We start from the raw sequence: 57,671 nt of genomic DNA on the forward strand, positions 1-57,671 counted from the left end.
AGAGACACAACCCAAATGAGGTGGTCTAACACCATGTATGTAGTATGCAAAGAACACGTAGAAATCGCCCTCGACGAATTCGTCGACGAATACGAAGGCCAAGCCCCCGACGTCTACCTGCTGAAGGACGTCTCCTTCACCGCCTGGAACGCACCGGCAACGTGCGACCACTGCGACCAAGAGCCCAAGTATCTGATCGTCTAGGGGAGGAACCGGGATCATGCAAATCAACCTGCTTGCCGTCGGCAAGCTCAAAGAAAAATACTGGAAAGGAGCCGTCGAGGAGTACTCGAAGCGGCTCTCTTCGTATTGTAAAGTGAACGTGGTGGAAGTAGCCGATGAACCGACGCCTGACAATGCGTCTGCGGCGCAGGAAGAACAGATTAAGAAGAAGGAAGCGGAGAAACTGCTGGCGAAGATCGGGGACCGCGACTATGTGATCGCACTGGCGATCCAAGGCAAAAACCTGACGTCAGAGGAATTCGCCGACCATCTGGACAAGATGGCCAGTTCCGGCTACAGCACCTTCACCTTCATCATCGGCGGGTCTCTGGGGTTGCACGAGACGGTGCTGCAGCGCGCCAATCACAAGCTAAGCTTCTCCAAGTTCACGTTTCCGCACCAAATGGTGAGGGTGATCCTGCTGGAGCAGGTGTATCGAGCGTTTCGGATTCAGCGGGGGGAACCTTACCACAAGTAAGAACAAACTTTCCGAGCCCCACGATTTTTTAAACAATTTGAGATCCGGTTGGATTCAAAATCCGGATGGAAATCCAATTCAAATTAACTGCAAGAGAAACAAAATGGATGAGTAGTGGTAGCATGGCCGAGTTTCGGTCTTGTTTTTTTATCAAATAGTGGGAAGATTTGCAAGACATATGATTGCAATTGAAGGAGTTGGACAAGTGAGAGAGACAAGGACAAAGTTGATGCAGGACTTGCAAAGATTGGAGAAGGAGCGTTACCAGCTTCACGAAGGTGAGAGCTTGCAGGATTACGTAACTCCGATGCTGCAATATATCGGCGATCCGCAACCCGAATTGCGGGATGAACTGATCTTTTCGACATTCTATGAATGGATTTGCGTAGAAAACAAGTTTACTGAATTGGAATTGCGCAACCTCCTCACGGTTCTAACTGATGAGCAACATCTGTTTTACGGGATCGGCAACGCGGGTGATCAGACCGTATTTACAAGGACGTTCTCTGTCTTGCCTATCGCCTTGCTTGTATGGCGTCACAGGCAGCAGCCATTTTTGGATCGCGCTGATTTCCAGCACCTGAAGCATTCGCTGCTCCGTTATTACAAGGAGGAGAAGGACCTGCGCGGCTATCTGCCCGAAGGCGGTTGGGCTCACGGAGCAGCCCATGGTGCGGACGCATTGTTGGAATTGGTGCAGTGCCCGGAGAGCGATGCCGCGGTGCAACTTGAGGTTCTTGTAGCAATTCAAGGGATGTTGCATAACGGGGCATTCATTTTCAGCGAGGAAGAAGATGAGCGGATCGCTAGCATCGTGGATGCCATGATCGACCAGGAACTGCTTCCTCAGCAGGAAATCGCGGACTGGATAAGCGGTTTGGCACAATGCGCCGACTGGCCGAGAAGCCGTGTTCAGGTGATTGCCCGGGTGAACAGCAAAAACCTTCTGCGAAGCCTCTATTTCAGAAGGGCGCAGGAGTGCCGCGCAAATGCTCTTGCTGCCGCCATTCTTGCCGCCGAAGCGAAAGTGAACAAGTTTGTGGCAAGCAAGGTATGATTGCATTCAAATGATTGTGTTCATCGCACATATAAGTAAGCACAAGCTAGCCTCAGCCTGTTGTTCTTCATGTGTTAGAATAATGATGCAAGGGTGTCGGCTCAAATGGTATTCATGGGAAATAGATCGCGAGCGCCAACTCAAAGGGCGATCTATTTCTTTTTGTCTTGATTGTCAATCATATGTTTCATGATCGTCACGACCAATGTTAAAGCTGCTACGAGGAACAACCCGAACTGGAGCATGAGCGAGATGATTTCATGTGTCGATATTCTTTCATCCCCATTCATCAGGGTTCTCGTTTCTCCTCTAGAACCATGTGACTCTTTTGAATTGATCGGTTGTTGCGCGATCTGATATTATTAATTTGCTGTCCCGATAGACGCTTGCAATCACATTTTAAAAGTCTGAATAATCAAACGACGCGCGCACACAATGACGAGGAGTGGAGTTATGAAATTATTGCTTACATCTGCAGGCATCAATAACCAAAGCATTCATGACGCGTTGGTTGACATGCTGGACAAACCGATTGCCGAGTGTAGCGCCCTCGGCATATCCACTGCGTCGTACGCAATACCCGGTGGTGCAGCCAGGGCATTTGAGTTCTTCAGTGGACAAGCCGGCGCACCGATGTGTGAGCTGGGCTGGAAGTCCCTGGGGGTGCTGGAGCTCACGGCGCTGCCCAGCATTGATAAAGAGCTTTGGGTTCCGATGGTCAAGGAGACTGAGGTTTTACTCGTGAATGGCGGTGACCCGTTGTATCTGTGTTACTGGATGCAGCAGTCCGGACTGGCAGACCTCTTGCCGTCGCTGCGTTCCGTCTACGTGGGAATGAGTGCTGGGAGCATGGTGATGGCACCTAACATCGGGGAATACTTCGTTGGCTGGACTCCACCCACCGGTGGTGATAAAACGCTGGGTCTGGTCGATTTTGCAATGTTCCCGCATCTGGATCACGAGATGCTGCCGTATAACACGATGACCGCTGCAGAGAGATGGGCCGCCGGGATGCAGGGACCGGCGTATGCAGTTGATGATCAAACCGCCATCAAAGTGATCGATGGAGCGGTCGAAGTTGTATCCGAAGGGCATTGGAAACTGTTTACGTCTTGATCTTACTATGCTGCTAGCTTCTTGTGTGCAATCTCGAATGCACCGAGTACTTCAGATCAATGTTGAGGTATTCATAGGGATTCCGTTCAAGTACCAATGGCGGAGAAAACAGGTACATCGAGGTTTTCTAAAAATATTTTGCCATAGAAGAACCGAGAAGGAGCGTTCGTTCTTAAGATTGATATAAAAACTTTACTGGTTGGCGCTGTCAAAGGTGGAGATGATCGAACACATCAGGTTCCCCACACCCCCAATTAGCACGAGACTCTCCGAGCGCCCTTGAGGAAAACCGTATCATCGCGAAATGAGAAATAGGCAATCGAGAGGAGACCTCCCCCACATCTACATCTTGTTGGCGAGGTCTTCTTGTGTTTGTGCTTTCTTGCGTAAGGGTTTCCTTTTCTTTCGGGGTAAAATCTATTCATTCCATCTGCCACGAGCTATAATTTTCAGTATGGATAAAACGAGGGGAGAACATCATGCCGCAAAACATATTGCTGATCGAGGACGATACGCAAATCGTCGAAATGTTGCAAAATTATCTAGTCAAAGAAGGCTACGACGTCTCGGCGGCGTTTAACGGACTGGACGGAATCTCCCTATTTCGGCAAAGCGCTTTCGATATCGTCATTGTCGATCTTATGATGCCGAAGTTGGACGGTATCGAAGTGATGAAGTTGATCCGAGAAAACAGTTCCGTGCCGATCCTCATCATGTCGGCGAAGGACAGCGACATCGACAAGGCGATCGGGCTCGGATTTGGTGCCGACGATTACATTGCGAAACCGTTTTCCCTCATTGAAATGTCTGCCCGGATCAAAGCGGCGATTCGCCGCGCCACGACGTATTCGAATGCCGGATCGGCAGCAGATCAGGTGCCTTCGGCGGCCAAGGTGCTGACGTTTGATGCGCTGCGCATCGATTTGGACAATTTTTCAGCGCGGAAAAACGATGTCGATCTGAGGCTGACGGCCAAAGAATTCGAAATCCTGAAGCTGTTCGCTACGAACCCGCATCGCGTGTTCACGAAGGCGCAGTTGTACAGTCTCATATGGAACGATGAATATTACGGCGACGAGAACGTCATTAACGTCCATATTCGCCGGTTGCGTGAAAAAATTGAAGATTTGCCGTCCAAGCCCCGGTATATCAAGACGTTGTGGGGTATCGGCTACAAGTGGGAAGGACAATGACATGGTGATCGCTCTCGCTGTGCTCGTCTTAATTTTGCTTGTCGTGATTGCGTTCCAATACCGTGCAAATCGAGCAAGAAGCTCCAATCTGGAGCAAATTCATAACAAATTACACGAAATTATCGTGGAGGGCACCAGCGAGAAGTTACTCGTTTTTACGGAAGATCGCGCCTTGATACCAGTCTTGATTGAAATCAATCATTTGCTGGAGCACAATCAGCAAAGGGCAGCGAATTATCTGAAGATGGAGCAATCGATGCGGAAAATGATCTCAAATATTTCGCACGATTTAAAGACGCCGCTTACCGTCGTGCTTGGGTATCTCGAAACGATCAATCTAGACCCGGATATGAACGTGGAGGAAAGAATGGTTCTGTTGTCCAAGGTGTACACCAAGGCAAACGAGGTGCTGGAGCTGATCCGTCAGTTTTTTGATTTGGCGAGACTCGAATCGGGGGACAGGCCGATTCCGCTATCCCGGATTCACATGAACGATATCTGCGGGAAAAATATGCTGGCCTTCTACGACACGCTGACGGGCAAAGGTTTCGACGTCGCCATCGAGATCCCGGATAAGCCGCTGCTTGCGTGGGGGAACGAGGAAGCGCTGGACCGCGTCCTGAGCAATTTGATTGCAAATGCAATTCAGCATGGCGGGGAGGGAATGGCGGTCGGATTCACATTGCGTTGCGATGACGAGTTTGTGTACATGGATGTATGGGACAGAGGCAAGGGGATCGACGAACTTCATCAGGACCGGGTGTTCGAGCGGATGTACACGCTGGAGGACTCCCGCAACAAATCGTATCAGGGCAGTGGTCTCGGGCTGACGATTACGAAAAGGCTGGTTGAAGCGCAAGAGGGGACAATCAACATCCATAGCAAGCCTTACGAAAAAACGGTGTTTACAGTCAAGCTAAAACGAGTTGCCTTCACAGCTTAAGGAATTTGTAAGAATCGGGTAAGAAAAAAGCAAAGTTCGATGCTTACAATAAAACTTGTAACGAACGAAGGAGGCATCGAACGATGACGCATATCGTAAGAACGAAGCAGCTGACTCGGGCATACCGGGGCAAGGAAGTTGTTTCGAACGTAAATCTAAACATCAAACAGGGTGAAATATACGGCATGCTGGGTCCGAATGGAGCAGGCAAAACAACGGTCATGAAAATGATCACCAACTTGGTGAAGCCGACGGCTGGTGAAATCGAAATTTTTGGCGAACGGTTGACCGATACGTCGTTCCAACTGCTGGCGCGGATGGGCACGATCATCGAAAGACCGATTTTTTACGAAAAGTTGACGGCCCGTGAAAATTTGGAGTTGCACTGCGAATATATGGGCTACCATAACAAAAAGTCGATTGATGAGGCGTTTGAGCTGGTGAACTTAAAAGGGATCGAAAAGAAAGCGGTCAAGGAGTTTTCACTTGGGATGAAGCAACGGCTTGGCATCGCGCGGGCGATCACGACGAAACCGGAGCTGCTGATTCTCGATGAGCCGATTAATGGTCTCGATCCGATAGGCATCAAGGAGCTTCGCGATCTGTTCAAAATGCTATGCAAGCATTATGGGATCACGATTCTCATTTCGAGCCATATTCTTGGGGAAGTCGAGCTGATCGCAGACACGATCGCAGTCATGAACGATGGCAAACTGCTGCAGGAGGTTTCGATGGACCATGTCGCCAAGCAAACGGCGGAATATATCGAAATCACAACGAACGAAAGCAGTAAAGCTGCTTTTGTGCTTGAAAAACACTTGCATATCTCCAATGTTCGCATTACCGACGAAGGCCAAATCCGCATCTACGATTGCCCCATTCCGCAAAGCGAGCTGATGAAGGTTTTGGTGCTGCAAGATGTCGCGATCGAAGCGGTACATAAGAAAAAAGGGTCGCTTGAGGATTACTTCCTGTCCATCTTGAACGGAGGTGGCATCGTTGCTTAAGCTCATAAAGCTCGAAATGCGAAAGTTTCGCATCATGTCTTATATTCGGGCGGCGATGATCGCCAACGTCGTGATATTAGGTTTAATCTGCTTTATCAGCCTGAACACGGAAGCAAAGGACGAGATGCTTTTTTCGAGCTACGACATGGTGTTCTCCATCATTGATACTCTTGTTCGGGGTACGTATATCGTGTTCGCTTCGGTGCTCATTTCGCGACTTGTCATTGACGAGTTCCGCGAAAGATCGATCACGGTGCTGTTTATGTACCCGATCCCTCGAAAAAAGCTCATCGCGGCCAAGCTGCTCGTCGTCGTCCTGTTTACGCTGGTTGCGGACCTTGCGGCAAATCTGTTTGTCGGCTTTGGTTTTGCTGTATTAAATCTGTTCACGTCCGTGATTCCAGAGTCGTTGACGTGGTCGGTTGCAGCCAAATCACTGTTGACGGTCGTCATGAGCGCGCTGGCGACCAGCTTCCTAAGCCTGATTCCGTTGTACTTTGGCATGCGCAAACATTCCGGCGCGGCCACCATCGTGTCGTCGCTGATTGTCGTGGCGCTCGTCTGCCAGAACGTCGATGGATTCACCTTGTATTCTGTCATTGCGGTGCCGATTGGCCTGGCGCTTCTTGGCGCGGTCGTCGCGTATCTGTCGATCCGTAACATTGAGCATGTCGACTGCTAAAGTAGTGGAACAGGAGGAGAAGATCAGAATGATGAATCGAGTCGTAAAATGGGTATTGTTGCTTTGCGTTGTTTCGTTGGTCGTGAATGGACTGTTGTATTGGGGAACGGGAAATAGGGAAGTTCTCATCAACATATATGGTGCCCTCGGATTGGGCGTCCTGTCCGCAATCGGGTACCTGTTTGCGAGGAAGATGCGGTAAACGATAGATGAAGTATCGGGAGATAGTGAAACGAGGGCGGTCTCAACAAGGTTCATATGAATCTGGGGACAGCCCTCGTCGAATGAGCGGGACCTCGAGTGTGCAGTTTTCGGAAGTCATGGGTCAGCATTCATCGAATACCCTCAGTGTCGCCCCTACTGGGCTCGCACGAAGGGCAAGTTTGTGCCTGCTGCCGTTGAGGTGAGCCTTATCATAAATGAGTGTGAAATGAAGGGGCAGACCTCACCACTTTTGCCATCCTGGATGAGGTCTTTTTCTGTTTGGGGTCTTGCATAGGAGTTCTATATGGCGGTTGATCTTCTAAAACCATGTGACTCTTTTGAATTGATCGGTTGTTGCGCGATCTGATATTATTAATTTGCTGTCCCGATGTACTATAGAAAGTCAGAATATTAAAATTACGACGCGCACAATGACGAGGAGTGGAGTTATGAAATTATTGCTTACATCTGCAGGCATCAATAACAAAAGCATACATGACGCGTTGGTTGACATGCTGGACAAACCGATTGCCGAATGTAGCGCCCTCGGCATATCCACTGCGTCGTACGCAATACCCGGTGGTGCAGCCAGGGCATTTGAGTTCTTCAGTGGACAAGCCGGCGCACCGATGTGTGAGCTGGGCTGGAAGTCCCTGGGGGTGCTGGAGCTCACGGCGCTGCCCAGCATTGATAAAGAGCTTTGGGTTCCGATGGTCAAGGAGACTGAGGTTTTACTCGTGAATGGCGGTGACCCGTTGTATCTGTGTTACTGGATGCAGCAGTCCGGACTGGCAGACCTCTTGCCGTCGCTGCGTTCCGTCTATGTGGGAATGAGTGCTGGGAGCATGGTGATGGCACCTAACATCGGGGAATACTTCGTTGGCTGGACTCCACCCACCGGTGGTGATAAAACGCTGGGTCTGGTCGATTTTGCGATGTTCCCGCATCTGGATCACGAGTTGCTGTCGTATAACACGATGGCTGCTGCAGAGAGATGGGCAGCCGGGATGCAGGGACCGGCGTATGCAGTTGATGATCAAGCCGCCATCAAAGTGATCGATGGAGAGGTCGAAGTTGTATCCGAAGGACATTGGAAACTGTTTACGCCATGATCCTTTCAAACAATCCAAATGTATTGCAGGAACCTTATGCGATATAGACCCGCAATGTGATTTGAAGTCTCATCAAGGTCAAGGAAAGAATCATGCTACAAGCATGCCGAACAATAAAAGAAAACCATAGGTGCGGGAACACCTATGGTCGTTTGACACTACGGATACCCGTCAAGGGTGTCGGCTCGGATAACAAAGAAGAAGTAGACCTCCTAGGCCGCCAAGCTCAAGGGAGGTCTACTTCTTTTTTAGTAGGTTGCTAAGCGCTTCGTTCTTCTGTCTCAGTTTCTTGCGCCGTTCCAGCACCCTCGCATAGCTATCTCTTGTGCTTCGTCAATCACAACGCCAACGCCTCGTTCCGCCATGCTGAGGTTACGCTTTCAGCGTGGATACGATGTCGAGGAGATATGGTTTCAAACCCCCCAAGAAAAACTCGACAGCGATGACCATGACGATAAGCCCCATGATACGCATCAGTACGTTGTTCCCCGTTTCTCCAAGCCATTTCATGAGCCGAGGCGCATGGAGGAGAATCATATAGGTCAAGTAACAAATCACTGCGATCGAGAAGATGAGAATTCCTTTTTCCCACCAGTTGTGTGCGCTTTCCATAAGGACGATGGAGTTGGTAATCGCTCCGGGGCCGCAGATCATCGGGATAGCCAAAGGAGTGATGGAGATGTCCTTGACATAGTTTGAAACCTCGGGTTCTGCGATTTTCGGTTTGGTCAGTCGGGCTTGGAGCATGTCTTGGCCCATGAAGAAAAAAATGACACCACCGACGATCTTCAAGCTGTTCACTGAAATTCCGAAAAGCTTGAAAAGCAACTGTCCAGTGATGGCAAACGTCAGAAGCGTGAAAAAGGAGATGAGCAACGCTTTTTTCGCCGTTGATTTCACAACCTCTTGATTACACTCCGACATCATGGTCATGAACACAGGCATTACTCCCAAGGGATTGATCAAAGTAAAAAAAGAAGTCATGCAGAGAAGTGTAAATGATAGTTCGCTGCTCATCTTGAGTCCTTCCTTGTCCTAAATTCAGATTGCACTCATCATATCTCTACACTCAGCTACGAGCAAGCATGCCGTTTACCGCACATGCGTTTTGGTGTGTAAAAGCAGTGAAGAACTACTTGGCAAGGAATTGAAGTGCTGAAGACAGATAGACTCAAGATTTTGGGTGTTGATTCGATGGATTATGGGTAGGATACTGCCTCAGTAGACGTTGACAACAGTTGAGTGCGAACATACAATATTTGCAACAGTGCTCACCACGCCTCTCCACGATGCGTACCAGGGTGGGCCTTTTTTTACCTGCCACACGGACAATTGCAAATACCATTCGCGTTCTCAGCCAGGCGGAAGTTTCGCAGCAAGCCCACCGTGATTTGATCGAGAATCGTATGTAAGACACGAAAAACTTCTACAAATAAGGTATAATGTAAAAAGTGCTGAGCTATCGGTTTTGAGGATCAATATTTCTACTACTTGAAAGAGAGTGAAATGAATGGGCCGCAAGTGGAACAATATCAAAGAGGGCAAAGCGAAGAATGACGCGCAAAAGACTCGTGTGTACGCGAAGTTCGGTGTTGAGATTTTTGTAGCAGCAAAAAAAGGGGACCCGAATCCTGAGACCAACGCAGCGTTGAAAGCTGTTTTGGAACGGGCCAAGACATACAATGTACCGAGAGCGATCATCGATCGCGCGTTGGAAAAGGCAAAAGGCGGCTCGGATGAGACCTATGACGAGCTTCGGTACGAAGGCTTCGGGCCGAACGGTGCGATGTTGATCGTCGATGCTCTGACGAACAACGTCAATCGTACGTTCTCTGATGTCCGATCTGCTTTTAAGAAAAACGCCGGCAACTTGGGCGTGAGCGGTTCTGTCGCGTATATGTTTGATTCCGTCGCTGTTTTCGGTGTCGAAGGGAAATCGGAAGAGGAGATCCTCGAGACCTTGATGGAAGCAGATGTGGATGTACGTGACATCGTCGCGGAAGACGAGCAGGTCATCGTGTATGCAGAACCGGATCAATTCCACGCTGTGCAAGAAGCACTGAAAAACGCAGGGATTGCAGAATTCACGGTGGCAGAACTCACCATGATTCCGCAAAACGAAGTGACGCTTGAGGGGGACGCAGAAGTATCGTTCCGCAAGCTGATCGACGCGTTGGAAGACCTCGATGATGTGCAACAAGTCTACCACAATGTAGATTTCGGTGATGAGTAAGCTGTACTTTCAAGAGACCATGGAAAGCCGCCCTTATGGGTGGCTTTTTTGTGTAACTTGGTATCGGTTGGTTGAACCCCCCTCGCGCCTTATACTAGAATCATGACAAGGAACACCATTTGATGCAGAAACCATTCCGGGAAGGAATTCGTACGCATGCTTCCAATCGAAGAGACAGATCTTCAACGCATTCGCTCCTACTTTTCTGAGGCAATTTTGAATCGAGGATGGGGCTACTATCGGGGGCGTGCGGTAAGCCGTCTCCAGATGGAGGGACACTGTGCACGAGCCCTTGTAGCCGGGACAAAGTCCTATCGGGTGCAACTCGATTTCCATAACTTTTCCGCAAGTGCTTGTACGTGCCCGTATGATGATTATTGCAAGCATATGGCGGCTGTTTTATACGAACTGTCAGCACAGACGAAACCGGAAGTTCTGACGTTGCTCGCTCCGCATCACCAACTTGCTCTCGGCCTCAAACGGGACACGCAGCCGAGTGCTCCTCTAAGAGTGATGAACCCGCCTCGTGAGACGGAATCGGTCGAGGAATGGCATGAAAAAATAGACCGCATCTTGGACGAGGGGAAGGGGCGTAGCGGATGGGTGTCGAGCGAGGTGTTTTTGCGCAAAGGGGAAACTCAGTTGCTTCCATATGCGGAAGAGTGGGCTCCTGATATCCGGGCTTTGTATGTGTTGAATGTCGGGATGCATCTCCTAGAGGTGTTGGAGGAGAGGCACCGACAGCCTTCCTATCAATACTACGAAAGTCCCGGATACGTACGGAGCGTGACGGTACGGTGGATCGGCAACCTGTACGATCAAGTTGCAAAGCTACTGATGGAACGGCACTCAAGAGGCTATCGGGAGTGTCTGGAAGATACCATACGCGTTCTCAGTCGGGCGGCATTTCCACAGCTAGAGTCGGTTGCTGACTGGGCACAATTTTACCGGATGTTCTGGACGACCGTACCTGTCGATGAAAAAATGATCGAACAGGAAGTTCTGCGGTTGCGAGCAGAGCAGGAACGGTCCGCTCACACTTTTGGGCAGCAAAAACTGCTGCTGCAAGCACTGATTCATCTCTTGATCCTGACCGATCAAGACGAAGCGGCGATGAACGTAGCCGATCGGGAACGGCCCTTGCTGGTCATGGATGAAGTGTTCGAGTATTTGCGTTCTTTCGTTGTGTATCAAAAGTGGAGTCGTTTGTATAAATGGTTGAACTGGTTGAGGCTGACATCAAGAAATTTTCAGCCCGCCTTGGTCTATCAGTACGTCAATTGCTGGAGTGCCCTGAAACGGGAGGGGTACGTGGAAGACAAGGAATGGGAGCACATCCTAGCCGACCTGCTGCCGGTCAGTTTGAATGAGTACCTGCAACTCTTGCTTGAACAAGAACGATATCGGGAATGGGTGGACCTGCATCTCTGGTACGAATCAGACCCTTTGGAGTTGGCGAAGGAAGAGTTGAGGTTGGTGGCCGACGAGGATCTGCCCAGTCTGCTTCCGTTGTACCACAGGGCGACTGAGCGATGGATTCGCGAGAAAAATCGGGATGCTTACAAACGAGCGGTCAAGATCTTGAAAAAACTCAAATCACACTATCGCAAACTCAAGCAACTGCCGCGCTGGGAGCAGTATATCGAAGGGATCAGCAAGAAATACAAGCGTTTATCCGCCTTCCGAGAAGAATTGATGAAAGGAAAGCTACTTCCATGACGACGTTGGCAACGATCACGTTACAGGGCAAGAGGTCGTCTGTCGGCGATCTCTATCTGTTTGGAACAGATCAACAGGGGGAGCGAGTGGAGGTTCAAGAGTTGATCGACCTCTTGTTTGCCTGGGATCATCGCTCCTTTTTTGGAACGTTTATTGAAACTGTGGAATCGCAAGGTGAGAAGTTTGTGTGGCTGAGACCTCTGGAGGCGGTGCGCTTTCTACAGGAGCCACGCGCTGTTTTGCATGTGGCGATTTCGTGGAGTGAGGAACTGTGGCATGTGCAACAAGCAGCCCGGATCTGCTCAGACGCCCTGAAGGAAGGGTGGTTTGCTCCCTGTTTCGAACGGTGGAAAGCAGGTGCGTTCGGATGGACGATCCGCCTTCCAGAGCGGGATGACAGGGGCGAGCATTTGGCCGTCGCGAACGAATGGTTTCAGGACGTGATGGCCGACCTCTTGCAGCAGGAGCCTGAGGCAGCAGAGGCGTTTGTAGAACTTCGACGAGAGTACAAAGCGCTGGATGTACCAGCCGAACAGCAATCGCCTATTGCGACGGGAGAATGGATCGACGAAGACGACTGGCTGATCGCCATCGGTTGGAAGCAGGATGAAGCCCCGTTTCGGACGGTGATTGAGATTCAAGAGCCTAGTGAAGGACAGCCACATTGGCAGTTGCAAATGCTTTTGCAAGATCGCGACCGCCCGTCCGTGGTGATTGAAACGGACGAGACGGGTCATCCAAGGCAAGGGTCTCTACCCGATTCATGGCGGCCATATGTGGAAAGCCGTCTGGGTCAAGCCAGAAAGAAACTGGAGAATCTCGTTTCTTGGTTGCACGAGAGCGAACGGCAAGAATCCGGGCAATGGGTGCTCTCTGACGAACAGGCTTGGAAGTTTCTCTCGGAGGACAGCATCGCTCTCCTTCAAGCCGGGAGTACGGTGTGGCTTCCTGGTTGGTGGGAGCAGATGCGATCCCGCAGGCCGCGCATCAAAGCCAAGGTGAAATCGAACGGTGGAACTTCGGGGTCTGCTTGGTTGGGATTGCAGCAACTCGTGGAGTTTGATTGGAGATTGGCTCTGGGAGATGTGGAGCTTTCAGAAGAAGAATTTACACGCTTGGTTGCAGAACAGCGACGCTTGGTGCAGATACGGGGTCAATGGATTCACGTCGATCTCGAAATGATACAACATGTGATCCAGTACGTGTCGCGAATCAAGAAGAAACAGGGACTGCCCCTGCGCGATGTCTTGCAGATGTACTGGGCTGCCGAGGATCAAGTGCCATCTCCGGTGTCACATACGGATCACGATGCGCTGCCTGCTCGCTTAAACGAAAGCGAGTCTCCTGAATGGAGCCTCGACATCGAGCTCAATCGCCATCTGCAAGCTCTCGTCGATCAGTTGCAGGCAGTCGAGAAGATCCCGGCGATTGCACAACCGGCCGGACTGCATGCTGAACTGCGCGGCTATCAAGAGCAGGGGGTTGCTTGGTTGCTGTTCATGCGAAAGTATGGGCTCGGGTGTTGCTTGGCCGATGACATGGGACTTGGCAAAACGGTTCAATGTATTACTTATCTGCTTGGCATGCGCGAGGAAGGAGCAACCGGACCGGCTCTTCTCATTTGCCCGACATCCGTATTGGGCAATTGGGAGAAGGAGTTGCAAAAATTCGCCCCCGACCTGAAGGTGTATGTGCACTATGGTTCTCAGCGGACGAGGGGTGAGGAGTTCACGGTACGAGCGGCACACGCAGATCTGGTCATTAGTTCGTACTCTTTAGCGCAACTGGATGTTGAGGAGTTGCGCGGGGTGCAGTGGGAAGCGATTTGTCTCGATGAGGCGCAGATGATCAAGAATGTCCATACGAAGCAACGGACGGCGATCCTCCAATTGGAAGGAAAGCATCGCATCGCGATGACAGGAACCCCGATTGAAAATCGTCTGACGGAGTTGTGGTCGATTTTCGATTTCCTCAATCCAGGATATTTGGGCAGTTTGTCGTCCTTTGTGCAAACGTATGTCAATCCGATTGAGCAGCACGGCGATCCTCTCCGCATCGAGCAGATTCAGAAGTTGGTGCGTCCGTTTCTGTTGCGTCGCGTGAAGAACGACCCGGCGATCCAACTGGATCTGTCGAATAAATACGAACGAAAAGTATTTGTGACCTTGTCGGCAGAACAGGGGGTGCTCTATGAACAAGTGGTGCAAGACTTGTTCCAAAGTCTGGATACCCTGTCACCGATGGAGAAGAAGGGGCGGATACTCGCTGCGTTGACAAAGCTAAAGCAGATCTGCGACCATCCTGCGCTGTTCTTGAAAGAGGAAGAGACAACAAACCGGACGGGGCGTTCGCTGAAACTGGAGCGGCTCTTGGATCTGGTGGAAGCCGTGCGAGGACAAGGGGAGTCCTGTCTGATCTTCACGCAATATGTGGAGATGGGGCATCTCTTGCAGCGGGAATTGGAGCAGAAGCTCGGCGAGCCGGTGCTGTACTTGCATGGGGGTGTACCAAAACGTAAACGCGATCAGATTCTCGCACGTTTTCAAGAGCGGGCAGCGGATGCAAACGAGCGTACTGACATCTTGATCTTGTCGCTGAAGGCTGGTGGAACGGGGCTGAACTTGACCAGAGCCACACAGGTGTTTCATTTTGATCGTTGGTGGAATCCGGCGGTGGAGGACCAAGCGACAGATCGTGCGTATCGCATCGGGCAGACTCGAGATGTGAAAGTGCATAAATTCGTGACCATCGGGACACTTGAGGAGCGCATCGATGAGATGATGGAACACAAACAGAGCTTGAGCCGACAGATCGTCAGCAGCAACGAGCCGTGGATCACAGAAATGTCAACACGAGAACTGAGAGAGTTGTTCGCATGGCGGACAGAATCAATCGGAAAGTGAGGCAGGCAGTATGGCGAGAGATCAAAAAGGTACGACGAGGCCCTCTGTTCCACGCACGCGGAAGGTCAAACAACCGCACGTTGTTGAGCCGATATGTGAGATCAATCCGGAACTTCAGAAACAAGGCATGTCCAGCGCGTGGCAACAGTTTTATGCCAAAGTGAAGCAGGCAACCCAAACTTATTGAGACGCAATCTGCATCATGATGGAAGAGATTGTGGGAATCGGACAGATGGGATTTGAAGTCACAACGTTACTTATGATAGAATACTGTTACAAGCAAGACGTACAATAAAAAATGACCATAGGTGCGGGAACACCTACGGTCGTTTGACACAACTGATACCCGTCAAGGGTGTCGGCTCATACTTCTAGCTGAAATAGATCGCCAGAGGTGCTAACTCATGGGGCGATCTATTTCTTTTTGTTCTGTATGTCAAACCAATCCTTGATGATCTTCAAGACCAGCATAAGCGCTGAGACGAGGAACAATCCGAATTGGAGCATGAGTGAAATCACTTCATGAGTTGACATATCTCTCACCCCCTTTCAATAGGGAGTGAGCCGATCACCCTTGAGGAGCCTATTCAATTGTGTTGTTTGTATTCTAGCATAGGAGAATCTAAGTGGGAACTGCTGTGTTTTAGATGAGAATAAAAATTTCACGAGTATCCGACTGTCCTTGATTCTCCCTTTGTGTAATAATGAATACACAGAAACGCAATGGAGGTGTGGTTCCTATGATCGGAGGGGAGGCCTATCCGAACGGGGTGGCGTTTTACACGGATGAGGTCTGGGTGAAGGCGACACGGGGGCGTGATCAAAACATCCGCGTCGAGGTGCGGCGGAAAGTACTGTCACAGAGTCGGTGGAGGAAGAGAGTTGCTGCGATTCCCTTTGTCAGAGGATTGGCCCTGATGGGGGATCTGGTGATGGCTCATTGGCGGCTTTATATCGCCGGGTGTCTGGGCGGCGGGGTCCTGCTCTTCTTGATGGGAGACACGTTGCTGCAGAACGGGACGAGCGATTCCCTGCATACAATCACTTGGTATGGGGAATTGCTCATGCTCGCGCTGTTTCTGGCGGCAGTCGTTGTGATTCGGCTCACGGGCATCTCCCGCTATCATGGGGCCGAGCACCAGGTGGTCGCGGCGTATCTGACACACGGGGACATTGAGCGGGACAAGGTTCTGGCCGCTTCACGGGTTTCCTCACGGTGCGGGTCAAATCTGGCAGTGTTTCAGATCTTAAGCTATGGCTTGCTGACCTGCTTCCCGCTGTCCGTGTGGTTGAAGATTCTGCTGAGCTACATGATCGGATACGAGCTTTTCTTGTGCGACGAACGAGGAAGATGGCGGTGGGTGTTGTCTCCTTTTTATCGGATCAGTGGATGGTTGCAGGGACGACTTCTAACGAGCAAGCCGACAGACAACGAATTGGAAGTTGCAGAGTCCGCATTTCTCACGCTTCATCGGTTGCGAAAGGAAAGATAGGGCCTCACCGCGTGTATCATCGTGGTGAGGTTCTTTTGTATTCGCACCACCTGTAATAATCGATAATTATTTATTGCAAAACGATAAACGCCGTGCTATGCTCAGTGTGACGATAACCAAGTGGAGGTGCTAATATGAAACGGGAAACACTCTTTTTGAAGCTGGTTGTTTTTCTGATGGGGATTCCGATTCTTGCTCTGTGTGTGTTTTTGGTACCGGAACTGGCTCGATATGGATTTGAAGAACTGTATCCAGAGCTGCCTTATCTGCAATATCCCTTCATGATTGGTTTGTATGCAGCGGCGGTCGTGTATTACGTGGCCTTGTATCAAACGTTCAGACTGCTGAGCTATATTGACAAGAACATCGCGTTCTCGGAGCTTTCTGTCAGCGCTTTGAAGAACATCAAAAACTGTGCCATTACGATCAGTGCCTTGTTTGCGGCCTTGATGCCGCTCATCTATCTCATCGCGGAGAAAGACGATGCCCCAGGTCTGATCTTGATCGGGATGATCATTATCTTGGCTTCCGTTGCGATCGCAGCCTTTGCTGCTGTGCTTCAGAAGCTGTTGCGAAATGCCATCGATATCAAATCTGAACATGATCTGACGGTCTGAGGTGAAAACATGGCGATCATAATCAACATCGATGTGATGCTGGCGAAACGGAAAATGAGCGTAACGGAACTGTCGGAGCGGGTGGGCATCACGATGGCGAACCTGTCGATCTTGAAAAACGGCAAGGCAAAAGCGATTCGGCTGTCCACTTTGGAAGCGATTTGCAAAGCATTGGATTGCCAACCGGGGGATCTTTTGGAGTACAAAGCGGAATCCGAATAAGGTGCCGAACTGAAAGACAGGGTGGGATGTCCCATCCTGTCTTTTATGCTGATTTTTACCTCTTTTGTTAGTTGAAGTCTAGATATAAATAGACTACGATTTAGGAAATACTACGCGGAAGAGTTTCTTCAAGACATGAGGGCAGCCCGGGGAGGTAAATAACGGCAAGACCAAGGCCGTAACCTTCGCAAGCATTTGGGTCAAAGTATCGGTTTTTCTGCGTCCCTTGCGCCTTGCTCCCGGATTCCTCGATTTTTACCATAATTAAATGGCCCCTGATTCTAGAGTGTTACTATATATTATGGCTTAAAAGTACTTATAATAGACTTTGAGTATGGTATAATCGAAACAGAAATGGCGTGTTCGTAGGAGACATCTTGCTTATTGTGACACCTGAGCAGGAAGGCTCACTCTTTTTTGTAAACAAAAGGGAAAGGAAGGCTATCATGAGCAACGTACACAAAACAACAGACGTGATCTTAATCGGTGCCGGAGTCATGAGCGCGACTTTGGGAGCCTTACTGAAAGAGTTAGCACCGGAATGGGAAATCAAAGTGTTTGAGAAACTTGCAAACGCCGGGGAAGAAAGCTCGAACGAATGGAACAATGCAGGGACGGGCCATGCTGCATTGTGCGAGCTGAACTATACATCCGAGAAAGCGGACGGATCTATAGATGTCAGCAAAGCAATCAAGGTCAACGAACAGTTCCAGCTCTCCAGACAGTTTTGGTCTTATCTTGTAAAAAGCAACCTGATTCGGAACCCGCAGGACTTTATTATGCCGATCCCTCACTTGAGTTTGGTGCATGGTGAGAAAAACGTGGAATTTTTGAAAAAACGTTTTAAAGCGCTTTCAGACAATCCGCTGTTCCAAGGGATGGAGTTTTCCGATGATCCGGAAAAACTGAAAGAATGGATTCCGCTCATTATGGAAGGCCGCACGTCGGACGAGCCGATCGCAGCTACGAAAATCGATTCGGGAACGGACGTCAATTTTGGTGCGTTGACGCGCATGATGTTTGACCATTTGAAGACGAAACATGTAGAGATCAACTATAAGCACAGCGTTGAGGATATCAAGCGTGCCGGCGACGGCTCGTGGGATTTGAAAGTGCGCAATCTGGAGCGCGGTGTCACCGAAACCCATCGTGCCAAATTTGTCTTTATCGGCGGTGGTGGCGGCAGTCTGCCTTTGCTGCAAAAAACCGGTATCCCGGAGTCCAAACAAATCGGCGGTTTCCCGGTCAGCGGGCTCTTTATGGTATGCAAAAATCAAGAAGTCGTCGAGCAACATCATGCGAAAGTATACGGAAAAGCAAAAGTCGGCGCTCCGCCGATGTCTGTTCCGCATTTGGATACCCGATATATTGATAATAAGAAAACATTGCTCTTTGGTCCGTTTGCCGGTTTCTCGCCGAAGTTCTTGAAAACGGGTTCGAATTTGGATTTGATCGGTTCTGTCAAACCGAATAACGTCATCACGATGTTGGCGGCAGGCATGAAAGAAATGGCCTTGACCAAATACCTGATCCAGCAAGTGATGTTGTCGCATGAAAAGCGCATGGAAGAACTGCGCGAATTTATTCCGAATGCCAAGAGTGAAGATTGGGATATCGTAGTTGCGGGCCAGCGTGTGCAAGTCATAAAAGATACGGCGGCCGGTAAAGGGACGTTGCAATTTGGCACGGAAGTTGTGAGCGCGTCCGACGGCTCGGTCGCTGCTTTGCTCGGCGCGTCTCCTGGTGCTTCGACCGCTGTTCACGTCATGCTCGAAGTCTTGGAAAAATGCTTCCCGCAGCATATGATCGAGTGGGAAGAGAAGATTAAAGAAATGATTCCTTCATATGGCGTTTCCCTTTCGAACAGCCCGGAGCTCTTCGAAGAAATTCATACTGCCACCGCGCAGACGCTGGGTCTTGCTGATCATAAAGAACTGGCTTATCAGTAATTCTCTCATAGGATAATCGATCACAACAAAGACCTCGCCGCACATTATAAAGCGGGCGAGGTCTTTTTTTCGTTTCGACTCTCTACGGCGTATACGCAGAAATCAGTTGTCGGAGCGCTTGTTTCACATCGCCGTGAAAGAGGCCGCCGTGGTAGCAAATAATCTGTTCCGCGTCATAGTGGAGCAGTCGTTGTACGGAGCGGACGGCCTCATCCAGATCCAGTGTGTATTGGGGATTGGCGATGGCAAGTGTGCCTTCTTCGATGACGACAGCGTCTCCCGCTATCACTGTTTTGCTGGCCGGGATATACAAGGAGATATGACCTGGCATGTGGCCGGGAGTGTGGATGACTTCGATGCCGCCGCACCAAGGGAGACTCGCTCCGTGAGTGACAGTCCGGTCGACGGCAGCTGGCTCAATCGACTGTAAGAAGCGGATGAACTGTTCTGCATTCGGCTTGGCATCAGCCGGCAACGCGTCAAACGTGGATTCCGCCTGTTCGAGTCGCAATGACTTTTTCGTTCCCTCTAGATACGGCTTTTCCAGCTCATGGGCGATGATCTCGATGTGCGGGTATGTCCGCTTCCATGCAGCGAGCGATCCGATATGGTCCATGTCGTGATGTGTCACGATCAATTTTGTTATCGAATCGAGCGTGATACTGTAGCGTGCAGCCGCTGCTTCAAGCAGGGGGATAAAGTTTGGATACCCGCAATCGATGAGGATCGTATCGTGCTCATCATGAAGAAGAATCGGTGTGATGACTTGTTTTGTTTCGTTATACTCAAACTCGATATCGAGAAGATGACAGTGATTCAATACAGATACCCCCTGAATAAAACGGACTGGGAATGTATTCCTATTCTATCAGGTTCCGAGTGATGTTGACATCAAATAATGAGAGGAATATCATAAAATGAATGGAGTTTGTACGGGGGGCTTTGACCATGAATCTGGACGAGATGCGTCAGGAACGCAGCAAATACAATGCGGCGATGAAAGAGAGCGATCCCTTCTTCAAGGAGTTTGGTTCTTTGGATGACAACGTGTATGCGGAGGGTCACATATCCAAGAAAAACAAAGAGCTCATGGGGCTCGCGATCTCGGTGACAACAAGGTGCAACGAATGCATCCTCTATCACATGGATCAATGCCGAAATGCCCAAGCATCGAGGGAAGAAATCGTGGAAGCGATTAAAATTGGTGTGATGGCGGGTGGTTCGATCACCTATCCCAATGCGCGATTTGCGTTTCAGACTTTGGAGGAGTCTTTCTGAGGAGGGGTGCTGGAATGAAAATCGTCGAAATCCAACAAAGACCCGAATTATTTGATACATCTGTCGGTGTTTTTTGGCGTGAGTGGGGAAACGAAAAGAACTACAACTTTTATGAAGATGCGATGAGGAACTCTTGCCTGACAACAGATGAGATCCCGAGGTTTTACATCGCCCTGGAGGATGAATCCATCATCGGCACGTACGCCTTGATCAGGAATGACCTGAACAGCCGTCAGGATTTATTCCCCTGGCTCGCCTGTCTCTTTGTGGAACCCGGGCACAGGGGGAAACAGATCGGATCTCAACTGCTGCAACACGCCTTGCAAGAGGCCGCCAAAAAGGGATTTGACAGACTCTATCTCAGCACCGATTTGGACGGGTACTACGAAAAGTACGGGTGGACTCACTTCGGAGAAGTATACGGTGTGGGCGGTGGCTCTCTGAAGATTTATTCAAGATCTGTCGAATAACAACGAAACCAAGGAGGGGCATCCGTGACGGTCAAAATCCAAAAGATCACGACAAACTTGTGGTTTGATACGCAAGCGGAAGAGGCGGCGCAGTTTTACACATCGATCTTTGAAAACTCCAAGATCGACAGAGTCACCCGCTACAGCAACGGAACCGTCATGACGGTGGAATTCCAACTGGATGGACAAACGTTCGTCGCATTGAACGGCGGTCCGCAATATAAATTTACAGAGGCGATCTCCTTGATCGTCAACTGCGAGGACCAAGCGGAAATCGATACTTACTGGGAAAAACTCACCGAAGGCGGAGACGAGAAGGCACAGGTGTGCGGTTGGCTGAAAGATCGGTACGGCGTGTCGTGGCAAATCGTGCCGGCCGCGTTGTCTGAGATGATCAGCGGCCCCGACCCGGCGAGATCGGAACGAGTGATGAATGCCTTGCTCCAGACGAAGAGCAAGATCGACCTCGCCGCCCTGCTGCAGGCATACGAAGGATAGAAGAGTACATCGCCGGAGGAGCGAAGCCGTTGACAAAGATCCATAATGTGAAACACATGCCTGCTGAATCGACCGAGATCTGCGGGCCGATGAAGACGTTGTATCTGGGGCGTGCCGCAGGGAGCGAGAAGTTGTACGTGAACATCGACGATGTGGAGCCGGGTGCCAAGAGCACAAAATACCACAGTCATTCGGCGCAGGAAGAGTTTTTCCTGATCTTGAGCGGCAGCGGGATCTTGCGTATGAACGAGGCAGAGCATCCGGTGAAACAAGGGGATTTTGTTGCGAAACCTGCCGGGAAGGGGATCGCGCATCAGTTCATCAATACCGGCACGGAAGTTTTGAGCATTCTCGATTGTGGAACGGTCTCTCCCCATGATGTGACCGCGTATCCGGATGAAGACATCGTGTATGTGAAGCACCTTGGGAAAATGTTCAAACTCTCCGAGGACGTGAAAGACTTTTCCTCCGAACCGAATGAGTAAAACGAGCCACTCCGAACAGGGAGTGGTTTTTGTTTGTGAGGAGAGCGAGTGTTGTGTCTGCAGAGAAAGAAGGCGTATAATAAAGCCAACTTACAGAGGATCATGGCTCCGTTGGAAGGAGATAGACAATGAGCGGGAAGAACGAAGAATCCATGCTGATTCCTGACACAGACCGCAACAGTCTGGCAGGTGACTGTGAGAACTGCTTTGGCCTCTGCTGTGTCGCGTTGCCGTTTGCAGCTTCGGTGGATTTTGCGATGGACAAGCAGGGCGGGACGCCTTGCACGAACTTGCAGTCAGACTTCCGTTGCGGCGTGCACACGAGCCTAAGGCAGCGGGGGTTTCGGGGATGCACGGTGTATGATTGCTTTGGAGCGGGGCAGAAGGTATCGCAGGTGACGTTTGGCGGACGAGACTGGCGACAGTCGCCGGAGACGGCGAAGCAGATGTATGAGGTGCTCCCGGTGATGTGGCAGCTGCATGAGTTGCTCTGGTATCTGTCCGAGGCACTCACGTTGCAACCGACTCGGTCGTTTCACGGTGAGCTCCGAGCGGCTCTGGAAGAGACGGAACGCCTGACTCTGCTCGATCCCGACGCGCTGCAAAAGCTGGACGTGGCGGCACATCGGGCGGAGGTCAATGCGCTGCTTTTGCGGACGAGCGAACGGGTGCGGGAAGAGGCCCTTCGCCAGCTGAAAGGCCGTCCGGGTCGTCGGAAAAACTTCGGCCGGGGTGCTGATCTGATGGGGGCCGATCTCAAAGGCCACGACCTCCGAGGAGCCAACTTGAGAGGCGCCTACCTGATCGCCGCCGATCTCAGAGGTGCCGATCTGCGAGGTGCAGACTTGATCGGAGCGGACTTCCGGGACGCGGATCTGCGGGGAGCCGACCTCACCGAGGGCCTCTTCCTCACCCAGATGCAGATCAACGCGGCGAAAGGCGATGCCGGCACCAAGTTGCCGAAGTCACTCACCCGCCCGCCGCACTGGTCCAACTGACCGACGTTTTCCATAGAACAAAGGAGGAAATCATATCATGGCTGATTTGCCGAATTGCCCAGCATGTAATTCATCTTACACATACGAGGATGGCGGACTGTTTATCTGCCCGGAATGCGGGAACGAGTGGACACTGGAATCGGGTGCCGAAAGCGGCGAAGACGTGAAAGTCTTCAAAGACGCGAACGGCAACGTTCTGCAAGACGGTGACACGGTCATCGTCATCAAAGACCTGAAGGTCAAAGGCACTTCGTCCGTCTTAAAGATGGGCACCAAAGTCAAAGGCATCCGTCTGGTGGACGGCGACCACGATATCGATTGCAAGATCGACGGGTTTGGTGCGATGAAATTGAAGTCGGAGTTTGTGAAAAAGGCATAGACCGCAACTGCGGTCTTTTTTTCTGCCCGCACGGACCCCCTGAAAATTCCGCTTGCTTTCGCAGGTACTGTCTGATAAAGTCTTCTGAAATACCTGCGGGAGAAGGAGAGATGCACAATGGGGATTCATAATTATTTCAAGAGCCTGTCCGACCTCGAGGGCATCTTCCGTTGCCCTGGCAAATTTAAATATCAAGAGCACTCGGTGGCCAGCCACTCGTTTAAAGTGACGAAGATCGCCCAGTTTCTCGGCACGGTGGAGGAGCACCAAGGCACGCAGATCGATTGGCGGACCCTCTACGAGAAGGCGATCAACCACGACTATGCGGAACTGTTTACCGGCGACATCAAGACCCCTGTCAAATACGCGATGCCGGAGTTGAAGGAACTGTTCTCCCAAGTGGAAGAGACGATGACGCGCAACTTCATCGCGCAGGAGATCCCGGAGGAGTTCCAAGCGATCTATGAGCGGCTGTTCAGCGAAGGCAAGGACGACTCGATTGAAGGCAAGATCCTCGCGGTGGCCGACAAGATCGACCTGCTCTACGAATCGTTCGGCGAGATCCAAAAGGGAAATCCGGAGACGCTGTTCCTCGAGATCTATGAGGAAGCGCTGTCGACGATCATCCGGTATCAAGAACTGCATTGCGTGCAATACTTCTTGGAAAACATCCTTCCTGAGATGCTGGAGGAAGGCGTCATCCCCTACACGCAAATCAACAAGGTGTCCAAACACATCCTTGGAAAAAAGCAGTGAGCGCGGCTCCGTAGATCACCCACGCGATCTACGGCTTTTTTGTGCGAAGGGGCATTGACTCTGTGGTGCACCCCACAGTTTATGATGCAGGAGGGGGAGGGAGAGACGCGTGTACAAAATCAGCGAATTTGAGGAGATGACCGGTCTCAGCAAGGAGACGTTGCGTTACTATGCGGAGGTGAAATTACTCGAACCGGCAATCATCGATCCGGAGAATCACGATCGCTATTATGACGATGGCAGTTACTTTCTCGCCCTTCTGTTGGTCAAGTTGAGGAGATTTGGTTTTACGATACAAGAAATGATCGATGTGATGGCGGACGAGTCGTTTGCCCATTTGGAAGAGCTGTTGCAGCAAAAAAAGAACAAGATCCAGAAGCAGATGGAAGATCTGCGCCTGCAGGTGGAGGAGATCGATGAGTTTCTGGCGTCTGGGATGGAGGAAGATGACGCGTGATCCGGTGGAAAGAAGAAACGATCCTGGAGGCCAACATTGAACACGTGTGGGCACTGTTTTCCGATCAGAACATCAAGCGAATCATGCCGAAGGTAGAGGAGCATACCTTGGTCGAAAAAACGGAACGGGAAGTGGGCGCGAAACATCAGCAGACGTACCGTGAAGGCAAACGGGTCGAGACGTACATCGTGGAAACCACTGCGTATGAAGAGAGCGAGGACAAAAAGCGGAAGCAAACCAGCTTTGTGTTGGGAAAGGCGTTTGAGATCACGACGACGTTTACGTTGTACAAAATCGATGAGACGCACACGAGATTCGAGTACGAAGGGCAAAACAAAGGCGTCAATTTTGTCGGACGAGCGATGCTGAAACTCGGGAGCAAGGAAAGCAACAACAAAGTCGTGGAAGAGTTTATGCAAAGGGTTAAAGAAGAAGCGATGAAGTGAGCGGGAGAGGCGCGTGGCAGGAGAAGTATTTCCAGCAGGTGAAAGGGGCAACTTGGGAGATAGACCAAGGAGACGGGAGTGTCACAGGCGTGAAGATACGACTTGCTTTGCTCAGCGTGGCTGTCATGGTTGCCCTGAGCGGATGCGGAGATACGAAGGATGATACGGCGCAAAAGAAGCCGGAAAACAGCGGGCACGAAGGTCACACGGACCATGTTCCATCGGGTGACGTGCCGGAGGGTCTCAAAACGGCTGACGATCCGACCTTCAAAGTGGGCAGCCAAGCCACGATCCAAGACGGTCACATGCCTGGGATGAAAGGTGCGAAGGCAAACATCGCAGGGGCATACAGCACGACGGCCTATGTTCTGTCGTATACGCCCACGACCGGCGGGGAGCGGGTGCAACATCACAAGTGGGTGATTCATGAGGAGATCGAAAACGCCGGCCAAGACGCGTTTAAAAAGGGACAGGAAGTCACCCTCCTGGCCGACCACATGAAAGGCATGAAGGGCGCAAAAGCGGTGATCGAGTCAGCCGAGCAAACGACGGTGTACACGGTGGACTACACGCCGACGACAGGTGGCGAGACGGTTCGAAATCATAAATGGGTCACAGAGAGCGAACTGTCGGCTCCGTGATGAACGACAGATGCGCGGAACAGAGATCGCCGGGGTGCACGCTGCTCCCCGGCGATCTCTTTTGTTGTACAGATCAGCATTCCTTCGGCCTGTCTGATTTTGGTATGATGAGAAGAGTGAAAACAATCGTGGAAAGGGGTCATCGAAACGATGAGTGAGCCAAAACGTTTAGCGGAGGCATTTCTGCAGACGACCTATCAAGTGGCGGGACACAGCAAGCGGGACGTGCAGCAGTTGAAACAGGCGTTTGAAGCGGTGGACGGGGGGACGGCCAGCGATGTATACGGGTCGGGGCCGATCATCGAGGAGTTTCAACAGAAGATGGCGCAGTACCTCGGCAAGGAAACGGCTGTCTTTTTCCCCAGCGGGACGATGGCGCAACAGATCGCGTTGCGGATCTGGTGTGACCATAAAGGGATCAAGCGGGTGGGCTACCATCCGTTGAGCCATCTGGAGCTCCATGAGGAAAACGCGTTGCAAGAGTTGCACGGGATCGAGTCGGTGCATCTGACCGACAGGGACAGCGTGATCCGTCTGGAGGATGTACAACGTTTGCAGGAAGAGGTCGCGTGTGTGTTGCTGGAGTTGCCGCAGCGGGAGATCGGCGGGCAACTGCCTTCCTATGAGGAACTGGTGGCGATCTCCGCTCATTGCCGGGAAAAAGGGATCCACCTGCATCTGGACGGAGCACGGCTGTTTGAGATTCTTCCTTATTATCAAAAGTCGGCGGAGGAAGTGTGCGCGTTGTTTGACAGCGTGTACGTGTCGTTCTACAAAGGGATCGGCGGGATCGCAGGTGCGATTTTGGCAGGGGATGCAGCGTTCACGGAGGAATCGAAAGTGTGGAAGCGTCGCTACGGCGGGGATTTGATCAGCCTGTATCCGTATATCGTCAGTGCCGACTATTACTTCGATCTGCGGGTGGGTAAAATGGAGCAGTACTACGCCGATGCGAAGGAACTGGCGGCTCTCTACAACCAGTGCCACGCCGTCACCACGCGGCCGGAAGTGCCCGTCTCGAACATGTTCCATGTGCATGTCGCGGTACCGAAAGAAAAGCTCGAATCCATTGTCGCCTCGATCTGCGAGGAGACAGGCATCGGCCTCACTCATTATGTGCGCGAAACGGCTGAGCAGACCAGTTACTATGAGGTGGGTGTGGGCGACCGGTACGCGGCGATTCCAAAAGAGGAACTGCGGCATGCCTTCCAACTTCTGAACAAGAAACTGTCGGGTGTGGAGTAAGCGGAAGCGTGCAGGATGAGGGAGGCAAGGACGGGAGGGAACCTGCTGTGATCGCTATTCTGCTAGTTGTTGTCGGGATACTCGTCATCGCGTTGCTTGTTTTGAATGTGTATCCCGCCTTTGGTGCGAAGCCGGCCGGCAAAGGGAAGTATGCCAATCAGATCCCGACCCCGATGGGGATGGATCTGAAGACGACCGCTTCCTTGCTGCGGGATTTTATAAAAGGGAATCCAAGGACGAAGCCGACCGACGTGCTGCCGATGGGGACTTTGGATGCGAGCCGGTTGCAAGGGCATCAGGAGGCGAAGGTCACGTGGTTCGGCCACTCGGCGTTGTTGCTGGAGTTGGACGGCAAAACGCTGTTGCTCGATCCGATGTTCGGACGGGCTCCGTCGCCGTTTCCGCGTTTTGGCGGCAAAAGGTACAGCGAGTCGCTGCCGATCGAGATCGAAGACCTGCCCGCCATCGATGCGGTGCTGTTCTCGCACGATCATTACGACCATCTGGACTATGGCTCGATCAAGCGGCTGAAAGACAAGGTCGGACGTTTCTACGTCCCGCTGGGTGTAGGGGCTCATTTGCAGCGGTGGGGGGTCGAGGCTGATCAGATTACGGAGCACGACTGGTGGCAAGAGTCCGAGTGGGACGGGATCATTGTGTCGTGCACCCCGGCACGCCACTTTTCGGGCAGGAGTTTGACCGACCGGAACGCGACGCTGTGGTGTTCGTGGGTCATTGCGGGGCAAGAGACGAAGGTCTATTTCAGCGGGGACAGCGGCTACGGTCCGCATTTCCAAGAGATCGGGGACAAGCATGGCCCGTTTGACATGACGTTTCTGGAGTGCGGCCAATATGATGCGCGGTGGGCGAACATTCACATGCTTCCGGAAGAGACGGTGCAGGCGCATGTCGACCTCCGAGGCAAAGTGATGATGCCGATCCATTGGGCGGCGTTTACGCTGTCGTTGCATGATTGGAACGACCCGGTGGAACGGGCATGGAACGAAGCGAAACGGCTCGGCGTGGAGATGACGACGCCGCACATCGGCGAGACGATCCGCATCGGTTCGGAAGACTATCCGCACTCGACGTGGTGGCGATAAGGACAGAAAAAGGGAGGCGAGCCGAGAGGGGCTGCCTCTCTCTTTGTTGCACGGTATTCGATGAGGATCAATGCCGTGAATTATCTACTTCTGGTGAGCGACTGACAGAATGTAAGCTGGGCAACATTGGGAGGGGGGCGTGTTGTGCTAACGTGAAAGGGATCGCTTGGCGAAGAGAGAGCGATTCCTTTTTCCATTGGAGATACTACACATGATGTTGATACAGGAGGGAACTCGATGGCTACAGAGAACGAGAACAGCCCGAAACGCCTGCAGGACATTCCGTTGTCCGTTTTGGATCTGGCCCCGGTGATCGAGGGCGGCACGGCGGCGGATGCGTTGCGCAACAGTTTGGATCTGGCGCAACATGCGGAAAGTTGGGGATATACCCGCTATTGGCTGGCGGAGCATCACAATATGCTCGGCATCGCCAGTTCGGCGACGTCGGTGGTGATCGGGCACATCGCAGGCGGGACGTCGAAGATCCGCGTGGGGTCGGGCGGGATCATGCTGCCGAACCATGCGCCGCTGCAGATCGCGGAGCAGTTTGGCACGCTGGAATCGCTGTATCCGGGACGCATCGATCTCGGGCTCGGCCGTGCACCGGGAAGCGACCAAGCGGCAGCAAGGGCACTGCGTCGGGCGCTGCACAGCAACGGGGATGACTTCCCGGAACTGGTGGCGGAACTGCGGGGTTATTTCCATCCGCCGGTCGACCCGGAAAAGATGCCGGTGCGCGCGGTGCCGGGCGAAGGGCTCGACATCCCGATCTGGTTGCTCGGCTCCAGCGGCTTCAGCGCCCAGTTGGCCGGACAGCTCGGTCTTCCGTTTGCGTTTGCCAGCCATTTCTCGCCGAATTATACGATCCCGGCTTTGGAACTGTACCGACGTACGTTCCAGCCGTCCGATGTGCTGGACAAACCGTACGCGATGGTCGGCGTCAATGTGATCGCGGCAGAGACGGATGCCCAAGCCCGTTATCTCGCTACGTCGATGCAACAGCAATTCCTCAACCTGATCCGCAATCGTCCCGGCAAGCTGCGACCGCCGGTGGACGATATGGACGCGCTGTGGACCGACTATGAAAAGGCCGCGCTGGAACAGCAACTGGGCGGCTCGATCGTCGGCAGCCCGGAGACGGTGCAGGCGAGGTTGCAGAAGTTTTTGGACGAGACGCAGGCGGACGAGATGATCGTCAATGCGCAGATCTACGATCATCAGGCGCGGCTGCGGTCGTTTGAGATCGTGTCGCAGTTTATGAAGAAGGCGTCGTACTGATCCTGTCAAAAAACCCCGTCTGCAAACGCAGGCGGGGTTTCGTTGCGATGTGTGGTCAATGCTTCGGTTGCACGTCCAGCATGGGCTGAGGCTTTTTCAGGAAGAAGGAGAGCAGCATCCCGGCCAGTGCCAGCAGGGAGGCGACGAGGTAGGCGTTGTTGATGCCGTGGATCATCGCATCGGTCTTCACTTGAATCGGGGCGTTGTCGGCGGTGATCGTCATGACGGTGACGAGGATCGCGGTGCCGATGGAGCCGCCGACGGTGCGCAGGGTGTTGGTCATCGCCGAGCCGTGCGCGATCAACTGCGGCGGGAGTTGGTTGATCCCGGCGGTGGTGATCGGCATCATGACCATCGAGACCCCGATCAGGCAGAACGAGTAGGTGATGATGATCGAAAGGTACGACGTGGTGATCGTCAGGCTCGTCAGTTGGAAGGTCGAGACGGTGACGATGGCCATCCCGATGACGGCCAGCCAGCGGGCTCCGACTTTGTCGAAGATGCGGCCGGTGATCGGGTTCATGATGCCCATCAGGATCGCGCCCGGCAGGAGCATCAGCCCGGAGTCCAGTGCAGAGACGCCGCGCATCTGTTGCAGGTAGAGCGGCAGGAGCAGGTTGATCCCCATCATCGCGATGAAGACGATGGTGGCGATGCCGGTGGCGAGGGTGAAGATGCCGTATTTCAAAACGCGGATCTCCAGCATCGGGCGCTCCATGTTCAACTGCCGCCACACGAACAGGATCAGCGAGATCGCGCCGATGACCAGTGTCGCCAGCACTTCGGTCGCGCCCCATCCTTGGCTGCCTGCGCTGCTGAAGCCGTACAGCAGGGAGGAGAAGCCGATGGTCGAGGTGATAATCGAGACGGGGTCCAGTTTCGGGTAGGTGAGTTTGCCGACGTTTTTTAAAGCGACGGCAGCAAAGAGCAGGTCGAGCAGCGTGATCGGCAGCACGACGTAGAACAGCAGTCGCCACGAGTAATGCTCGACGATCCAGCCGGACAGGGTGGGGCCGATCGCGGGTGCAAAGGCGATGGCGAGGCCGACCATGCCCATCGCCGCGCCGCGTTTCTCACGCGGGAAGATAAGCAGGATGACCGTTTGCATCAACGGCATCATCACGCCCGCCCCCATCGATTGCACGATCCGACCGATCAAAAGGCCGGTGAAGTTGGTCGACAGGGCGCAGATCAAACTCCCGACGGCAAAGATGCCGATCGAGGTCAAGAACAACTGCCGCGTGGAGTACCGCTCGATCAGAAAGGCGGTGATCGGGATCATGACGCCGTTGATCAAGAGGTAGATGGTGATCAGCCACTGCGCGGTGTTGGTGGAGATGCCGAGGTCTTCGATGATCTTCGGCAGCGCGATATTGAGCAGCGTCTGATTGAGGATCGCGATGAATGTGCCGATCAAAAGGACGGCCATCATGACTTTGACGTTCAATTTTGGCGAAGATTCGGTTGTTTGGGCATCAGAACTCACAATTTCAACTCCTTTGATTCGGGGGGCGGGTCGGCAGGCTCCTGATGGTTCAGGTGTTCGACCGCTGCGGCCGCTACTTTTTCCAGCATGGTGATCAGCGAGATCGTCTCTTCTTCGGTGAGAGGGGAGGTCAGGACGTCCGCCCAGACGCCGAGCGTTTGAATGATGTCAGGTTTGATCTGTCGGGCTTTTTCGGTGAGGAAGACACGCTTGACCCGGCGGTCCAAGGTGTCGGTGACGCGGGTGACGAGGCCGGATTCTTCGAGGGTGAGCACCGCTCGGGTGGTGGTGGCTTTGTCGACGACGATGACTTTGGAGAGCGTGTCCAGCGAGACGCCGTCTTGATCGTACAAGGTCATGAGGACGGGCAACTGACCCGGTCCCACTTCGTAAGGCCGCAAGTTGCGCGTCATAAACATCTGACCGTAGCGGCTGAGGATGGAGATCCATTTGCCAAGAGGTACGTAGGGGAGTGTGTTCATGGTCAGACTCCTTTTTCGTTTATCGTTGCGTCCGCAACCAATATGCAGGATCATAGCATGAGGATGGTTGCGTTTGCAACCGGTACTTTCAGCTTCTTGTCCTAATTTGATACAATGGACAGCAAGTGATGCAAGCGGTGAAGGAGAGAATAGCGATGAGCAAGGATGCAAGCGCAAGGCGCGTGCTGATCCTGACAGCTGTCGAAGCGGAGCGGGAAGCTGTGCGGCGCGGGTTGCAGGGGGCGGCCGGATTTGATGTGGAGCTGGCGGGTGTCGGTCCGGTGGCGGCTGCGGTGAATGCGACGAAGCTGTTGGCGAAGGCGGACGGTCAGTATGGACTGGTCGTGATCGCAGGGATCGCCGGCGGATTTTCCGGTCAGGCGGAGGTGGGCTCGCTGGTGGTGTCCAGCGAGATCATCGCGGCCGACCTGGGAGCCGAGACGTTGGAGGGGTTTCGCTCTCTCGACGAGCTCGGCTTTGGCTCCGCTCGCGTGCCGGTCGATCCGGCGCTTGTGGCACGGGTGACGGAAGCGTTGCACATCGGCGGATTGCCGGTGACGGCGGGGCCGGTGCTGACGCTGTCGACGGTGACCGGCACTGCGGCATCTGAGGCCGAACTGACGGCGAGGGTGCCGGGAGCGGCTGCTGAAGGGATGGAAGGGTACGGTGTCGCGTATGCGGCGCATGACTTTGGCCTCCCTGTTTTGGAAGTGCGGGCGATCTCCAACGCAGTCGGTCCTCGGGATCGGAGCGCATGGCGGATCAAAGATGCTTTGCTGGCGCTGGAAGCGGCGAGTGCAAGATTGGCGGAGGTGTTGTAGATGAAAATCGCGTATTCTCCATGTCCGAATGATACGTTTGTGTTCCATGCGTGGGCGCATGGATGGGTCGAAGGCGCGCCGGAGTTGGACGTGTTGTTTGCAGACATCGACATCACGAACGGGATGGCGGCCGGTGAAAACGGCCTCGATGTGATGAAGATCTCGTATGCGGCGTTGCCGTGGGTGCTGGACAAGTACGCGCTGCTCCCCTGCGGCGGTGCCCTCGGCCGCGGCTGCGGTCCGCTGGTGCTGACGAATGACGGAGCGGCCGCCGGTCGCCCGGATGCGCTGTCCGGCAAGCGGGTGGCGGTGCCGAGCGAGCGGTCGACGGCGTATCTGCTGTTCCGGCTGTGGGCGGCGCAAAACGTGCCGGGCGGCGTGGGCGAGATCGTGGTGCTGCCGTTCCATGAGATCATGCCGGCCGTCCGGGACGGGAAGATCGATGCCGGGCTGGTCATTCACGAGGCGAGATTTACCTACCGCGAGTACGGCCTGACCCAATTGGTCGACCTCGGCAACTGGTGGGAAGGTGACACGGGTCTGCCGATCCCGCTCGGGGCGATCATCGCCCGCCGGACGCTCGACCTCGATGCGATCACCGGCTGGATCCGCCAGTCGGTCGAGTACGCGTGGAAGCACCCGGAAGCGTCGAAGGATTATGTGATGTGTCACGCGCAAGAGTTGTCTCCGGAAGTGGCGCAGCAGCACATCGATCTGTATGTCAACGAGTTTACAGCCGATCTCGGGGAACAAGGGTATGAGGCGATCACCGCTCTGCTCATCCGTGCGGCCAAGGAAGGACTCGTGCCGGCGTTTGATGTGGAGAAACTGCTGGATCGGAAATAAAATACGGGAGGCACCCAGAGATGGGTGCCTTTCCCATTCGCTTTTCCACTGCGAAGGAGGTGACTTTGCAACTCATCTCGAAACGTATTTCCTCAAGGGGGAAGTCAAATCATGAATTTTTTAAAATCTTACCTATACAAATACTGGCGAACGGCTTCTGTCGCGTTGCTGTTTCTGACGTTCGAGGCACTGTGCGATCTGATGCAGCCGACGATCATGTCGAAGATCATCGACGTCGGCGTGGCCAACCGGGATCTCGGCTATGTGTTTCGCATGGGCGGGCTGATGCTGCTGATCACCGCGCTCGGGGCAGCGGCCGCTTCGATTCGAAATGTGGCTGCCAGCCATGTGTCGCAAAACTTCGGACGGGAGCTGCGCGGCGATCTTTATAAAAAAATCTTGTCGCTCTCCGCTCGCAATCTGGACCGGTTCGACCAAGCGTCGCTGATCACGCGGCTGACCAACGATGTGTCGCAGGTGCAGATGTTTGTGAACGGGATGATGCGCATCTTCGTCAAAGCGCCGCTCCTGTGCATCGGCGGCCTGATCATGGCGACCCGGCTCAACCCGGAGCTCGCGGTGGTGCTGGCGGTTGCGGTGCCGGTCGTCGGCGTGCTGATCGTGATCAATATGAAGGTGGGATTTCCCTATTTCAAACGGGTGCAAAAGGCGCTCGACCGGGTCAACGGCGTGATGCGGGAGTATCTGTCCGGGGTGCGGGTGGTCAAGGCGTTCAACCGCTTTGACTATGAAGTGGCGAAGTTCAGCGGGGCGAATGAAGAATTTCAAGAACGCTCCGTCGCGGCTGCGCGGGTGATCGCGGTGTTCTCGCCGATCATCATGCTCACGCTCAATCTTGGTATCGTCGCCGTGCTGTGGCTCGGGGGCATCCGGGTCAACGAAGGTGAGATGCAGGTCGGGCATATCATCGCGTTTACGAACTACATGACGCAGATCTTGTTCTCGCTGATGCTGATCTCGATGGTGTTCAATATGTTCGTGCGGGCGCGGGCATCGGCCGGGCGGATCGGCGAGGTGTTTGCCGAGGAGAACGAGATGACATGGAAGGAAGAAAGGGCTGACAGTCTGGCTGGGAAGAAGGGAAGGGTCGATTTTGAAGGCGTGTCGTTTCAGTATGACGGCGAGCCTGTTTTGAAGGGAATTACGTTCTCCTGCCTGCCGGGGGAGATGGTCGGCATCATCGGTTCGACCGGCTCGGGGAAGAGTTCGCTGGTCGGGTTGCTGCCGCGTTTTTATGATGCAAATGAGGGCACGATCAAAATCGACGGCGAGGACGTGCGCACGGTCGACCCGAAGCGGCTGCGCGAGAAGATCGCCATCGTGCCGCAAAAGATGACGCTGTTCACCGGCACCATTTTGGAGAACATCAAATGGGGCAACGAGACGGCGACGCAAGCGGAGATCGAGCAGGCGGCCCGGATGTCGGAGGCGCATGAGTTTATCGCCAAGACGCCGGACGGCTACGACACGCGGCTCGGTCAAGGCGGTGTCAATCTGTCCGGCGGGCAAAAGCAGCGCGTCTCCATCGCCCGCGCCCTCGTGCGCAAACCGGAGATCCTCATCCTCGACGACAGCACCAGCGCCGTCGACGTGGCAACTGAGGCCAAGATCAAAGCGTCGCTGAAAGGGTACGCCAAAGGGCTGACCTGCCTCTTGATCGCGCAACGGATCACGTCGGTGATCGATGCGGACAAGATCGCGGTGCTCGATCACGGCGAACTGGTCGGACTCGGCACACATGAAGAACTGTTCACGTCCTGTGAGGTCTATCAGCAGATCTACCAGTCGCAGATCGGGAAGGAGGTGCTCTAGCATGGCGAAAGAAAAAGACCGTTCACCCTCGCCGATGATCGGAGTCGCGCCGAGACCGGGATTTGGCGGTCCGGGACGCGGGGCTCCGGTGGTGAAGGCGAAGAATTTTAAAGCGACGCTGAAGCGGCTGTGGCAGTACTTTGGAAGCGAGCGGAAGATGCTGGCGGTGATTTTCTCGTTTCTTTTACTTGACGCGGCGTTGATGTTGTTCGCCCCGTATCTGCTCGGGCGGTCCATTGATGCGATGACGGCGGAAAACGGCGGCGTGGACTGGGGTCTGCTGGAGATCACGGTGCTCCTCTTGCTGGCCGCCTATCTGGCGGACGGGGTGCTGACGTTTTTGCAGGGTTGGCTGATGGCGGGGGTGTCGCAGCGGATCGTGAAACGTCTGCGCGCGGCTCTGTTTGCCAAATTGCAAAAACTGCCGGTCGCGTTTTTTGACACGTGGACGCACGGTGAACTGATGAGCCGGCTGTCGAACGACATCGACAACGTGAGCACGACGATCTCCCAGTCGACGACGCAGTTGATGTCCGGGTTGATCGTGCTGGTCGGGACGCTGGTGATGATGCTGGTGCTCAGCCCGATCTTGACGGTGGCGAGTTTGATCACGATCCCGCTGGTGTTTTGGCTGACGCGGACGATTGCCAAGAAGACGAGGGTGTTATTTCGCAATCAGTCGGTCCAACTGGGCAAATTGAACGGTCACATCGAAGAGACGATCACGGGGCTGACGGTGGTCAAAGCGTTTAATCGGGAGGACAAGGTAATCGAGGAGTTCGACCGGGTGAATGAGGAACTGAGCGCGGTCGGGCTGAAGGCGCAGATCCTTTCCGGGTTTTTGATGCCGATCTTGAACGTGATCAACAACCTCGGCTTTACGGTTGTCGCCGTCGTCGGCGGGGTATTGGCGGTGAAAGGGCTGGCGACAGTCGGGGTCATCGCGGCGTTTCTCAGCTACTCGCGGCAGTTTGTACGGCCGTTGAATGACTTGGCCAACGTGTTCAACGTGTTGCAGTCGGGCGTGGCCGGAGCGGAGCGCGTGTTTGAAGTCCTCGATGAAGAGGAGGAGCCGGAGGATCGTCCGGGGGCGATGGAGCTGAAAGATCCGAAGGGGCACGTGGTGTTTGAAAACGTCAGCTTTGGCTACCGGCCGGATGTGCCGATCTTGACAGATGTCGACTTTGAATCGGTCGCGGGCACTTCGACGGCGCTGGTCGGGCCGACGGGGGCAGGGAAGACGACGGTGGTCAATCTGCTGACGAGATTTTACGATGTGACGGGCGGCACGATCTATCTGGACGGACGGGATATCCGGGACTATACGCGGGACAGTTTGCGCCGGAGCTTTGGCATCGTGTTGCAGGATACGTACCTGTTTTCGGGGACGATCAAGGAGAACATCAAGTACGGCCGGCCGGACGCGACCGACCGGGACGTGGAGGAAGCGGCGGCGATGGCGAACGCGGATGTGTTTATCAATCGTCTGCCGAAGCAATACGACACGCAGCTCACCGAGAACGGGAGCAATCTCTCGCAAGGCCAACGGCAACTGCTCGCCATCGCCCGCGTGATGCTGGCGAAACCGGCGCTTTTGATCCTCGATGAAGCGACGAGCTCGATCGACACCCGGACGGAACTGCACATCCAGGCGGCGTTGCTTGAGATGCTGAAAGGGCGCACGAGCTTTATCATCGCGCACCGGCTGAATACGATCCGGGATGCGGATCGGATCATAGTCGTCGATCAAGGGCGCATCGCGGAGCAGGGCAGCCATGAGGAATTGATCGAGAAGCAGGGCAGGTATCACAGCATGTTTGTGAACCAGTTCCAGAATCTTGAGGGAGCAGATGAAAACGAAACGAGTCGCCGCCTTTTATAAGGGCGCGGCTTTTTTTGTTTAGGAGTTGTGACCGATCGGAGCCGGGCGACATATTATTTTCCCGTGGGAAACACTTTTGCCTTCACTCAAAATAGAAAAAGGGAGTGCTTGAAAAGATGTTCGATTGGTTGCGAAATGGGAAGTATGCGGCGTTGCTTCTGACGTTGGTGCGGCTGTATGTCGGCTGGACGTTTCTGAGCGCGGGTCTGAAAAAGTTGACCGGCCCGAAGCCGTTTGATGCCACCGGATTTTTGCAGGGAGCGATCGAGAAAGCGGGCGGGGAGAAGCCGATCGTGCAGGGCTGGTACGGGGATTTTTTGCAGAACGTGGCGTTGGCGAATGTGGAGGTGTTCAACGTGCTGGTGCCGTGGGGGGAACTCCTGGCCGGGATCGGGTTGATCCTTGGAACGCTGACGACGTTCTCCGCTCTGATGTGCCTGCTGATGAATTTCTCGTTTCTGCTCGCCGGGACGATCAGCAAGAATCCAAACCTGATCCTGTTGGGCTTCTTCCTGCTGGCAGCCGGGGCAAACGCAGGTCGCTTCGGCGGCGACCGTTGGGTGTTGCCGTGGCTTCGTCAGCGGTCGCGCGCGGTGCTCGGACGTCGGCAAGAATGAAAAAAAGGACCTCGTCGCAGAACGTGTGCGGCGAGGTCTTTGTGTGCGTTACAACTGCTGACGGAGCAAGAACAGGTAGGTGTCGAGCGAGTGGTAGCTCAAGATGCTCTTTTTGATCTCCGGGAAGTCGAGCGAGTTGACTTCGATGCCGGTGTTGACTTGGTCGTAGCCCATGATGTGCAGCGGGGACTTCGGCACGACGTCCGGCTGGTTGTAGATGCGGAAGCTGTTCGGCACCAGAGTGTTGAACGTGGCGACAAACGTCTCATCACCCGTCATCGGAGCGGCAAACGTGTACAGCTCGCAGGCGAGGTGCGGCTGCGTGGCGGCGATCCAGGCACCCGTCAGATTGGCAATCGCGCCGCCGAGCGAGTGGCCGGTGACGGTGATGCAGGTCGAAGCGGGGAGCGATTGGACGTACGACTCCAAAGTCCGGGTCTCGGTCTCGCCCGGTTTGATGACGTTGGCTGAGCGGAACATCCGCGTGAAGCCCAGTTCGGTGCGGCCGCCGTTTTGGATGTCGGTGAAGTCGGTATGCTCCGCTTCAAAGTCGGCCAGCCAATCCATGACGCCTTCGGTGCCGCGGTAGACGATGCCGATCTGCGTCGGGTCGGCTGCCGATTGGACAACGAAGCCCATGAACTGGATCTGGGAGAAGAAACCGGCGACCGGATCGCACTGGATGTTCGCCAGCACGGTCCAGCCGTCCGGCAGGTCTGTCGGCACGGCCGGGTTGGTGTTTTGGGTGTCGGCACTGTAGGTGCTGTACGCGCTTTTGACAAGCTCGCCCCACGCGATGGCGGTCGAGACGGAATAGGTGATGGTGCTCATGAGCACTCTCCTCATAGATGAAGGTGGATTACACCTCCAGTATAGAGGATTTATTTAACCGCGCCCAGTCCTTTCATCTCCACGTCGAGCGTGAGATGGACATCCGCATCTGCGAACGCGTCAGGCCAATGATCCTGTACCTTTTTCCAATGCGAATACTCGAATGCCCGGGCATGAAGACCAAAGCCGACCGGGTCGACATGGTGGTCTTGCAATTTTTTTACGAGGGCTCTCGCATCATGCAGGAGTTGGGCTTGGACCATCTTGGTGATCTCGTCTACTTGTTTCTCGGCATTCATTGTGAACGTGCGCTCCAACAAGCTGGCCGAGATCTTCATCTGGATGTCAAAGCGAAACTTGCCGCGAACGAACGACGTTTTCACTTTCTGTTTGGAGCGCAGGTCGATGCTGACCTGTCCCTTGCCTGCCACCGGGATCGTGTAGGGCACCGAAGCGGATTCGACGTTCTCTTGCAGCGCTTGCAACAGGACGCTCTCTTTGCGGTCGAGCGAGACGATGTAGGTGGCTTTGTTGTTGAGCAGGGCGGTGCCGGTGACGATGATCTCATTTTTGCTTTTTTTGAGCTGTGTGATCGCGGGTGTGATGCCTTCTTCGAAGTACTGGTAATGAAATTGTTTGATTTCGGTGCGTGCGATGCTGCGTTTGTCGTAGGCGTTGTCGACCAGATCGGAGAGATAAACAGACAGATGGGTCTTGTCACGCGGCATGAAACTCATGATCTCTTCGATGCTGTCGTCAACGGCGATCACCCGCGCATTGGTGGCGTTTTTGGCATCACGAAATACGACGTCGATCAACGGCATCACATCTTTCTCCTGCAAGAGCCGTTTGCCGAGCAACAGGACCTGCAGTTTGCTGCCTGTGACCGATCCCCGGCTCATCGCGTTCAAGTTTTCCCGAGCGGCGCGCACAGAGGGGGCCTTCGTCGAGGAGGTGATGCTTTTTTCTTTGAGCGCCGTGGAGAAGAGGACTTGGTTGTCGATGACGAGCAGTTGGTCCTTATCCGTCCGATCGATGGCGATGCCGAGCACGATGTTGGTGCGCTCGAGATAATTTTGCTTGCCGCACGCCGTCAAAGGGAGCAACAGCAGGAACGAGAGAGCGGCCGGAAGCCATTTTTTCATGGAAAGCGCCTCCTCTTGAACCATTGAAACACGGCGATATAACCCCACAGACAGACGGGAAAGGCATAGGCGAAAAAGATTCCATACTTGCCCCATGCCGTCAGCAGTCGATCCAGGGAGGTATAGGAGGGGTTGTAGAAAAAAGCGATGAGCAGGAAGATCCCGGTGTACCAGCGCAAGTGGACGCGGTGGTCTTGTTTGCCCATCAGTTGGCTCGTCCCGAACACGGCGGTGAAGAGATAGGGGATGACCGTCATCGACAGCACGAGGAAATAGAACGAGAGAAACACGATCTCAAATCGCTCAATAAACGGCAGTTCGATGCGTTTGAGCAGGATCAGAGTCGGCCAGAAATACTCTGTGACTTCGGTGGGGCTGAAAAAGATGCTGGCCAGAATCTCGATCAGCAGATAGACCGCCAAGGAGATCGAATTGGCGATGATGATGCCTTTGTAGGCGGCTTTTTTGTTTTGCAGAAACGGGTAGAGGATGAAGGCCATTTCAAAGCCGAGAAAGGGCAGCACGGTCAGTTTGACGGCGCTCACGATCGGGACCCACCCGTCTTTGGCGATAGGCAGGAGGTTGAGCCAGTGGCTCTCTTTTAAGGAAAACAGCAACAAAGGATACATCCACACGGTGCCCAAGTAGACAAATTCCGCATAGCGTCCGAGCACGCGCAAACCGTTGCGGGTGACCGTATAGACCGGGATCATGAACAGGACGATCAGCAGAAAAGCGGACGAGTCCGGCACGATCCACATCCGTTCGATGAAGACAGAAGACAGGATGGCGAGCCCGGCGGCGATGGCGCAGTAGAGGATAAAGATCAGGGAAAGTCCGTTGCCGATCCATTTGCCGAAATAGCGGGGCAGAAGGTCGTACAACGTGTCCTCCGGGTGTTTGCTCATGATGAGAATGATCAGGCAACTGGCGGCGAGAGCGATCACATAGCCGAAGAGGATCGAGATCCAGGCATCTGTTCCCGCCGCCTCCCCGAGCGTGCGCGGCATGGTCAAGATGCCGACCCCGATCTGCGTTTTGTAGATGAAAAAGATGAACTGTTTGGTGGTGATTTCGTTGTAGGCGTATTTCTTCACTTGTCATCACCTCGGTTTTTTGCGGACGGTGATTGTCTGGTCGATTGCACCGGGTGCGCCGATTGGGGACGGTTGAGCATTTTTTGCAAGGGAATGCGGATAAACGTGTCTTTCCAGTCGCCAAAGCGGGCCGGTGCGAGGGGCGAACTGTAGGGCAAGCCCAGCGTCTCGGCCGCAATCAGGTGACCCACCAGCGTGGTGAGGCCGATGACGATGCCGATCATGCCGAACCAGGCGGACAGCAGCATCATCGGAAAGCGGATCAGGCGAATCGAAGCGGCCATGTTTTGATCCGGCAAGATAAAGGAGGCGATGGCGGTCAGCGAGACGACGATCACCATGATGTTGCTGACGATCCCGGCCTGCACCGCCGCTTGTCCGACTACGATGCCGCCGACGATCCCGACCGTCTGCCCGACGGGAGAGGGCAATCGAATGCCCGCCTCGCGCAACATCTCCAAGGTCAACTCCATCAGCAAGGCCTCCATGAGCGGTGGGAGCGGCACGCGTGCTCTTGACTCACCGATCGACATCAGGAGGCTGATCGGCAGGATCTCGAAGTGGAAGGAGATCGCGGCGATATACAGGGCGGGCAGGAAGATCCCGATCAGCAAGCCGGTGAAGCGCAACAGGCGGACGAAGGAGGCGACCATCCAGCGCGTGCTGTAGTCGTCCAAAGCTTGGAGAAACGAGACGAATACCATCGGGCCGATCAGCACACCCGGCGAGTTGTCGACGACGAGCGCTGCCCGGCCTTGGAGCAGGTGGGAGACGGCCACGTCGGGGCGTTCGGTGACTTTGTATTGAGGGAACGGCGAATAGGGGTTGTCCTCGATGAGTTGTTCCAGTTCGCCGGTGTTGATCACAGCGTCGATGTCGATCTTTTCGATGCGTCCTTGCATCTCCCGAATCACTTCCGGGTGGGTCACGTCTTCGAGGTAGAGCAGGTAGACGCGGGTCTGGCTGCGGCGACCGACGGTCAGTTGTTTGATCTTCAGGTTGCGATTGGCGATGTAGCGGCGGACCATCGCGATGTTTTGGCTGGCCGTCTCGGTGAAGCCTTGGTGCGCTCCTTTGAGGGTGGACTCCACCTGTGGCTCTTCGATGGCCCGCTGCGGCCAGCCGGCTGTGTCGAACAGCACGGCATGCGGCTGGCCCTCGAGGAACAAGGCGCTTTTTCCTTGAAAGAGCCCTGCTTCGACATCGGACCACCGGGATGCGGAAGTGGTCTTGCCGCCGTTTGGCACCGCGTTGCGCGGGGGAGTCTTTGCGTTCCCTTCATAGATCAGGGGGTGCAGGATGTGGTCGTTGATCGACAGTTTGTCGACCAGCCCTTCCAAGTACACGAGGACGCCGTGCTGACCGGTCTTCAGCGGCACAGGATGAATGATCAGGTCCGGGGTGTGCGTGAACAGGGATCGCAGGTGTTCGATATTTTCAACCAGTTTGTCGGTGATCTGCTTCGGTTCCATGACGCCAAGCCTCCGGTGGTTCTGTTTTCCTTTTTGGTTACACTTCCCTACTCGTCTGAGAGGTATCCACTGGTGTCATGAATGGAGGTTCAATGTTAATATAGATGGGAAGCATGACTTACTATTCCGAAGAGGAGGAGAAATGGAAAACATGGAAATGTTGCAAAGCATCGTCGGTGTCAGCAATGATATTCTCTGGTCCTATATTTTGATCGGCGTGCTCGTCCTCGTTGGCCTGTACTTCACGTTCCGCACGAAGTTTGTCCAATTTCGCATGGTGGGTGAGATGGTTCGACTGCTCGGTGACGGGGTCGGTGACTCGGTCAAGCAGAAGAAAGGGATCTCGTCGTTTGGCGCGTTCTGTATCTCCACCGCGTCGCGGGTCGGCACCGGTAACCTCGCCGGGGTGACGATCGCGATCGTGACGGGGGGACCCGGCGCGGTCTTCTGGATGTGGCTGATCGCATTGATCGGCTCGGCGTCTGCGTTTGTGGAAGCGACGCTGGCTCAGATTTACAAGATCAAGGACGGCGACGGGTATCGCGGCGGCCCGGCGTATTATATGGAAAAGGGTCTTGGCCAGCGGTGGATGGGGATCTTGTTCGCCGTGCTGATTACGCTGTGCTTCGGCCTCGTGTTCAACGCGGTGCAAGCGAACACGATCTCGGTGTCGCTCAATGCGGCGTACGGATTTGACCGCAACCTGATCGGTCTGGTGTTGGCGGCGATCAGTGCGTACATCATCTTTGGCGGCGTCAAGCGCATCGCCAAGACGTCGGAATGGATGGTGCCGATCATGGCGGGCGGCTATGTGCTGATCGCGCTGTATGTGGTGATCGTCAACATCACCGAGCTGCCGGGCGTGCTGGCGCTGATCTTCAAGAGCGCGTTTGGCATCGAGCAGGTGGCGGGCGGCGCGATGGGCGCTGCGATCATGGCGGGGATCAAGCGCGGTCTGTTCTCCAACGAAGCGGGCATGGGCAGCGCCCCGAACGCAGCGGCGACGGCCGAGGTGTCCCACCCGGCCAAGCAGGGTCTGATTCAGGCGCTCGGCGTGTTTGTCGACACGCTGATCGTCTGCTCGGCAACGGCGTTTATCGTGCTGCTGTCCGGCCAGTACGGCGCGTCCGATCTGACCGGCATCGAGCTGTTGCAGTCGGCGCTCTCCTCGCAGCTCGGGGCATGGGCGACCCACTTTGTGGCGGTGGCCGTGTTCCTGTTTGCATTCTCGTCCGTTGTGGGCAACTACTACTACGGCGAGACGAACATCGAGTTTATCAACTCGCACAAGGCGTGGGTGCTGGCGTTCCGCCTCGCGGTCGTCGGCATGGTGTTCTTCGGCTCGGTGGCAAAAGTGTCGCTGGTCTGGGATCTCGCCGACCTGTTCATGGCGCTGATGGCGCTGGTGAACCTGATCGCGATCTTCCTGCTCGGCAAGGTGGCATTTGCAGCGCTGAAGGATTATCAGGAGCAAAAGAAGCAAGGCAAAGACCCGGTCTACCGGGCAGCCGGCACGGAATGCTGGGAAGAAAAATAGGCAAGGGAAAACGAAGAGTGCAAATAAGAAAAGACCGCAGAGATCTGCGGTCTTTTTTTGATGCACTAGCCTCGGGACGGGAACTCGCCTTGGAGGCAGATGATGTAGTTCATCGCAAGGTACGGCTGCATGTTGTTGTGCGGCTGAGAGCCGCCTGCGACGTTGAGTGCGACCGGGGACATCGGGGTGTCTGGGGTGGGGTTGAAGAGGGGGATTTGCGTTTCCAGGCCCGGGAGACCTTCCGCGACGGACTGTGACCAGTAGCTGCCGGTCGGGTCAACGGTGGTCCCTTGGACGTTGATCGCTTGCGGCGCATGATTGTGCCCCGGCATCTCCGTGGTGAGCAGCGTGACGGTTGAGGAGCCGACTTTCTCGCCCACGGTGCGCGGGGTCAGGCCTTGGCCGCTCCCTTGGCCCATCGGAGCGTTGCCCATCAGGTTCGGCAGGGCGAAGGTGGTTTTGCCGTCGCCGCCGTACTGGACGCCGAGGATGGAAAAGAGCGCCGTGTTTTGCGAGATCGACATCAGCTGACCGTTGCACAGCGCCCAGCCTTTCGGTGCGAAGTTTCCTGCGAAAACGCGGATCTCGCCGATATATGCGTCTGCCATTGTGTTTTCTCCCTCCTTTTTAGTTCCGCGACGGGTAGATGCCTTGAATCGCGATGGCGAAGTTCGTCGCGAGATAAGGCTGCATGTTGTTGTGAGGCTGGCTGCCCCCTACTGTACCGAGTGCGCCGGCGTTCATCTGGATGAGCGTTGCAGCCGGATTGTAGAGGGAGACTTGGCTATTATCTTCATTCACTGCAACCGCCCACGTGTTGTTGACCGGTTCCAGAGCGGTGGCGTTGGCGGAAGATGCAGATACCTGATGGGTGTGCTGAGGCATTTCATTAGTGGTCAGGGTATGAGCGGCCTCGCCTTGCGAGGTGCCGAGCGGGATGTTGGATGCCACGTGGATCGGCACGCGGCCGCGCAGATCCGGAAGCGCGAAGGTGGTGGTTCCGTTTCCGCCGTATACGGTGCCAAGCAAGGAGAAGAGGGCTTGGTTTTGATTGATCTGGAGAATCTGACCTTCACAAAACATCCAGCCGCGCGGTGCATAGTTGTTTGCAAACATGCGAATTTCACCCAAGAACGGTTCTGACATGCTGATTCCTCCTATTCGTTTAGGGCTGAGGCGGGAAAACGCCGTAGAGCGAGATGATGAATGAGATCGTCAGCGACGGCATCATGTTGTCGTGAGGCTGACTGCCGCCTACCGTGGAGATGGAAGCGGGGTTCATCGCGGTCGGGGTGCCGGTGGTGGCAAACGTCGAGCGGGGGCCGGATGCCCAGACAGCATTGTTGGGGCTTATTGCTGTGGCCGTTGCATTGACAGTATTTACGGTGTGCGTGTGAGCGGGCATTTGGGTAGCTGTGAGCGTCACCGTTTCGGTGCCGCTTTTTGAAGCTCTCGGATAGGCGGTGCTCGGGTGGACCGGGACACGGCCTTGCAGATCCGGCAGGGCGAACGTGGTCTGTCCGTCGCCGCCGTAGGTGGTGCCGAGAAGTGCGAAGAGCGCTTCATTTTCGGCGATGGAGAGGATCTGGCCGTTGCAGAGCGCCCAGCCTTGCGGGGCGAAGTTGCCCGCGAACATGCGGATCTCGCCCAGATACGATTCACTCATTCTGATCACCTCTTGTAGAGTTTTGATGCTGCCATTCCAAAAAGTCGTACAGTTCATTGCCTCCAGTCTGTGTGAAGCCAAGGCGCGCGTACAGACGGCGGGCCGGGTTGGTCTTCAGGACGGAGAGGCGCAGCGGTTTGCCAAGTTCGGCCGCTTCACGCTGCAAATCTTGTAAGAGCGCAGTACCGATGCCTTTTCCCCGGTGCTCAGGCAGCAAGGTGAGATCGACGAGGATCACAGCTTGTCCGGAGCGCGAGATCAGGATGCGGCCTGCGCGGAGATGGTGATGGATCAGGATGCGATGATCTGCGTCCGGATATTGCGCGGCATAGGATTGCTGTTGGGCGGTCCATTGCATCTGCAGAAACGCTCGCTGTGTCGTCTCGTCCCAGCCCCAAGCACGCATTTCGTCTGCCCGGGTGCTGGCGTAGAGCTCGAACAGGAAGGGAGCGTCGCTGGGTGAGATTGGCATTGTGTCCAATGGAGCACCTCGCTTATGATAGGAAAGTATCAGAATCCTGCAATGCCACTTAAGCATATCACACCGAAGAACTTCAATCATATAGAACTGTCCATATCTTAACTTATTTAAAAATCATTCTAATGGGTAGTGTGTTTTAAGGTGTTAGTGATCTATAATGGTAGCGTAGGGGGAGGGAGGAATGGAATGAAAGGAAAGTCACGATCTTTTACTCGTTTTTTGAGCATGATGCTGGTGTTTTTGCTCCTGTTCGCATCGAGCGGTGCCGGACAATGGGCAGAGGTCGCGAGGGCGGCCGATGAACCCTGGGTGAACAAAGATGCCGGCACGACAGGCGGTTTCAACAAGGTGGCTCATCACAATGGGAACTGGATTGCGGTGGGCAACACCGGTTTGCTCCGCAAGTCGGGCGATGGGGAGACATGGTCGCCGTCCGGCAGTTATGCGACCTCGTTTTTTGGTGTGACGCATGGGCTGGGCTACTGGGTGATCGTTGGCTCTGGAGGTGTGCTGTACACCTCGGATAACAACGGTGATTCTTGGGTAGCGAGAACCAGCGGTGTCGCCGCAAATCTGAGGTCGGTCGCAGCCAACTCCACCACGCTCGTGACAGTAGGGGATGGCGGTAATATCGTCTACTCTTTGGATGGGCAAAACTGGACACCGGCAACCGGTTCACCGTTTGGCACCACACTGAGGGGAGTCACCTATGGCGGAGGACAGTTTGTCGCGGTGGGTGACAGCGGGAAGATCTACACGTCCACGGACGGTATCGCGTGGTCGCCGCAGACTTCCCCGACCACTCAGACTCTGCTTGAGGTCGCATATGCGGACGGCAAGTATATCGTGGTCGGCCTGAATGGCATGCTCCTTTATTCGGAGAATGGCACAGCTTGGGAGCAACAGACCGTTCCTTCCGGTGCGACGACGTTGTACGGTGTCACCTATGGACAAGGGAAATTTACGGTGGTTGGATTATCGGGTACGGTCATCCATTCGGCTGATGGCAAGCTGTGGGAGGCAGAGGCGTCAGGCATCGCGACTCATCTCACCCACATCGCCTTTGGCACCAACAAGTACGTGGCGGTCGGGGTTTCGGGCAAAGTGTATGTGAGGAACGCCGCCATGTCGACCAATGCCAACCTGAGCTCTCTCACGCTCAGCGCAGGCACGCTGTCGCCGCTGTTCTCCTCCAGTGTCGAGATCTACACGGCCAACGTGGCGAACGGCGTCACTTTCGTCGACGTCACGCCGACGGTGGAAGATGCAAACGCGACGGTGGAGGTGCAAGGGGCGTCGGTCACTAGCGGCACAGCTTCGACAGTGCCGCTGAGTGTTGGAAACAATGAGATCACGATCCTCGTGACTGCGCAAAGCGGCGCGACGAAGACGTACAAGGTGACGGTCAACCGCGCCTTGTCCGGCAACAACAATCTGAGCAATCTCACACTGAGCACCGGTTCACTGACACCAGGATTTGCGTCGGGCACGACGAGCTACACGCAAAACGTGCCGTACGCGGTGACCAGCGTCAATGTCACGCCGACTGTGGCGGACACGACGGCGACTGTGACGGTGAACGGGGCGGCTGTCGACAGCGGTTCGGCGGCGACTGTATCGCCGCTCGATCAGGGCGAGAACACGATCACCGTGACGGTGAAAGCGCAAAACAACGCGACAAAGACATACACCGTCAAAGTGACGCGAGGTGCTCCGTCGGCCAACGCCGATCTGAGCGGTTTGACGTTGAGCGCAGGTTCGCTTTCTCCAAGTTTTGATCCTGCGGAGATCGGCTATGACGCCAGCGTGGTCAACGGCGTGACCAGCGTCGACGTCACACCGGTGACGTCGGACAGCACGGCGACGATCACCGTAAAGGGGACTTCGGTCGCCAGCGGCAACTCGGTGAACGTACCATTGACCGTCGGAGCGAATCCGATCCCGGTCCTCGTGATGGCGGAAAACGGCACGACGAAAACCTACACCGTTACTGTGCATCGCGCGATGTCGAGCAACACGCAGCTCGCAGGTCTCACATTGAGCACAGGATCGCTGTCCCCGTCCTTCACGGGAGGGGTCAGGAGCTACAACGCCACCGTCGCAAACGGTGTGACGAGCGTCGATGTTACGCCCGACTACGCGGAGAGCACGCAATCGGTGAAAATCAACGGAACTCCTGTCAGCGACGGCGCTTCCAAGACGATCACGCCGCTCGCAGTCGGTCCGAACACCGTCACGGTCGTGGTGACGGCGGAGAACGGCGATTCCGACCAATATGAGATTACCGTGACCCGCGAAAAGTCGGACAATGCCGACTTGAGCGCTCTTTCTGTCTCGAATGGTCCGCTGAATCCGGGGTTTGATCCCGATACGTTGAGCTACGACGCGGCCGATGTGGCCAATGAAGTGACCAGCGTATCGATTACGCCGACTGTGGCGGACGACCAAGCAACGGTAACGGTTGATGGAACTCTGGTCGCTAGCGGCACGGCCCGCGCGGTCTCGCTGGGCACCGGTTTGAACGCGATTCCGGTCGTGGTGACGGCGGAGAACGGGTCGACGAAGACGTATATCATCAACGTGACCCGCGCCAAGTCGGCCAATAACGATCTGACCGACCTGACGATCAGCGAAGGCAGCCTCAATCCGTTATTTGCAACCGGTCAACAGGATTACACCGTTGAAGTGGGCAATGAAGTGACCTCTCTCGATGTCACGCCGACTTTGGCAGACACGACGGCGTCTGTGACGGTCAACGGCTCACCGGTCGCCAGCGGCAGTTCGAAGACGGTGACGTCTCTGGTTGTCGGAGAAAACACGATCACCGTCGCGGTGCGGGCGGAGAACGGGGCGACCAAGAATTATGTGATCGTTGTGACCCGTCTGAAATCGAGCAATGCCGATCTGAGCAACCTGACGATCAGCAAAGGTACGCTGACACCGGGGTTTGATGCGAGCATCGAGCAGTACACGGCGGAGGTCGGCAACGAAGTGACCTCCCTCGATGTCACACCGACCGCAGCGGACAGCACCGCGACGATCACCGTTGATGGGTCGCCGGTCGCCAGCGGAGCGTCGACGACGATCTCCTCGCTCCCGGTAGGCACGACAACGATCACCATCGCGGTGGAAGCGGAGGACGGCACGCCGAACGTGTATGAGATCAAAGTCACCCGCTTGCCGTCGAGCAACGCCAACCTGATCAGCTTGACGGTCAGCAAGGGATCGCTGACACCGACGTTCGATTCGTCTGAAGTGAACTACACGGTGGAAGTTGCGAACGATGTGACCGCTCTCGATGTCACGCCCACCGTGGCAGACAGCACCGCGACAGTCACTGTCAACGGCGATCCGGTCGTAAGCGGCACCGGCAAGACGATCTCTTCGCTGGCGGTGGGCACGCCTAAAACCATTACCGTCACAGTGAAGGCGCAAGACGGCACGGAGAAAGAGTACGAGATCATCGTGACCCGCTTGCCGTCGAGCAACGCTGATCTGAGCAATTTGACGATCAGTGAGGGCACATTGGCGCCTGTCTTCGCGTCCAGCAGTCAAAACTATACGGCAGAAGTCGGGAACGAAGTGACCAGCTTGACGGTCACTCCGACTGTGGCGGACAGCACGGCGACGGTCTCCGTCAATGGCGTTGCAATCGTCAGCGGCACTGGCAAGGCTGTTGCGCTGAGCACAGGCCCGAACACGATCACCGTCGCAGTGGAAGCGGAAGACGGCACGCCCAAAGAGTACGAGATCATCGTCACTCGTGCGAAGTCGGACAACGCAAACCTGAGCAACTTGATGGTCAGCGCGGGCACGTTGACGCCAGGTTTCTCTGCCGGTGAAAAGGCCTACACCGTGGAGGTCGGCAACGAAGTGACCAGTCTGACGGTCACACCGACAGCAGCTGAGAGCATGGCCGAGATCACTGTCAATGGCGTTGAAGTCGTCAGCGGCACCGGCAAGGCGGTCTCGCCGCTGGCAGTCGGCCCGAACACGATCACCATCGCAGTGACGGCAGAAGACGGCACGCCGAACTCGTATGTGATCACTGTGAATCGCGCAGAGTCGAGCAACGCCGACCTCAGCAATCTGACGGTCAGCGAGGGATCGCTGACACCAGCGTTTGCTTCCGGTGAAGTGAATTACACGGTGGAAGTCGCGAACGATGTGACCTCTCTTGATGTCACACCGACCGTGGCGGACAGCACCGCTTCTGTAAACGTCAACGGCGATCCGGTCGTGAGCGGTAACGCGAAGACGATCTCGTCGCTCGCCGTGGGCGAGAACACGATCACCATCGCGGTGGAAGCGGAAGACGGTACGCCAAAAGTCTACGAGATCATCGTGACACGCCTGCAATCGGGCAACAACAACCTGAGCAACTTGACGGTCAGCGCGGGTACGCTCGACCCGGTGTTCGCACCGGGCGAGATCAGCTACTCGGTCAGCGTCGGCAATGAAGTGACCAGCCTCGACCTCACGCCGACAGTCGACGATCTCACCGCATCGGTGAAGGTAGCCGGCGCGGACGTCGTCAGCGGCAATGCGCATACGGTCGCGCTGCATGTCGGCGCGAACCCGATCCAAGTGACGGTCACCGCAGAAAACGGGTCGACGAAGACGTACACTGTCACCGTCACCCGCGCTGCTTCGAGCAACAACAATTTGAGCAACGTGACGATCAGCCAAGGCACGTTGACCCCGGTGTTCTCCTCTGAGACCACCGACTACACGGCCGACGTGACCGCCTCGGTGAACAGCCTTGAGCTCACGCCGACTGTGGCAGACGGAACGGCAACCGTGAAGGTGAACGGCAAGGCGGTGACCAGCGGCAACGCGATCAAGGTGGTCCTGAAACCTGGTTCCAACACGATCACGGTGCTCGTGACCGCAGAGAACGGCTCGACGAAAACGTACACCTTGGTCGTCACCCGTCCGAGCGGCGGTGGCGGTGGCGGTGGCGGCGGGACTCCGTCTGACATCATCGACGGCGTGATTCGTGTGGTGAACGAAAACGGTCAGCCGCTCAACGAAAACGTCACCAAACTCCTCGGCTCCAACGTGCCGCTGACCGCCGCGATCTATGCGGCGGACGGCAAGACCCTGTTGCAAGCAGGGATCGACGTCGAAGCGAACGGGACTTTCAAAATGAAGCGCGTGACATCAGGCACGTACAAGATGTTCTTGTACCCGCTTGCACCAAACGGTGAAAAGCTGGCAGGAGCGGAAGGCACGCTGACGGTGCAAGAGTCCGCGTCTTCGTTGCAGATCGAAATGATCAATCCGTTCGGCACCGTTCGCGACTCGGTCACGAACGAAGCGGTGGACGGGGTAAAAGTCAGCCTGTACTGGGCGGACACCGAGCAAAACCGCAGCAAAGGCAGAACGCCGGGCACACTGGTGTCCCTGCCGCAACTGCCGGAGATGATGCCGGGGCAAAACGTCAACGGACAACTGTCCTCCCTCGAGGGGGAGTACGGGTTCCTGATGTTCCCGGAAGGCGCGTACTACCTCATCGCGGAGAGATCCGGCTATGAGACGTACGACAGCCGACTCGACCCGGAGACTGGCATCCTCTTGGTGGACCGCATCGCGGTGACGACAGACTTTAAGATGAAGGCGCTGGAAACCCGCGAACACCTGCCGTATATCCTCGGCTATGCGGACGGCACATTCCAGCCGAACAAAGGCATCACCCGCGCAGAACTGGCGACGATCTTGACTCGCTTGTTTGCAAACGGCGAGGTCGGTGCGCAGACCGCATCGTTCGGCGATGTGAACCACTCGCACTGGGCGGCGAAGTCGATTGCCTTCGTCCACGGCAAGAACGTGATGGTGGGCTATCCGGACGGCAATTTCTATCCGAACCGCGTGGTGACGCGCGCCGAGATGGCGATGGTGCTGGCGAAACTGAAGCAACTGCCGAACGCGGCAGGGACTTCCGCTTTCACAGACCTTGGCGATCATTGGGCGAAAGACGCGATCCTCAAAGCGGAAAAGGCCGGGCTGCTGAACGGCTTCCCGGACGGCACGTTCCGTCCAAACGCCGAACTGACCCGGGCGCAGACGGTCGTGATCCTGAACAAACTGCTGGAGCGTCATCCGCGGTCTGTGGAAGGTTCGCCAAAATGGTCCGATGTCGCGCCTGATTACTGGGCGTACAAAGACATCATGGAAGCGTCCGTTCGCCACAAGTATCATTTGGTGGACGGCGTGGAAGTGTGGATCAAGTAAAGCAAGCGTTCCTAACAAACGAGAGGAGCTCCCAAACCGGGGGCTCCTCTCGTTTTGTAAGGGTTATTACTTTAAATAAGAAAGCGACTTTCTATAATACTTGACATAGAGCAAAAGCGAAGCGGGAACCTTTAATGGATGTGAAGTGTCTCGAAGAGAGGGGTACCAACTATGGACAGCAAATTCCAACCGTTATTTGAGCCGTTTGCCCTGCGCAGCGGCGTGGAAGTGAAAAATCGCGTCGTCATGGCGCCGATGACCAATTTCTCGTCCAACCCGGACGGCACCGTCACCGATGCGGAAGTGGAATACTATCAGCGCCGCTCCGGCGGGGTCGGCCTGGTGATCACCGCCTGTGCGTATGTGACGCCAAACGGGAAAGGATTTCACGGCGAGTTTGGCGCGGATTCGGATGAGATGATCCCGAGCCTGCGCCGACTGGCGAGTGCGATCCAAGAAAAAGGGGCCAAGGCGGTGCTGCAGGTCTTCCACGGCGGCCGTTCTTGCCCGCCGGAGTTGGTGCCGGGCGGTGAGGTCGTCAGTGCCAGCGCGGTGCCGGAGGAGAAGGAAGGCGCTCCGACGCCGCGAGCGTTGCAGGAGGAAGAGATCACGCATATCATCCGCGCGTTCGGGGAGTCGGCCCGTCTCGCGATCTTGGCCGGGTATGACGGCATCGAGATCCACGGGGCGAACGGCTACCTGATCCACCAGTTCTTTTCGCCGCATGCCAACCGCCGCGAAGACAGTTGGGGCGGTTCGCTGGAAAAGCGGATGAAGTTCCCGCTGGCTGTGGTGGATGAGGTGCAGCGCGTCGTCGCGGAACATGCCAAGGAGCCGTTTGTCGTCGGGTACCGCTTTTCGCCGGAAGAGCCGGAGACGCCGGGGTTCACGATGGGCGATACGCTGGAGCTGATCGACAAGTTGGCCGACAAAAACCTCGACTACCTCCACGTCTCGCTGATGGAATTCTGGTCACAGCCGCGCCGCGGGGTGGAAGACCTGACCCGCCCGCGTATCGAACTGATCACGGAGCGTGTGGCCGGTCGCGTGCCGGTGATCGGCGTCGGTTCGATCCACACGCCCGATGAAGCGGTAAAGGCTCTGCAAGACGTGCCGCTGGTCGCCCTCGGCCGCGAGTTGATCATGGAGCCGGACTGGGTGGAGAAAGTGCAGGCAGGCCGCACCGATGAGATCAAGACTACGCTGACGAAACACGACCAAGAGCGTCTCGTCGTCCCGGACCCGCTGTGGAACGCGATCATGCACGCGCCGGGCTGGTTCCCGGTGGTGGATGCCAACTAAATAACAAACAAAGCCTGCCATCGGGATCGACGGCAGGCTTATTCAATTCTCGTAGACATACAGCTTGCCGTTGTCCGGGGTGTTGAATGTGGGACCGGTAAAGCCGCGTTTGAGCAGTTCTTTGCGCAAGGTCATCATGCAGGCGCCGTGGGAGACGATCAACACATCTTCGCTGCTCTCCTGCAGGATCTCGTCGAGGATGGTGCCGAGCCGCTCTTTGATGTCGGCTTGGTTTTCCAATTGGGATGGATGGTCGATCGCCCAAGCGATGCGCACGAGGATGCCCCAGAGGAGAAAGGGCAACCGGACGTGACGCTTAAAGAACGGATACGCTCTCAGTTCCCGCAGAGCGGTGCTCGTCTTGATCTCCCCGTGATAGATCGTCTTCGCCGTCTGCACGGCGCGTGGCAGGTCGCTGGCATAGCAGCGTTTCCAGTTCACGCCGCCCAGATCGACCGTGCCGATCTCGATGTCGGCTGCGTCGTATTCATCAAACCATTTCAAAAACTCGTCAGGCCCCACCAATCCTTTTGGGAAGCCCATCCGGACTTTAAAATGCCGCACCAGACCCACTTTCATCGTATCACCCGGTTTCTCGTTTTTGGAAAAGTATAACAGGGGTCTTGCCATTGGACAAGGGAACCTGCTATCATAATTTCAAATCACTGGAAGGTCATCTAGGGAGCCGACGTCCTGAGCGGGACGGTTCGAACCGAGCGATGGCAGGCATCCCGAGCGGGATGTCACACCGTAGGGATAAAAGACCTCGGAAAGTTCCATGTGCCTGTCTGGCAGGCGCATCGGGACGGACCGGGGTTTTTCTGTATATTTTAAGGGGGGATTCACATGAGTGAGCAAGAAACACGGCCGTCTTATCCGGAACAGTTCGAATCGGAGCGGCTGATCATCCGCTTCCCGCGGCCTTTGGAGGACGCGGCACAGGTCAATGCCGGCGTGCTGTCGAGTCTCGATGAGCTGATCCCGTGGATGCCGTGGGCGAGACAACCGTACAACTTGGAACAGCAGATCGAAAGTTTGGAAAAGGCGCGGCAGGAGTCGCTGGAGGGGGCCGATTTTCGTTTGTTGCTGTTTGCAAAAGAGACCGGGGAACTGGTCGGCTCCAGCGGTCTGCACCGGATCAACTGGAAGGTGCGCAAATTCGAGATCGGCTACTGGGCGGTCACCGCTCACAGCGGCAAAGGCTACATCACCGAAGCGGTGGAGCGAATCACGCAGTACTGCATCGAGGAGTTGCAAGCCAACCGGGTGGAGATCCGCTGCGACGCGTTGAACGTGAAGAGTGCGGCGGTGCCCAAGCGCCTTGGGTTCAAGCTGGAAGGCGTGCTGCGCAAAGACGATGTCGACCCGAACGGAGATCTGCGGGACACGTTCGTCTTTGCCAAGGTGCGTGGCGAAGAATTTTAAAGGGAAAGATAGGGGAGCCTCGGCAGGGTCGAGGCTCCTTTTTTAGTGGGATAACGTGGGAATACAGTACAGCGAACCCTTGCTAGAAGGGAGCGACAACGACTATCTTTTATATAAGAGGAGAGTGATTTCCAAGATGAGCGATCAAAACAAGCATGCGCACGAAAAAGGCATACATAGAGACTTTGCAAACGACATGACGTACGGCGACTACCTGCAATTGGACAAGGTGCTGTCGGCGCAGCAGCGGCTGTCCGATCATCACGACGAGATGCTGTTCATCATCATCCACCAGACCAGCGAACTGTGGATGAAGCAGATCCTGCATGAGATGGGCGTGGCCAAGCAGTGCATCCTGCAGAACAATCTGGAGCCGGCGTTTAAGATGCTGTCCCGCGTGTCGCGCATCCAGCACCAGTTGATCCAGTCGTGGGATGTGCTGTCGACGCTGACGCCGTCCGAGTATATGGAGTTTCGGGAGAAGCTCGGGCGTTCGTCCGGCTTTCAGTCGTACCAGAACCGCCTGATCGAGTTTACGCTCGGGCACAAAAATGCGCGGGTGCTCACCGTGTACCAGCATCAACCGGAGCTGTATCAGCGACTGGAAGAGACGCTGCATGAGCCGTCTCTTTATGACGCGTCGATCATGGCACTGTCGCTTCGCGGGTTGACGGTGGACCAGGCGGCGCTGGAGCGCGACTGGTCGCTGGAGTATGTCGAGAACAACAGCGTGCGCGAGGCGTGGCTGACCGTGTATCGCGACGTGGAGAAGTATTGGGATCTGTACGAACTGGCGGAGAAATTGGTCGACATCGACTCGCGCCAGCAACAGTGGCGGTACAACCACATGATCACCGTCGAGCGCATCATCGGGCACAAGATGGGCACCGGCGGCTCCTCCGGGGTGGAATATTTGAAGAAAGCACTCGAAGGCCGCTTCTTCCCGGAACTGTGGAGTTTGCGCACGTCTTTATAAACGAGAGACCCGTTTCGCCAGAAAGAGTGGCGGACGGGTTTTTTCGTGATTTCGGGATTGACGGGATTTCAAATCGTTGTTATAGTACGACTGTCGAACTATTTCACGGTCGAACTGTTTGATTGTACAACTACCGCCCGGAGAGGAGGGTATGTATGCATACATCTATGCTCAAAGAGCTGATTGATCGCTATGAATCGGCTACTTTTACTGTCAATCGCATCATGAACGCCAAAATCCGCGATCAGTTGCCGGAGAGCATCACGCTGGATCAACTGGGCATCCTCCGGTATGTTCGGGACCGCGGAGTGTGCACGCCGTCGGAACTGGCCGATTTTTTTTGCGTGGGGAAAAGTTCGATCACTGCGATTGTGAAGCGGCTCGCGGATAAAGAATTTATCAAGCGTCTGGCCGATGAACAGGACCGCCGCGTGACGTATCTGGCGTTGACAAAGAGCGGCGAGCAACTCGTCTTGGAGGTCAATGACAAGATCGAGGGGATGCTGACCGCTTTTATGAAACATTTTGAAGATCAAGAGGTGCGCACGTTTATCGGCACGTATGAAAAACTGGCGCAGATCTTGGTTGAGGCAGAAGGGGGGAGATCCAAGTCATGAAGACAGTGATCAAAATGCGCTGGCTGATCCTGATCCTGTGGCTTTGCGCAGCGGTGGGACTGTTCCTCGCCGCACCGAACATGGAAGAGCTGGTGCGCGACAAAGGGCAGATCTCCGTGCCGGACGGGTATTCCTCGTCGACGGCTGCGAAGATGGTCAAGGAGATGAAAGGCGACGCGAGCGGTTCGTCCAATGAGCAGTCGGCCGTGCTCGTCTTTCATAATGAGAAAGGCATCAACGCGAGCGATCTCGAGGAGATCAAACGCGGCGTGGGTCAACTGAAAGACGGGGAAGCGAAATACGGGATCACCGAGGTGATCACCCATTTGGACACCAAAGATCTGGAAGAGCAGATGGTGGCCAAAGACGGCAAGACGGTGCTGGTGCTGGTCTCGGCTTCGATGGAGGGCCGCACCCCGGCAGAAGCGCGCGATGCGCTGTATGAGGCGCTGGAAGGCGTGTCGGTGGAGCACTACTACACCGGCGACTGGCTGATCGGGGAAGACGTGATTCAGAGCTCGCAGGAAGGGCTGAAGAAGACGGAGTACATCACCGTGATCTTCATCCTCGCGATCCTGTTTATCGTGTTCCGTTCGGCGGTGGCGCCGTTTATTCCGCTGCTGACGGTCGGCCTCTCGTATCTGGTGGCACAGTCGGTGGTCGGATTTTTGGTCGAGTGGGTCAACTTCCCGCTGTCGAACTTTACGCAGATCTTTATGGTCGCCATCATGTTCGGGATCGGGACCGACTATTGCATTCTGCTGATCTCCCGCTTTAAAGAGGAGTTGGCACAGAGCGAGGACCGGACGGCGGCGATCTTGAACACGTACCGCACGGCGGGCAAGACGGTGTTCTTCTCCGGCCTGGCGGTGCTGGTCGGATTTGCGTCGATCGGGCTGTCGACGTTCTCGCTGTACCGCTCGGCTGTAGCGGTCGGCGTGGGCGTGGCGGTGCTGTTGATCGCGCTGGTGACGTTGGTGCCGTTCTTTATGGCGACGATGGGCAAAGCGATCTTTTGGCCTTCGAAAGGCACGCTGGAGCACAAGCCGAGCCGCCTGTGGGGCGCGGTCGGGAACTTTTCGCTGAAGCGTCCGGTGTGGGCGCTGGTGATCCTTGCGGTGGTCTTGGTGCCGTTCCTCGCCGCGTATCAAGGGGCGACGTCGTACAACTCGCTGGAAGAGATCGGCGACAAATACAACTCGGTCAAAGCGTTCAACGTGATCACCGAGTCGTTTGGCCCTGGCGACTCGATGCCGTCGAAGATCGTGGTCAAAGTCGATCAGCCGCTCGACACGCCGGAGGGCATGGCGGCTGTGGAGCGCGTGACGCGCGAACTGGATGAGGTCGACGGCGTGAAGACGGTGCGCAGCGCGACCCGTCCGAGCGGCGACCCGCTGGAAGATCTGCAAGTCGCCGAGCAAGTGAAGCAACTGGGCGACGGACTCGATCAGGGCGGCGACGCGCTGGGACAGATCAATCAAGGTCTGACCGATGCGAGCACCGCGCTGAAAGACAACCAGCCCAAACTGAACGAAGCGGTGCAAGGCGCAGGCCAACTGGTGGCCGGCACCAACGAACTGAAAAACGGTGTGGTGCAGCTCGGCGACGGGCTGAAGCAGATCGAAAAAGGGCTCGTCGACGGTTCGATGGGCGCAGAACAGATCTCGGCCGGCCTGAAGCAAGCGAAAGAGAGCGCCGACCGGTTGAAAGCCGGTTCGGATGCGTTGCTCGCCAACT

The 57,671-nt window shown here is 55.1% G+C and carries 56 protein-coding genes (1 of these 56 only partly in view); 41 read left to right on the top strand and 15 right to left on the bottom strand.

The features are described from left to right. Positions 1-33 precede the first annotated feature (33 nt). The 3 genes from OS242_RS17940 (at position 34) to OS242_RS17950 (ending at position 1,757) form a co-directional block, all read left to right on the top strand. On the top strand, positions 34-204 hold the full coding sequence (locus OS242_RS17940; RefSeq protein WP_267153078.1) for a CxxH/CxxC protein: 171 nt from the start codon (positions 34-36) through the stop codon (positions 202-204). A 16-nt stretch (positions 205-220) separates the two neighbouring features. Next, positions 221-700, top strand: coding sequence for a 23S rRNA (pseudouridine(1915)-N(3))-methyltransferase RlmH (gene rlmH, locus OS242_RS17945; protein ID WP_267153079.1), 480 nt, complete (start codon positions 221-223; stop codon positions 698-700). A gap of 205 nt (positions 701-905) precedes the next feature. Then, complete coding sequence (locus OS242_RS17950) at positions 906-1,757, top strand: DUF2785 domain-containing protein (protein WP_267153080.1); 852 nt, start codon at positions 906-908, stop codon at positions 1,755-1,757. A 152-nt stretch (positions 1,758-1,909) separates the two neighbouring features. Here the strand turns inward: OS242_RS17950 and OS242_RS21410 are convergent, their stop codons facing one another. Then, complete coding sequence (locus tag OS242_RS21410; RefSeq protein WP_407702127.1) at positions 1,910-2,047, bottom strand: putative holin-like toxin; 138 nt, start codon at positions 2,045-2,047, stop codon at positions 1,910-1,912. Positions 2,048-2,210: 163 nt separating this feature from the next. Here OS242_RS21410 and OS242_RS17955 point away from each other — a divergent pair, with 163 nt between their 5' ends. The 6 genes from OS242_RS17955 (at position 2,211) to OS242_RS17980 (ending at position 8,014) form a co-directional block, all read left to right on the top strand. Then, complete coding sequence (locus tag OS242_RS17955) at positions 2,211-2,873, top strand: Type 1 glutamine amidotransferase-like domain-containing protein (RefSeq protein WP_267153081.1); 663 nt, start codon at positions 2,211-2,213, stop codon at positions 2,871-2,873. Positions 2,874-3,352: 479 nt separating this feature from the next. After that, positions 3,353-4,066, top strand: coding sequence for a response regulator transcription factor (locus OS242_RS17960; protein ID WP_323372975.1), 714 nt, complete (start codon positions 3,353-3,355; stop codon positions 4,064-4,066). Position 4,067: 1 nt separating this feature from the next. Further along, the gene (locus tag OS242_RS17965; protein WP_267153082.1) at positions 4,068-5,009 is read left to right on the top strand and encodes a sensor histidine kinase; all 942 of its coding nucleotides are present in this window, start codon (positions 4,068-4,070) and stop codon (positions 5,007-5,009) included. Between the two features lie 83 nt (positions 5,010-5,092). Continuing rightward, on the top strand, positions 5,093-6,016 hold the full coding sequence (locus tag OS242_RS17970; RefSeq protein WP_267153083.1) for an ABC transporter ATP-binding protein: 924 nt from the start codon (positions 5,093-5,095) through the stop codon (positions 6,014-6,016). After that, positions 6,009-6,698 (top strand): ABC transporter permease, encoded by a 690-nt coding sequence (locus OS242_RS17975; RefSeq protein WP_267153084.1) that lies wholly within the window; start codon positions 6,009-6,011, stop codon positions 6,696-6,698. The genes OS242_RS17970 and OS242_RS17975 overlap by 8 nt, the downstream gene beginning before the upstream one ends. Positions 6,699-7,351: 653 nt before the next feature. Next, positions 7,352-8,014 carry a Type 1 glutamine amidotransferase-like domain-containing protein gene (locus tag OS242_RS17980; RefSeq protein ID WP_267153085.1) on the top strand — a complete coding sequence of 221 codons (663 nt, stop codon included), beginning with the start codon at positions 7,352-7,354 and terminating at the stop codon, positions 8,012-8,014. 372 nt (positions 8,015-8,386) lie between these two features. Here OS242_RS17980 and OS242_RS17985 read toward each other — a convergent pair whose 3' ends face one another. Then, the gene (locus OS242_RS17985) at positions 8,387-9,031 is read right to left on the bottom strand and encodes a MarC family protein (protein ID WP_267153086.1); all 645 of its coding nucleotides are present in this window, start codon (positions 9,029-9,031) and stop codon (positions 8,387-8,389) included. Positions 9,032-9,524: 493 nt separating this feature from the next. On the opposite strand from OS242_RS17985, the gene OS242_RS17990 reads away from it, so the two are divergent. The 3 genes from OS242_RS17990 (at position 9,525) to OS242_RS18000 (ending at position 14,869) form a co-directional block, all read left to right on the top strand. Continuing rightward, on the top strand, positions 9,525-10,247 hold the full coding sequence (locus tag OS242_RS17990) for a YebC/PmpR family DNA-binding transcriptional regulator (protein ID WP_267153087.1): 723 nt from the start codon (positions 9,525-9,527) through the stop codon (positions 10,245-10,247). Positions 10,248-10,403: 156 nt separating this feature from the next. Beyond that, the gene (locus OS242_RS17995) at positions 10,404-11,966 is read left to right on the top strand and encodes an SWIM zinc finger family protein (RefSeq protein WP_267153088.1); all 1,563 of its coding nucleotides are present in this window, start codon (positions 10,404-10,406) and stop codon (positions 11,964-11,966) included. Continuing rightward, positions 11,963-14,869, top strand: coding sequence for a DEAD/DEAH box helicase (locus OS242_RS18000; RefSeq protein WP_267153089.1), 2,907 nt, complete (start codon positions 11,963-11,965; stop codon positions 14,867-14,869). The genes OS242_RS17995 and OS242_RS18000 overlap by 4 nt, the downstream gene beginning before the upstream one ends. 414 nt (positions 14,870-15,283) lie before the next feature. Here the strand turns inward: OS242_RS18000 and OS242_RS21415 are convergent, their stop codons facing one another. Further along, a complete protein-coding gene (locus tag OS242_RS21415) occupies positions 15,284-15,403 on the bottom strand; it encodes a putative holin-like toxin (protein ID WP_407702128.1) in 120 nt (39 codons plus the stop codon). A 206-nt stretch (positions 15,404-15,609) separates the two neighbouring features. Between OS242_RS21415 and OS242_RS18005 the strand changes: the two genes are divergently transcribed. The 4 genes from OS242_RS18005 (at position 15,610) to OS242_RS18020 (ending at position 19,150) form a co-directional block, all read left to right on the top strand. Then, positions 15,610-16,362, top strand: coding sequence for a DUF1385 domain-containing protein (locus OS242_RS18005; RefSeq protein ID WP_267153090.1), 753 nt, complete (start codon positions 15,610-15,612; stop codon positions 16,360-16,362). 134 nt (positions 16,363-16,496) lie between these two features. Beyond that, positions 16,497-16,979, top strand: coding sequence for a DUF2975 domain-containing protein (locus OS242_RS18010; protein WP_267153091.1), 483 nt, complete (start codon positions 16,497-16,499; stop codon positions 16,977-16,979). Positions 16,980-16,988: 9 nt separating this feature from the next. Further along, positions 16,989-17,201 carry a helix-turn-helix domain-containing protein gene (locus tag OS242_RS18015; protein ID WP_267153092.1) on the top strand — a complete coding sequence of 71 codons (213 nt, stop codon included), beginning with the start codon at positions 16,989-16,991 and terminating at the stop codon, positions 17,199-17,201. Between the two features lie 386 nt (positions 17,202-17,587). Next, positions 17,588-19,150 (top strand): malate:quinone oxidoreductase, encoded by a 1,563-nt coding sequence (locus OS242_RS18020; RefSeq protein ID WP_267153143.1) that lies wholly within the window; start codon positions 17,588-17,590, stop codon positions 19,148-19,150. Positions 19,151-19,232: 82 nt separating this feature from the next. Here OS242_RS18020 and OS242_RS18025 read toward each other — a convergent pair whose 3' ends face one another. Then, positions 19,233-19,970 carry an MBL fold metallo-hydrolase gene (locus tag OS242_RS18025; RefSeq protein ID WP_267153093.1) on the bottom strand — a complete coding sequence of 246 codons (738 nt, stop codon included), beginning with the start codon at positions 19,968-19,970 and terminating at the stop codon, positions 19,233-19,235. Between the two features lie 128 nt (positions 19,971-20,098). On the opposite strand from OS242_RS18025, the gene OS242_RS18030 reads away from it, so the two are divergent. The 13 genes from OS242_RS18030 (at position 20,099) to OS242_RS18090 (ending at position 29,184) form a co-directional block, all read left to right on the top strand. Beyond that, complete coding sequence (locus OS242_RS18030) at positions 20,099-20,428, top strand: carboxymuconolactone decarboxylase family protein (RefSeq protein ID WP_267153094.1); 330 nt, start codon at positions 20,099-20,101, stop codon at positions 20,426-20,428. 14 nt (positions 20,429-20,442) lie between these two features. Next, positions 20,443-20,898 carry a GNAT family N-acetyltransferase gene (locus OS242_RS18035; RefSeq protein ID WP_267153095.1) on the top strand — a complete coding sequence of 152 codons (456 nt, stop codon included), beginning with the start codon at positions 20,443-20,445 and terminating at the stop codon, positions 20,896-20,898. Positions 20,899-20,922: 24 nt separating this feature from the next. Beyond that, entirely contained in the window at positions 20,923-21,396 is a 474-nt protein-coding gene (locus tag OS242_RS18040) for a VOC family protein (protein ID WP_267153096.1), read from the top strand. 29 nt (positions 21,397-21,425) lie between these two features. Continuing rightward, entirely contained in the window at positions 21,426-21,881 is a 456-nt protein-coding gene (locus OS242_RS18045) for a cupin domain-containing protein (protein WP_267153097.1), read from the top strand. A 128-nt stretch (positions 21,882-22,009) separates the two neighbouring features. Beyond that, the gene (locus OS242_RS18050; RefSeq protein WP_267153098.1) at positions 22,010-22,879 is read left to right on the top strand and encodes a pentapeptide repeat-containing protein; all 870 of its coding nucleotides are present in this window, start codon (positions 22,010-22,012) and stop codon (positions 22,877-22,879) included. 37 nt (positions 22,880-22,916) lie between these two features. Beyond that, the gene (locus tag OS242_RS18055) at positions 22,917-23,258 is read left to right on the top strand and encodes a zinc ribbon domain-containing protein YjdM (protein WP_267153099.1); all 342 of its coding nucleotides are present in this window, start codon (positions 22,917-22,919) and stop codon (positions 23,256-23,258) included. 117 nt (positions 23,259-23,375) lie between these two features. Further along, positions 23,376-24,014, top strand: a complete 639-nt coding sequence (locus OS242_RS18060) for an HD domain-containing protein (protein ID WP_267153100.1) — start codon at positions 23,376-23,378, stop codon at positions 24,012-24,014. A 109-nt stretch (positions 24,015-24,123) separates the two neighbouring features. Then, positions 24,124-24,471 carry a MerR family transcriptional regulator gene (locus OS242_RS18065; protein WP_267153101.1) on the top strand — a complete coding sequence of 116 codons (348 nt, stop codon included), beginning with the start codon at positions 24,124-24,126 and terminating at the stop codon, positions 24,469-24,471. Continuing rightward, the gene (locus OS242_RS18070; RefSeq protein WP_267153102.1) at positions 24,468-24,917 is read left to right on the top strand and encodes an SRPBCC family protein; all 450 of its coding nucleotides are present in this window, start codon (positions 24,468-24,470) and stop codon (positions 24,915-24,917) included. Before OS242_RS18065 ends, OS242_RS18070 begins: the two co-directional genes overlap by 4 nt. An 89-nt stretch (positions 24,918-25,006) precedes the next feature. Then, entirely contained in the window at positions 25,007-25,558 is a 552-nt protein-coding gene (locus OS242_RS18075) for a YdhK family protein (RefSeq protein WP_267153103.1), read from the top strand. Between the two features lie 150 nt (positions 25,559-25,708). After that, positions 25,709-26,803, top strand: coding sequence for a threonine aldolase family protein (locus tag OS242_RS18080; protein WP_267153104.1), 1,095 nt, complete (start codon positions 25,709-25,711; stop codon positions 26,801-26,803). Between the two features lie 173 nt (positions 26,804-26,976). Next, complete coding sequence (locus OS242_RS18085; RefSeq protein WP_407702129.1) at positions 26,977-27,906, top strand: MBL fold metallo-hydrolase; 930 nt, start codon at positions 26,977-26,979, stop codon at positions 27,904-27,906. 237 nt (positions 27,907-28,143) lie between these two features. Then, positions 28,144-29,184: an LLM class flavin-dependent oxidoreductase gene (locus OS242_RS18090; RefSeq protein ID WP_267153106.1), complete on the top strand. Its 1,041-nt coding sequence runs from the start codon at positions 28,144-28,146 to the stop codon at positions 29,182-29,184. A gap of 55 nt (positions 29,185-29,239) precedes the next feature. Here OS242_RS18090 and OS242_RS18095 read toward each other — a convergent pair whose 3' ends face one another. Further along, entirely contained in the window at positions 29,240-30,670 is a 1,431-nt protein-coding gene (locus tag OS242_RS18095) for an MDR family MFS transporter (protein ID WP_323372976.1), read from the bottom strand. Continuing rightward, complete coding sequence (locus OS242_RS18100) at positions 30,667-31,152, bottom strand: MarR family winged helix-turn-helix transcriptional regulator (protein WP_267153107.1); 486 nt, start codon at positions 31,150-31,152, stop codon at positions 30,667-30,669. Before OS242_RS18100 ends, OS242_RS18095 begins: the two co-directional genes overlap by 4 nt. 155 nt (positions 31,153-31,307) lie before the next feature. Between OS242_RS18100 and OS242_RS18105 the strand changes: the two genes are divergently transcribed. The 5 genes from OS242_RS18105 to OS242_RS18125 all read left to right on the top strand — a co-directional run bounded on the left by OS242_RS18105 (position 31,308) and on the right by OS242_RS18125 (position 37,151). Then, entirely contained in the window at positions 31,308-31,973 is a 666-nt protein-coding gene (locus OS242_RS18105) for a futalosine hydrolase (protein WP_267153108.1), read from the top strand. Then, entirely contained in the window at positions 31,974-32,819 is an 846-nt protein-coding gene (locus tag OS242_RS18110; protein WP_267153109.1) for a 1,4-dihydroxy-6-naphthoate synthase, read from the top strand. A 111-nt stretch (positions 32,820-32,930) separates the two neighbouring features. Continuing rightward, positions 32,931-34,652 carry an ABC transporter ATP-binding protein gene (locus OS242_RS18115; protein WP_267153110.1) on the top strand — a complete coding sequence of 574 codons (1,722 nt, stop codon included), beginning with the start codon at positions 32,931-32,933 and terminating at the stop codon, positions 34,650-34,652. 1 nt (position 34,653) lies between these two features. After that, entirely contained in the window at positions 34,654-36,534 is a 1,881-nt protein-coding gene (locus OS242_RS18120) for an ABC transporter ATP-binding protein (RefSeq protein ID WP_267153111.1), read from the top strand. 116 nt (positions 36,535-36,650) lie between these two features. Further along, complete coding sequence (locus OS242_RS18125; protein WP_267153112.1) at positions 36,651-37,151, top strand: DoxX family protein; 501 nt, start codon at positions 36,651-36,653, stop codon at positions 37,149-37,151. A gap of 48 nt (positions 37,152-37,199) precedes the next feature. On the opposite strand, the gene OS242_RS18130 is transcribed toward OS242_RS18125, so the two are convergent. The 4 genes from OS242_RS18130 to OS242_RS18145 are packed head-to-tail and all read right to left on the bottom strand — an operon-like array spanning position 37,200 to position 41,696. Next, positions 37,200-37,982 carry a lipase family protein gene (locus OS242_RS18130; protein ID WP_267153113.1) on the bottom strand — a complete coding sequence of 261 codons (783 nt, stop codon included), beginning with the start codon at positions 37,980-37,982 and terminating at the stop codon, positions 37,200-37,202. A gap of 50 nt (positions 37,983-38,032) precedes the next feature. Further along, positions 38,033-39,127: a Ger(x)C family spore germination protein gene (locus tag OS242_RS18135; RefSeq protein ID WP_267153114.1), complete on the bottom strand. Its 1,095-nt coding sequence runs from the start codon at positions 39,125-39,127 to the stop codon at positions 38,033-38,035. Then, complete coding sequence (locus OS242_RS18140; protein ID WP_267153115.1) at positions 39,124-40,224, bottom strand: GerAB/ArcD/ProY family transporter; 1,101 nt, start codon at positions 40,222-40,224, stop codon at positions 39,124-39,126. Before OS242_RS18140 ends, OS242_RS18135 begins: the two co-directional genes overlap by 4 nt. Then, a complete protein-coding gene (locus tag OS242_RS18145) occupies positions 40,221-41,696 on the bottom strand; it encodes a spore germination protein (protein ID WP_267153116.1) in 1,476 nt (491 codons plus the stop codon). Before OS242_RS18145 ends, OS242_RS18140 begins: the two co-directional genes overlap by 4 nt. Before the next feature lie 151 nt (positions 41,697-41,847). Here OS242_RS18145 and OS242_RS18150 point away from each other — a divergent pair, with 151 nt between their 5' ends. Continuing rightward, a complete protein-coding gene (locus OS242_RS18150) occupies positions 41,848-43,233 on the top strand; it encodes an alanine/glycine:cation symporter family protein (protein WP_267153117.1) in 1,386 nt (461 codons plus the stop codon). Positions 43,234-43,298: 65 nt separating this feature from the next. On the opposite strand, the gene OS242_RS18155 is transcribed toward OS242_RS18150, so the two are convergent. From OS242_RS18155 to OS242_RS18170, 4 genes are read right to left on the bottom strand one after another with little or no spacing between them, the layout of a single operon-like run. Further along, a complete protein-coding gene (locus OS242_RS18155) occupies positions 43,299-43,841 on the bottom strand; it encodes a phage tail protein (RefSeq protein WP_267153118.1) in 543 nt (180 codons plus the stop codon). A gap of 19 nt (positions 43,842-43,860) precedes the next feature. Continuing rightward, on the bottom strand, positions 43,861-44,379 hold the full coding sequence (locus tag OS242_RS18160; RefSeq protein ID WP_267153119.1) for a phage tail protein: 519 nt from the start codon (positions 44,377-44,379) through the stop codon (positions 43,861-43,863). 19 nt (positions 44,380-44,398) lie between these two features. Continuing rightward, the gene (locus OS242_RS18165; RefSeq protein WP_267153120.1) at positions 44,399-44,899 is read right to left on the bottom strand and encodes a phage tail protein; all 501 of its coding nucleotides are present in this window, start codon (positions 44,897-44,899) and stop codon (positions 44,399-44,401) included. Then, positions 44,892-45,371 carry a GNAT family N-acetyltransferase gene (locus OS242_RS18170; protein ID WP_267153145.1) on the bottom strand — a complete coding sequence of 160 codons (480 nt, stop codon included), beginning with the start codon at positions 45,369-45,371 and terminating at the stop codon, positions 44,892-44,894. The genes OS242_RS18165 and OS242_RS18170 overlap by 8 nt, the downstream gene beginning before the upstream one ends. Positions 45,372-45,566: 195 nt before the next feature. On the opposite strand from OS242_RS18170, the gene OS242_RS18175 reads away from it, so the two are divergent. Further along, the gene (locus OS242_RS18175; protein WP_267153121.1) at positions 45,567-51,614 is read left to right on the top strand and encodes a cadherin-like beta sandwich domain-containing protein; all 6,048 of its coding nucleotides are present in this window, start codon (positions 45,567-45,569) and stop codon (positions 51,612-51,614) included. A 171-nt stretch (positions 51,615-51,785) separates the two neighbouring features. Continuing rightward, positions 51,786-52,916, top strand: a complete 1,131-nt coding sequence (locus OS242_RS18180) for an NADH-dependent flavin oxidoreductase (RefSeq protein ID WP_267153122.1) — start codon at positions 51,786-51,788, stop codon at positions 52,914-52,916. A gap of 42 nt (positions 52,917-52,958) precedes the next feature. Here the strand turns inward: OS242_RS18180 and OS242_RS18185 are convergent, their stop codons facing one another. Further along, positions 52,959-53,495 (bottom strand): histidine phosphatase family protein, encoded by a 537-nt coding sequence (locus OS242_RS18185; RefSeq protein WP_267153123.1) that lies wholly within the window; start codon positions 53,493-53,495, stop codon positions 52,959-52,961. Between the two features lie 267 nt (positions 53,496-53,762). On the opposite strand from OS242_RS18185, the gene OS242_RS18190 reads away from it, so the two are divergent. The 4 genes from OS242_RS18190 to OS242_RS18205 all read left to right on the top strand — a co-directional run. Beyond that, positions 53,763-54,341 (top strand): GNAT family N-acetyltransferase, encoded by a 579-nt coding sequence (locus OS242_RS18190; RefSeq protein ID WP_267153124.1) that lies wholly within the window; start codon positions 53,763-53,765, stop codon positions 54,339-54,341. Between the two features lie 136 nt (positions 54,342-54,477). Further along, a complete protein-coding gene (gene kynA / locus OS242_RS18195; protein ID WP_267153125.1) occupies positions 54,478-55,317 on the top strand; it encodes a tryptophan 2,3-dioxygenase in 840 nt (279 codons plus the stop codon). Positions 55,318-55,472: 155 nt separating this feature from the next. Beyond that, entirely contained in the window at positions 55,473-55,934 is a 462-nt protein-coding gene (locus tag OS242_RS18200) for a MarR family winged helix-turn-helix transcriptional regulator (protein WP_267153126.1), read from the top strand. Beyond that, positions 55,931-57,671 carry the 5' portion of an MMPL family transporter gene (locus tag OS242_RS18205; protein WP_267153127.1) on the top strand. It continues 1,436 nt past the right edge of the window, so only the first 1,741 of its 3,177 coding nucleotides appear in the window; it begins with the start codon at positions 55,931-55,933; its stop codon lies beyond the right edge, outside the window. The genes OS242_RS18200 and OS242_RS18205 overlap by 4 nt, the downstream gene beginning before the upstream one ends.

The sequence above is a fragment of the Tumebacillus lacus genome, assembly GCF_026410385.1.
Lineage (GTDB): Bacteria > Bacillota > Bacilli > Tumebacillales > Tumebacillaceae > Tumebacillus > Tumebacillus lacus.

Bases quoted from the DNA above. Each gene is read 5' to 3' on its own strand.
- OS242_RS17970 (WP_267153083.1), top strand. From the start codon at position 5,093: ATGACGCATATCGTAAGAACGAAGCAGCTGACTCGGGCATACCGGGGC.
- OS242_RS18000 (WP_267153089.1), top strand. From the start codon at position 11,963: ATGACGACGTTGGCAACGATCACGTTACAGGGCAAGAGGTCGTCTGTC.
- OS242_RS18150 (WP_267153117.1), top strand. From the start codon at position 41,848: ATGGAAATGTTGCAAAGCATCGTCGGTGTCAGCAATGATATTCTCTGG.
- OS242_RS21410 (WP_407702127.1), bottom strand. From the start codon at position 2,047: ATGAATGGGGATGAAAGAATATCGACACATGAAATCATCTCGCTCATG.
- OS242_RS18080 (WP_267153104.1), top strand. From the start codon at position 25,709: ATGAGTGAGCCAAAACGTTTAGCGGAGGCATTTCTGCAGACGACCTAT.
- OS242_RS18035 (WP_267153095.1), top strand. From the start codon at position 20,443: ATGAAAATCGTCGAAATCCAACAAAGACCCGAATTATTTGATACATCT.
- OS242_RS18100 (WP_267153107.1), bottom strand. From the start codon at position 31,152: ATGAACACACTCCCCTACGTACCTCTTGGCAAATGGATCTCCATCCTC.
- rlmH (WP_267153079.1), top strand. From the start codon at position 221: ATGCAAATCAACCTGCTTGCCGTCGGCAAGCTCAAAGAAAAATACTGG.
- OS242_RS18050 (WP_267153098.1), top strand. From the start codon at position 22,010: ATGAGCGGGAAGAACGAAGAATCCATGCTGATTCCTGACACAGACCGC.
- OS242_RS17995 (WP_267153088.1), top strand. From the start codon at position 10,404: ATGCTTCCAATCGAAGAGACAGATCTTCAACGCATTCGCTCCTACTTT.
- OS242_RS18120 (WP_267153111.1), top strand. From the start codon at position 34,654: ATGGCGAAAGAAAAAGACCGTTCACCCTCGCCGATGATCGGAGTCGCG.
- OS242_RS18085 (WP_407702129.1), top strand. From the start codon at position 26,977: ATGGGGATGGATCTGAAGACGACCGCTTCCTTGCTGCGGGATTTTATA.
- OS242_RS18115 (WP_267153110.1), top strand. From the start codon at position 32,931: ATGAATTTTTTAAAATCTTACCTATACAAATACTGGCGAACGGCTTCT.
- OS242_RS18185 (WP_267153123.1), bottom strand. From the start codon at position 53,495: ATGAAAGTGGGTCTGGTGCGGCATTTTAAAGTCCGGATGGGCTTCCCA.
- OS242_RS18010 (WP_267153091.1), top strand. From the start codon at position 16,497: ATGAAACGGGAAACACTCTTTTTGAAGCTGGTTGTTTTTCTGATGGGG.
- OS242_RS18005 (WP_267153090.1), top strand. From the start codon at position 15,610: ATGATCGGAGGGGAGGCCTATCCGAACGGGGTGGCGTTTTACACGGAT.
- OS242_RS17985 (WP_267153086.1), bottom strand. From the start codon at position 9,031: ATGAGCAGCGAACTATCATTTACACTTCTCTGCATGACTTCTTTTTTT.
- OS242_RS18170 (WP_267153145.1), bottom strand. From the start codon at position 45,371: ATGCCAATCTCACCCAGCGACGCTCCCTTCCTGTTCGAGCTCTACGCC.
- OS242_RS18105 (WP_267153108.1), top strand. From the start codon at position 31,308: ATGAGCAAGGATGCAAGCGCAAGGCGCGTGCTGATCCTGACAGCTGTC.
- OS242_RS18110 (WP_267153109.1), top strand. From the start codon at position 31,974: ATGAAAATCGCGTATTCTCCATGTCCGAATGATACGTTTGTGTTCCAT.
- OS242_RS18090 (WP_267153106.1), top strand. From the start codon at position 28,144: ATGGCTACAGAGAACGAGAACAGCCCGAAACGCCTGCAGGACATTCCG.
- OS242_RS18200 (WP_267153126.1), top strand. From the start codon at position 55,473: ATGCATACATCTATGCTCAAAGAGCTGATTGATCGCTATGAATCGGCT.
- OS242_RS17990 (WP_267153087.1), top strand. From the start codon at position 9,525: ATGGGCCGCAAGTGGAACAATATCAAAGAGGGCAAAGCGAAGAATGAC.
- OS242_RS17940 (WP_267153078.1), top strand. From the start codon at position 34: ATGTATGTAGTATGCAAAGAACACGTAGAAATCGCCCTCGACGAATTC.
- OS242_RS17955 (WP_267153081.1), top strand. From the start codon at position 2,211: ATGAAATTATTGCTTACATCTGCAGGCATCAATAACCAAAGCATTCAT.
- OS242_RS18160 (WP_267153119.1), bottom strand. From the start codon at position 44,379: ATGTCAGAACCGTTCTTGGGTGAAATTCGCATGTTTGCAAACAACTAT.
- OS242_RS17980 (WP_267153085.1), top strand. From the start codon at position 7,352: ATGAAATTATTGCTTACATCTGCAGGCATCAATAACAAAAGCATACAT.
- OS242_RS18165 (WP_267153120.1), bottom strand. From the start codon at position 44,899: ATGAGTGAATCGTATCTGGGCGAGATCCGCATGTTCGCGGGCAACTTC.
- kynA (WP_267153125.1), top strand. From the start codon at position 54,478: ATGAGCGATCAAAACAAGCATGCGCACGAAAAAGGCATACATAGAGAC.
- OS242_RS18125 (WP_267153112.1), top strand. From the start codon at position 36,651: ATGTTCGATTGGTTGCGAAATGGGAAGTATGCGGCGTTGCTTCTGACG.
- OS242_RS18135 (WP_267153114.1), bottom strand. From the start codon at position 39,127: ATGAAAAAATGGCTTCCGGCCGCTCTCTCGTTCCTGCTGTTGCTCCCT.
- OS242_RS18145 (WP_267153116.1), bottom strand. From the start codon at position 41,696: ATGGAACCGAAGCAGATCACCGACAAACTGGTTGAAAATATCGAACAC.
- OS242_RS18060 (WP_267153100.1), top strand. From the start codon at position 23,376: ATGGGGATTCATAATTATTTCAAGAGCCTGTCCGACCTCGAGGGCATC.
- OS242_RS18180 (WP_267153122.1), top strand. From the start codon at position 51,786: ATGGACAGCAAATTCCAACCGTTATTTGAGCCGTTTGCCCTGCGCAGC.
- OS242_RS18030 (WP_267153094.1), top strand. From the start codon at position 20,099: ATGAATCTGGACGAGATGCGTCAGGAACGCAGCAAATACAATGCGGCG.
- OS242_RS18190 (WP_267153124.1), top strand. From the start codon at position 53,763: ATGAGTGAGCAAGAAACACGGCCGTCTTATCCGGAACAGTTCGAATCG.
- OS242_RS18015 (WP_267153092.1), top strand. From the start codon at position 16,989: ATGGCGATCATAATCAACATCGATGTGATGCTGGCGAAACGGAAAATG.
- OS242_RS18130 (WP_267153113.1), bottom strand. From the start codon at position 37,982: ATGAGCACCATCACCTATTCCGTCTCGACCGCCATCGCGTGGGGCGAG.
- OS242_RS21415 (WP_407702128.1), bottom strand. From the start codon at position 15,403: ATGTCAACTCATGAAGTGATTTCACTCATGCTCCAATTCGGATTGTTC.
- OS242_RS18175 (WP_267153121.1), top strand. From the start codon at position 45,567: ATGAAAGGAAAGTCACGATCTTTTACTCGTTTTTTGAGCATGATGCTG.
- OS242_RS17965 (WP_267153082.1), top strand. From the start codon at position 4,068: ATGGTGATCGCTCTCGCTGTGCTCGTCTTAATTTTGCTTGTCGTGATT.
- OS242_RS17960 (WP_323372975.1), top strand. From the start codon at position 3,353: ATGCCGCAAAACATATTGCTGATCGAGGACGATACGCAAATCGTCGAA.
- OS242_RS18155 (WP_267153118.1), bottom strand. From the start codon at position 43,841: ATGGCAGACGCATATATCGGCGAGATCCGCGTTTTCGCAGGAAACTTC.
- OS242_RS18055 (WP_267153099.1), top strand. From the start codon at position 22,917: ATGGCTGATTTGCCGAATTGCCCAGCATGTAATTCATCTTACACATAC.